General features: G+C 61.8%; 55 protein-coding genes and 1 pseudogene (1 of these 56 only partly in view). 38 read left to right on the top strand and 18 right to left on the bottom strand.

The features are described from left to right. Window positions 1-113: 113 nt before the first annotated feature. Genes HZC36_08725 through HZC36_08735 form a run of 3 tightly spaced genes read right to left on the bottom strand, consistent with a single transcriptional unit; the run spans window position 114 to window position 2347 of the window. Window positions 114-398, bottom strand: coding sequence for a hypothetical protein (locus tag HZC36_08725; GenBank protein ID MBI5707057.1), 285 nt, complete (start codon window positions 396-398; stop codon window positions 114-116). 3 nt (window positions 399-401) lie between these two features. Further along, window positions 402-1271, bottom strand: a complete 870-nt coding sequence (locus HZC36_08730; GenBank protein ID MBI5707058.1) for a prepilin-type N-terminal cleavage/methylation domain-containing protein — start codon at window positions 1269-1271, stop codon at window positions 402-404. After that, window positions 1268-2347: a LacI family DNA-binding transcriptional regulator gene (locus HZC36_08735; protein MBI5707059.1), complete on the bottom strand. Its 1080-nt coding sequence runs from the start codon at window positions 2345-2347 to the stop codon at window positions 1268-1270. The genes HZC36_08730 and HZC36_08735 overlap by 4 nt, the downstream gene beginning before the upstream one ends. 271 nt (window positions 2348-2618) lie before the next feature. On the opposite strand from HZC36_08735, the gene HZC36_08740 reads away from it, so the two are divergent. Beyond that, the gene (locus HZC36_08740; protein ID MBI5707060.1) at window positions 2619-3932 is read left to right on the top strand and encodes a GGDEF domain-containing protein; all 1314 of its coding nucleotides are present in this window, start codon (window positions 2619-2621) and stop codon (window positions 3930-3932) included. Between the two features lie 20 nt (window positions 3933-3952). After that, a complete protein-coding gene (locus HZC36_08745; GenBank protein ID MBI5707061.1) occupies window positions 3953-4723 on the top strand; it encodes an adenylate/guanylate cyclase domain-containing protein in 771 nt (256 codons plus the stop codon). A 204-nt stretch (window positions 4724-4927) separates the two neighbouring features. Here HZC36_08745 and HZC36_08750 read toward each other — a convergent pair whose 3' ends face one another. Further along, window positions 4928-5824 carry a hypothetical protein gene (locus tag HZC36_08750; GenBank protein MBI5707062.1) on the bottom strand — a complete coding sequence of 299 codons (897 nt, stop codon included), beginning with the start codon at window positions 5822-5824 and terminating at the stop codon, window positions 4928-4930. A 38-nt stretch (window positions 5825-5862) separates the two neighbouring features. Between HZC36_08750 and HZC36_08755 the strand changes: the two genes are divergently transcribed. The 3 genes from HZC36_08755 to queA are packed head-to-tail and all read left to right on the top strand — an operon-like array spanning window position 5863 to window position 7818. Then, window positions 5863-6090 (top strand): DUF2905 domain-containing protein, encoded by a 228-nt coding sequence (locus tag HZC36_08755; protein MBI5707063.1) that lies wholly within the window; start codon window positions 5863-5865, stop codon window positions 6088-6090. Between the two features lie 16 nt (window positions 6091-6106). Next, a complete protein-coding gene (locus HZC36_08760) occupies window positions 6107-6817 on the top strand; it encodes an HAD-IA family hydrolase (protein ID MBI5707064.1) in 711 nt (236 codons plus the stop codon). After that, the gene (gene queA / locus HZC36_08765) at window positions 6805-7818 is read left to right on the top strand and encodes a tRNA preQ1(34) S-adenosylmethionine ribosyltransferase-isomerase QueA (protein ID MBI5707065.1); all 1014 of its coding nucleotides are present in this window, start codon (window positions 6805-6807) and stop codon (window positions 7816-7818) included. Before HZC36_08760 ends, queA begins: the two co-directional genes overlap by 13 nt. A 28-nt stretch (window positions 7819-7846) precedes the next feature. Here the strand turns inward: queA and HZC36_08770 are convergent, their stop codons facing one another. Continuing rightward, the gene (locus HZC36_08770; GenBank protein ID MBI5707066.1) at window positions 7847-8353 is read right to left on the bottom strand and encodes a hypothetical protein; all 507 of its coding nucleotides are present in this window, start codon (window positions 8351-8353) and stop codon (window positions 7847-7849) included. 128 nt (window positions 8354-8481) lie between these two features. Here HZC36_08770 and HZC36_08775 point away from each other — a divergent pair, with 128 nt between their 5' ends. Beyond that, window positions 8482-9174: a PEP-CTERM sorting domain-containing protein gene (locus HZC36_08775; GenBank protein ID MBI5707067.1), complete on the top strand. Its 693-nt coding sequence runs from the start codon at window positions 8482-8484 to the stop codon at window positions 9172-9174. Window positions 9175-9249: 75 nt separating this feature from the next. Here HZC36_08775 and galE read toward each other — a convergent pair whose 3' ends face one another. Further along, complete coding sequence (gene galE, locus HZC36_08780; GenBank protein ID MBI5707068.1) at window positions 9250-10230, bottom strand: UDP-glucose 4-epimerase GalE; 981 nt, start codon at window positions 10228-10230, stop codon at window positions 9250-9252. Window positions 10231-10768: 538 nt separating this feature from the next. On the opposite strand from galE, the gene HZC36_08785 reads away from it, so the two are divergent. Next, complete coding sequence (locus HZC36_08785) at window positions 10769-11473, top strand: NYN domain-containing protein (protein ID MBI5707069.1); 705 nt, start codon at window positions 10769-10771, stop codon at window positions 11471-11473. A 237-nt stretch (window positions 11474-11710) separates the two neighbouring features. On the opposite strand, the gene HZC36_08790 is transcribed toward HZC36_08785, so the two are convergent. Further along, on the bottom strand, window positions 11711-12529 hold the full coding sequence (locus HZC36_08790; GenBank protein MBI5707070.1) for a hypothetical protein: 819 nt from the start codon (window positions 12527-12529) through the stop codon (window positions 11711-11713). Between the two features lie 150 nt (window positions 12530-12679). Between HZC36_08790 and glmS the strand changes: the two genes are divergently transcribed. The 5 genes from glmS (at window position 12680) to HZC36_08815 (ending at window position 19566) form a co-directional block, all read left to right on the top strand. Next, window positions 12680-14509: a glutamine--fructose-6-phosphate transaminase (isomerizing) gene (glmS, locus tag HZC36_08795; protein ID MBI5707071.1), complete on the top strand. Its 1830-nt coding sequence runs from the start codon at window positions 12680-12682 to the stop codon at window positions 14507-14509. Continuing rightward, window positions 14506-15243, top strand: a complete 738-nt coding sequence (locus HZC36_08800; GenBank protein MBI5707072.1) for a phytanoyl-CoA dioxygenase family protein — start codon at window positions 14506-14508, stop codon at window positions 15241-15243. The genes glmS and HZC36_08800 overlap by 4 nt, the downstream gene beginning before the upstream one ends. 126 nt (window positions 15244-15369) lie before the next feature. Beyond that, on the top strand, window positions 15370-16305 hold the full coding sequence (locus HZC36_08805; GenBank protein MBI5707073.1) for an aldo/keto reductase: 936 nt from the start codon (window positions 15370-15372) through the stop codon (window positions 16303-16305). Window positions 16306-16516: 211 nt separating this feature from the next. Continuing rightward, window positions 16517-18022: an Ig-like domain-containing protein gene (locus HZC36_08810; protein MBI5707074.1), complete on the top strand. Its 1506-nt coding sequence runs from the start codon at window positions 16517-16519 to the stop codon at window positions 18020-18022. A 428-nt stretch (window positions 18023-18450) separates the two neighbouring features. Continuing rightward, the gene (locus tag HZC36_08815) at window positions 18451-19566 is read left to right on the top strand and encodes a hypothetical protein (protein ID MBI5707075.1); all 1116 of its coding nucleotides are present in this window, start codon (window positions 18451-18453) and stop codon (window positions 19564-19566) included. Between the two features lie 156 nt (window positions 19567-19722). Here HZC36_08815 and HZC36_08820 read toward each other — a convergent pair whose 3' ends face one another. After that, window positions 19723-21024 (bottom strand): cysteine desulfurase, encoded by a 1302-nt coding sequence (locus tag HZC36_08820; GenBank protein ID MBI5707076.1) that lies wholly within the window; start codon window positions 21022-21024, stop codon window positions 19723-19725. 95 nt (window positions 21025-21119) lie between these two features. Here HZC36_08820 and HZC36_08825 point away from each other — a divergent pair, with 95 nt between their 5' ends. Then, complete coding sequence (locus HZC36_08825; GenBank protein ID MBI5707077.1) at window positions 21120-22031, top strand: DUF4434 domain-containing protein; 912 nt, start codon at window positions 21120-21122, stop codon at window positions 22029-22031. A gap of 58 nt (window positions 22032-22089) precedes the next feature. Here HZC36_08825 and HZC36_08830 read toward each other — a convergent pair whose 3' ends face one another. Next, the gene (locus tag HZC36_08830; protein MBI5707078.1) at window positions 22090-22257 is read right to left on the bottom strand and encodes a YHS domain-containing protein; all 168 of its coding nucleotides are present in this window, start codon (window positions 22255-22257) and stop codon (window positions 22090-22092) included. A gap of 210 nt (window positions 22258-22467) precedes the next feature. On the opposite strand from HZC36_08830, the gene HZC36_08835 reads away from it, so the two are divergent. From HZC36_08835 to HZC36_08935, 21 genes and pseudogenes are all read left to right on the top strand, one after another. Further along, the gene (locus tag HZC36_08835; GenBank protein MBI5707079.1) at window positions 22468-23433 is read left to right on the top strand and encodes a hypothetical protein; all 966 of its coding nucleotides are present in this window, start codon (window positions 22468-22470) and stop codon (window positions 23431-23433) included. A gap of 351 nt (window positions 23434-23784) precedes the next feature. Then, entirely contained in the window at window positions 23785-23970 is a 186-nt protein-coding gene (locus HZC36_08840; protein MBI5707080.1) for a type Z 30S ribosomal protein S14, read from the top strand. Between the two features lie 102 nt (window positions 23971-24072). Continuing rightward, window positions 24073-24465, top strand: coding sequence for a 30S ribosomal protein S8 (gene rpsH / locus HZC36_08845; protein MBI5707081.1), 393 nt, complete (start codon window positions 24073-24075; stop codon window positions 24463-24465). 12 nt (window positions 24466-24477) lie between these two features. Continuing rightward, window positions 24478-25044, top strand: coding sequence for a 50S ribosomal protein L6 (gene rplF, locus HZC36_08850; protein MBI5707082.1), 567 nt, complete (start codon window positions 24478-24480; stop codon window positions 25042-25044). Between the two features lie 107 nt (window positions 25045-25151). Next, the gene (locus HZC36_08855; protein ID MBI5707083.1) at window positions 25152-25505 is read left to right on the top strand and encodes a 50S ribosomal protein L18; all 354 of its coding nucleotides are present in this window, start codon (window positions 25152-25154) and stop codon (window positions 25503-25505) included. Between the two features lie 11 nt (window positions 25506-25516). Next, the gene (gene rpsE / locus HZC36_08860; GenBank protein MBI5707084.1) at window positions 25517-26080 is read left to right on the top strand and encodes a 30S ribosomal protein S5; all 564 of its coding nucleotides are present in this window, start codon (window positions 25517-25519) and stop codon (window positions 26078-26080) included. Then, window positions 26067-26504 carry a 50S ribosomal protein L30 gene (gene rpmD / locus HZC36_08865; protein MBI5707085.1) on the top strand — a complete coding sequence of 146 codons (438 nt, stop codon included), beginning with the start codon at window positions 26067-26069 and terminating at the stop codon, window positions 26502-26504. Before rpsE ends, rpmD begins: the two co-directional genes overlap by 14 nt. Window positions 26505-26507: 3 nt before the next feature. Then, window positions 26508-26951: a 50S ribosomal protein L15 gene (gene rplO / locus HZC36_08870; GenBank protein MBI5707086.1), complete on the top strand. Its 444-nt coding sequence runs from the start codon at window positions 26508-26510 to the stop codon at window positions 26949-26951. A 2-nt stretch (window positions 26952-26953) separates the two neighbouring features. Further along, window positions 26954-28318: a preprotein translocase subunit SecY gene (gene secY / locus HZC36_08875; protein ID MBI5707087.1), complete on the top strand. Its 1365-nt coding sequence runs from the start codon at window positions 26954-26956 to the stop codon at window positions 28316-28318. A 327-nt stretch (window positions 28319-28645) separates the two neighbouring features. After that, window positions 28646-29293, top strand: coding sequence for an adenylate kinase (locus tag HZC36_08880; GenBank protein ID MBI5707088.1), 648 nt, complete (start codon window positions 28646-28648; stop codon window positions 29291-29293). Further along, window positions 29290-30017, top strand: a pseudogene (gene map, locus HZC36_08885) (type I methionyl aminopeptidase). The gene HZC36_08880 and the pseudogene map overlap by 4 nt, the downstream one beginning before the upstream one ends. Window positions 30018-30356: 339 nt before the next feature. After that, window positions 30357-30620 (top strand): translation initiation factor IF-1, encoded by a 264-nt coding sequence (gene infA, locus HZC36_08890; GenBank protein MBI5707089.1) that lies wholly within the window; start codon window positions 30357-30359, stop codon window positions 30618-30620. Window positions 30621-30833: 213 nt separating this feature from the next. Continuing rightward, on the top strand, window positions 30834-30947 hold the full coding sequence (gene rpmJ, locus HZC36_08895; GenBank protein ID MBI5707090.1) for a 50S ribosomal protein L36: 114 nt from the start codon (window positions 30834-30836) through the stop codon (window positions 30945-30947). Window positions 30948-31016: 69 nt separating this feature from the next. After that, window positions 31017-31394 (top strand): 30S ribosomal protein S13, encoded by a 378-nt coding sequence (gene rpsM / locus HZC36_08900; protein MBI5707091.1) that lies wholly within the window; start codon window positions 31017-31019, stop codon window positions 31392-31394. A gap of 104 nt (window positions 31395-31498) precedes the next feature. Continuing rightward, window positions 31499-31891, top strand: a complete 393-nt coding sequence (gene rpsK, locus HZC36_08905; GenBank protein MBI5707092.1) for a 30S ribosomal protein S11 — start codon at window positions 31499-31501, stop codon at window positions 31889-31891. 42 nt (window positions 31892-31933) lie between these two features. Then, window positions 31934-32929, top strand: a complete 996-nt coding sequence (locus tag HZC36_08910) for a DNA-directed RNA polymerase subunit alpha (protein MBI5707093.1) — start codon at window positions 31934-31936, stop codon at window positions 32927-32929. A gap of 1 nt (window position 32930) precedes the next feature. Further along, a complete protein-coding gene (rplQ, locus tag HZC36_08915; protein ID MBI5707094.1) occupies window positions 32931-33380 on the top strand; it encodes a 50S ribosomal protein L17 in 450 nt (149 codons plus the stop codon). Window positions 33381-33490: 110 nt separating this feature from the next. Further along, window positions 33491-34279 carry a tRNA pseudouridine(38-40) synthase TruA gene (gene truA / locus HZC36_08920; protein MBI5707095.1) on the top strand — a complete coding sequence of 263 codons (789 nt, stop codon included), beginning with the start codon at window positions 33491-33493 and terminating at the stop codon, window positions 34277-34279. Window positions 34280-34321: 42 nt separating this feature from the next. Further along, window positions 34322-34753, top strand: coding sequence for a 50S ribosomal protein L13 (gene rplM / locus HZC36_08925; protein ID MBI5707096.1), 432 nt, complete (start codon window positions 34322-34324; stop codon window positions 34751-34753). Window positions 34754-34845: 92 nt separating this feature from the next. Then, entirely contained in the window at window positions 34846-35250 is a 405-nt protein-coding gene (gene rpsI / locus HZC36_08930; GenBank protein ID MBI5707097.1) for a 30S ribosomal protein S9, read from the top strand. A gap of 212 nt (window positions 35251-35462) precedes the next feature. Next, complete coding sequence (locus HZC36_08935; protein ID MBI5707098.1) at window positions 35463-36914, top strand: hypothetical protein; 1452 nt, start codon at window positions 35463-35465, stop codon at window positions 36912-36914. Between the two features lie 49 nt (window positions 36915-36963). On the opposite strand, the gene rimO is transcribed toward HZC36_08935, so the two are convergent. The 6 genes from rimO to HZC36_08965 form a co-directional block, all read right to left on the bottom strand. After that, entirely contained in the window at window positions 36964-38583 is a 1620-nt protein-coding gene (rimO, locus tag HZC36_08940; GenBank protein ID MBI5707099.1) for a 30S ribosomal protein S12 methylthiotransferase RimO, read from the bottom strand. 20 nt (window positions 38584-38603) lie between these two features. Continuing rightward, window positions 38604-43061, bottom strand: a complete 4458-nt coding sequence (locus HZC36_08945; protein ID MBI5707100.1) for an FtsX-like permease family protein — start codon at window positions 43059-43061, stop codon at window positions 38604-38606. Window positions 43062-43118: 57 nt separating this feature from the next. Beyond that, window positions 43119-43904, bottom strand: coding sequence for an HAD-IIA family hydrolase (locus HZC36_08950; protein MBI5707101.1), 786 nt, complete (start codon window positions 43902-43904; stop codon window positions 43119-43121). A 5-nt stretch (window positions 43905-43909) separates the two neighbouring features. Then, entirely contained in the window at window positions 43910-44923 is a 1014-nt protein-coding gene (locus tag HZC36_08955; GenBank protein ID MBI5707102.1) for a polyprenyl synthetase family protein, read from the bottom strand. Further along, complete coding sequence (locus HZC36_08960; protein ID MBI5707103.1) at window positions 44920-45723, bottom strand: class I SAM-dependent methyltransferase; 804 nt, start codon at window positions 45721-45723, stop codon at window positions 44920-44922. The genes HZC36_08955 and HZC36_08960 overlap by 4 nt, the downstream gene beginning before the upstream one ends. A 260-nt stretch (window positions 45724-45983) precedes the next feature. Further along, on the bottom strand, window positions 45984-47057 hold the full coding sequence (locus HZC36_08965) for a M42 family metallopeptidase (protein ID MBI5707104.1): 1074 nt from the start codon (window positions 47055-47057) through the stop codon (window positions 45984-45986). A gap of 101 nt (window positions 47058-47158) precedes the next feature. Here HZC36_08965 and HZC36_08970 point away from each other — a divergent pair, with 101 nt between their 5' ends. Beyond that, entirely contained in the window at window positions 47159-48454 is a 1296-nt protein-coding gene (locus HZC36_08970) for an NAD(P)/FAD-dependent oxidoreductase (GenBank protein ID MBI5707105.1), read from the top strand. Window positions 48455-48809: 355 nt separating this feature from the next. On the opposite strand, the gene HZC36_08975 is transcribed toward HZC36_08970, so the two are convergent. Both HZC36_08975 and HZC36_08980 read right to left on the bottom strand, forming a co-directional pair. Next, entirely contained in the window at window positions 48810-49571 is a 762-nt protein-coding gene (locus HZC36_08975) for a PEP-CTERM sorting domain-containing protein (GenBank protein MBI5707106.1), read from the bottom strand. 240 nt (window positions 49572-49811) lie between these two features. Next, window positions 49812-51800 carry a hypothetical protein gene (locus HZC36_08980; GenBank protein MBI5707107.1) on the bottom strand — a complete coding sequence of 663 codons (1989 nt, stop codon included), beginning with the start codon at window positions 51798-51800 and terminating at the stop codon, window positions 49812-49814. Here HZC36_08980 and HZC36_08985 point away from each other — a divergent pair. From HZC36_08985 to HZC36_08995, 3 genes are read left to right on the top strand one after another with little or no spacing between them, the layout of a single operon-like run. Next, window positions 51757-52983: a prolyl oligopeptidase family serine peptidase gene (locus tag HZC36_08985; protein ID MBI5707108.1), complete on the top strand. Its 1227-nt coding sequence runs from the start codon at window positions 51757-51759 to the stop codon at window positions 52981-52983. The two genes, HZC36_08980 and HZC36_08985, sit on opposite strands and share 44 nt — an antisense overlap. Then, the gene (locus tag HZC36_08990) at window positions 52980-53717 is read left to right on the top strand and encodes a GNAT family N-acetyltransferase (protein ID MBI5707109.1); all 738 of its coding nucleotides are present in this window, start codon (window positions 52980-52982) and stop codon (window positions 53715-53717) included. Before HZC36_08985 ends, HZC36_08990 begins: the two co-directional genes overlap by 4 nt. Window positions 53718-53758: 41 nt before the next feature. Then, a complete protein-coding gene (locus tag HZC36_08995; protein MBI5707110.1) occupies window positions 53759-54667 on the top strand; it encodes a type II secretion system protein in 909 nt (302 codons plus the stop codon). Window positions 54668-55373: 706 nt separating this feature from the next. Here the strand turns inward: HZC36_08995 and ftsZ are convergent. Then, on the bottom strand, window positions 55374-56484 hold the 3' portion of the coding sequence (ftsZ, locus tag HZC36_09000) for a cell division protein FtsZ (protein ID MBI5707111.1). The gene runs 62 nt beyond the window's last position; only the last 1111 of its 1173 coding nucleotides appear in the window; its start codon lies beyond the right edge, outside the window; it ends in the stop codon at window positions 55374-55376.

Below are 56484 nucleotides of genomic sequence, written 5' to 3' on the forward strand. Positions count from 1 at the left end.
CGTCCTTTGCATGAAAGCCCCTAGAAGGCGTCCTCGCCCTGAAATCACCCTCGATCAAAATGAGAAGGCGCCCCCACAAAAAGTAGGGACGCCGTTCTTCCGCTCTCAGAGGATTACTGCGAGCCGCCCAGCCGGCCCTGAGGCATGCCAGCCGGTGGCTGGCCAGGAGCACCGCCCATGGGCTGGCCGTTGGGCGGCCCGCCCGCGCTGAGGTGCTCCTTCCTGTACTTTTCGGCAAAGTCGCCAATAGCCTTTTGCGCTTCTGGCGACCTTGGTCCGTCGCCGGATTTGGCGCCCCGGAAGGCGGCCTCATCCTGCTTCGACATGACGGGTTGATTGTTGCAACCGGCAGCAATCGATCCCGCGAGGATGACGAGGGCAAGGATTCGTCTCGTCATGGGTTATGGCCGGTCCCTCAGCCACTTGTTCTTTGCGGGCTGGTTCTGCGGGTCGGGGTTGGTCTGCACCGGGGTCATGGACTTCGAGTGGCCATCCAGGAACACGAAGTTCGTCTTGCCGGCGTGCGTGATGCCGATTGCGCCGTTTCGGGTTTTTGGGAAGGCGGTCCCGTTGTTGAATATCCAGGGGTAGCCTGCCGCAGGGTTCCCATTGGGAATCTCGTTCGGGGCGCACCAGTCGAACCAGTCGACGTTCATGAAGACGTTGCCGCAGAACGCGCTGAACACGCCCATGCTGCCGTTCTTCTGCGCGTCGGCGTTGAACTTGTCCGCGAGCATCACGGTGTCCGCAGGATACGAAACTGCCGTCGCGCTCACGCTCTGCGGACTGATCCAGCTCTGCGCCATCGGAGTGAAGAGGCCAAGCAACAAGCAGGGCCCGCCGTCGCATCCGTTCAGCGCACCGTTTGCGCCATACGACATCGTGACGCCGAGCGCCCAGTCGTATGGGTGGACCCAAGACGGCCAGCCGAAGTTGGAGTCGAACGGGCTACGATAGATGCCGAAGCCGGAGTTCGGCGTGGTTTCGCTTCCGAGGCCCTTTCCGCTCATGTCGCCATTCTTGATGTACGGCACGACTTCAGAGGCCCAGGTGTGCTGCCAAGCTTCGTCCATGCCCCAAACGAGCACGTCATCATAGTCCGTGCTGTACATGATAAGGCCAAGGCCGAGCTGCTTGGTGTTGGAAAGATCGAGCGAGTTCTTTGCCGCGGCCTTGGCTTGCGCAAAGACCGGGAAGAGAATCGCCGCGAGGATCGCGATAATCGCGATCACGACGAGTAGTTCAATGAGGGTGAAACCCTTACGTTTCATAATGATTGACCTGCCGAGATAGACGATGTGGAACCTCGAATATCGAGGCCGCACGGGTAAACGAGTGCAGCGGGGTCGGGCGCGTCTCCATTGATGCTTTGGACGAGCAGGGAGACTGCGCTCCGGCCCATGACGACGAGGGGTTGTGAAACCGAGGTGAGCGCCGGCCGAAGCTGGTCGCAATAAGAAGTCGAGTCAAAACCGATGACCGAAAGGTCTCTCGGTACCTGAACGCCGTATCCGGGCGCGAGATTGAGGAAGGATGCCGCCACGCCATCGCTCGTGCCGATGACGGCCGAATGGCGCAGACCCGAGGCCAGATACATGTGCAAACCGGTGCGGTCGGACCGGATGTCGATGACGTCGCTCTCAGAGGCCCCTAAGCCCCGAGCATTCATCTCTTTCAAGAAGGCGTCCCTTCTGAGCACGGCCTCCCCGAAGAGGTCTTCGCTTTCGAGCGCAAAGGCGATGCGGCGGTGGCCTTGCTGCACCAGGTGGTCGAGCGCCAAATGAATGCCTTGCTCGTTGTCGCAGATTACGGACGGGAACTTGTCGGCGAACTCGCTCGAAGGCGTGTGAATCAACACCAGCGGCACCGAGCAACGCTCGAGCATGGCGCGGTTCTCACCGGAAGGGTAGGTGCTGTACCACACGAGGCCGTCGAACCGTCCATCGGCCATCGCGTCTTCGGGCGTCTGCCCCAAGAGGTGTGGGCAAAACGTTACGGCATAACCATGGGTAAACGCGCCGTCGATGACGCCGTCCATCAGGGCAGCGAAATACTGGGAGGTTCCCGCGAAATGAGGGCGGCCGAAGCCGATGCCGTGGAGCACGCCGATCATCATCGTCTGGCGCTCGCGGAAGAGCCGGGCCATTACGTTTCGCCGGTAGCCAAGGTCCTTCGCCGCCTGGCGCACTCGCTCGGCGGTCGCCTCGCTCACACGAATTGAGGTTGCGCGGTTATGCAGCACGCGCGAAACAACGGTCGGGCTGACCCCGGCCCTTGCTGCTACGGCGCGGATCGTGACCGCCCCCGTCGCTTCTCCTCGATCTGACTTCTTTGGCTCTTGATACATCGGTGTACCAACCGCATTATAGATGAGGAATTCCATTCGTGCAAGCCCCCATCTGCAATCCCGTCAAATCAGGCAGGTTTGAGCCTAAGATGAGCCTCGCAACCATCCCGGACCCTTTCGCCCTGACGATCAACGCGCGCCGAAGTCAAGATATACCGATGTAGCAAGTCTCCTGCTAAGATTGCCGGGAACATGCAAATCAGGCAATTCCGTCATTCGCGCCGGAAGCGCTTCCCTGATATAACGGGCAGGGGACCCTGCACCTTCCCGCATGGATCCCTGCCGGCCCACCTTTGCCGTGAACACCGTCGCCGACCTCGAACTCCTACCCGTCTGGGCCAACCCGGACCACCTCATGGCGTCGGCGCGGATTCTCATCGAAGGCCACGGCCTCCGTGCGCTTGCCGTCCTCGAGGACGGGCAGCTTGTGGGTGTGCTGCCGGCCGCGCGAATGGCGGAAGCGAGACCTGAAGCTCTGGTCCGCGACTGGATGCTCCAGCCTTCGACGGTGGTCGAGGGCAAAGAGTCCATCCGCGACGTCGCGCAGCTCCTTGCGACCAAAGACTGGGACTACGTGCCCGCCACGGCGAAGGGCAAATACCTCGGCATGGTGACCGCCACGATGCTGCTGCCCATTGTCGGCCGCACTTACGACCCCCTGACCGGGCTGAACTGGAGCGACCGTCTTCGCGAGTGGGGAGTGGCGATGCTGCAAGAGGGGCACGAGGTCACCATCCTCTTTGTGGACCTCGACGACTTCGGCGCTTACAACAAAGAGTTCGGTCACGTCGTCGGCGACCGGGTGCTTCAGCGCATCGCGGGGATGCTGAAGGGCGCCGTCGACGAGGCAGACGATCTGCTGGTGCGCTATGGCGGCGACGAGTTTGCGATCGCCTCGATCCGCCCGAGAGAGGCCGTTGAGAAGCTCGGAGAGACCGTCCAGCGGCAATGCGCCGGACTCTTCGTGGGCGACAGCACTGACCCGGTCTCGTTCTCCGTCGGCATCTTTGGTGGCAGGCGCACCCGCGAGCGGGAGCAGATTCACTTTGCCGCCACCCTGGACGCGCTGATCAACATGGCGAGCAAAGCCGCGCTGGCGAGTAAAGCCGCCGCCAAAGCCGCCCGGGAAGCGATCGCCGAAGCGCCACGCCACGTCGAAGCGCGCAGCGGACCCGCTGAGCAACACCGGGATTCAGGGTCGCAAGGGGTTTCGACGGCCAAATCGGGAAACGCGATCACCGTGATCGACGTCTCGGCAGACGGCTTGGGTGAGACACCCGCGTCGGTGACTTTGAGCCTCGGAGGCAAAGTGGCGAGCGGCGTGCAGAGCCGGACCGGGCAGCCCTTGGTGGAGGCGATCGCCCTGGCGACGGCAAAAGCGCTTGAGCGCCTGGGCAATGGCGCAGGTTTTGAACTTGTCGAGGTTCAGCTTCAGGATCAGGATTCCCAGCACCATGTGGTTGTGAAGGGACGGATCGTCCAGGAGTCGGGAACCAGGGAAGTGACGGGCCAGGCCCCTGTGAACGGCGATCTGTACTGGGCCGCCGCCCAGGCCACCATCGCCGCGATTGCGCCAATCCCCTAACCCTGGCGCATACTGCTCCCGTGCCGACGCGAGGCAGCGAAGACTGGTGGAAGGACTATCTGACCCACGGCCACCGGCTGGAGGGAGTGGCCCGGTGGCTGTTTCCCAGGCTGCCGGCCTCGCCAAGGTGCAAAGTCTGCAGCGCCCCGTTCAGGGGTTTTGGCAGGCTGTTGCGGCCGTTCGGTTGGTCGCCCTCGAGCAAGAACCCGAATATCTGCGGCTTCTGCAGCAATCGCTTGCCGGCGGGCGGCGCGGAGGTGCCGGTCGCCGTCTTTGTCGCCGACGTACGCGACTATTCCGGACTCAGTGCTCGGACTCCACCTCTTGAACTCGCTGCCACCATGAGCGGGTTTTTCGACTTGGTGACCCGCGTGCTCCTGGATCACGATGCGCTCATCGACAAGTACATGGGCGACGGCCTGCAGGCGCTGTTTCTTGAGGGGGTGGCGGGCAGGGGGTACAACGAAAAGGCCCTGGCCGCCGCGCAGGCCGCACAGCGCTCTCTTGCGCAGTCTCATCCGGCTTTGAGGGACCTGCCGGTCGGCATCGCGGTCCATTCGGGTGTGGCTTTTGTCGGCAATGTGGGCGCTGTCGGCATGGTGGACCTAACCGCCATGGGCGACGTGGTCAACGTCGCCAACCGGCTCCAAGGCCAGGCGGGAGGGGGGGAGATCATCTTGGGGGGAGCCTATCTGGAGTCGTCGCCGCCTCAAGGCTTCGAACGCGCTTCCTTCGAGCTGAAGGGCCAGCCTGAGCCCGTGCCAGCCTATATTCTGAAGTGCGGGCAATAGCGCAACGGCTCCCGTGCTGCCGGCACTTCCACCAACACCACCATCCACCACCACTCGGCCAAAGGCCACCCTTTCCCATCGCGGGCCCGAAAACCCGACCCCGTCACCCGGAACCCGGATTCCCTTGGGCTGCCGCTCATCCAAAGTCACTCCACTTTCTGAGGGTTCTCCGAACTGCCCTATAGCCCCCATGGGATGGCTCCCCTACCTCACCGATTCCTCCACCGCCCAGGCCTTCATCGCCTGTTCGGCGGGAACCCCTGTGGGCGGAAGCAACTCGAAGACGGAGATGCCCTCCCATCGCCCACGGTCGAGGCCACCTTCGGCAACCACAAAGGGTTGCTTGGTGGACCCAACCCGGTCGCCTGTTCGCAGCAGCCGGCCGCTGAAGGCGCCCTGACAGACACCGAGCAAGAACGAGACTGCCAGAGTCTCCGAACCGATCGGCAAAGCGTCGATCTCGACCTCGGGAAGACCGAACTTCCTCATGCCGAGCGTGAACGCCGTGATCCCATATTCGCGGGGCGCAGTGCGCACCGACACGTGGTCCACCGCCAGCACGGGCTCCTGGTCCGACCGGCTCACCGGAACCTGTTCGGGAAGCAGGTAACGCTCGGACATCGGGTCGGCGATGCAGCCGTCGGTGAGCTGAGCGAACCTCACTGCCAGCCGGTTGATGAAATTGATCGCCGGTGAAACCGCCGCGTCGTGGGAGCGAACGGTGAACTGCGCCAGCATCCAGGTGGCCCGAATCCGAGCGAGCAGGTCGGGTGAAAGCTCGTCGGCCAGACGGCTCATGGCGACAGCCTCGGGGTCGAAACCACCCTCCTCTTTGCTGAAGACCAGCATCTGCAGGACGTTCTTCTTGTCTGGAGAGGCCACCACATAAGACCCCCGTTTCATCGGCCGAGCCAAGTCCTCCTTTGTGGCGCCTTGGGTCAGCGGCGCGCCAAATCCTGCCACAGCACCGGCCTCGCCTTGTGGGTTGACCAACATGAGCAGCGCCGGCAGATGAGCGGTCCCTGCCAGCACGTCCAATTGGAAGTTGCTCGCAATGCCATATCCCGGCCCCTTCGGCGCGGCGAACTTGAACAGTCGCATGATCGTTTGGCGATAGAGTAGCACGTAGAAAGAACGTCATGGACAACCTCGGAAGAACGCTGGTGATCATGGGCCTGGGGCTCGTGGCGCTTGGCGCAGCCGTCTGGCTGCTCCAAGCCTCCACGGGCCTCAAGCTGGGCCGTCTGCCGGGCGACCTATGGGTGCATCGGGAGGGATTTTCGTTCTTCTTTCCGATGACGACCATGCTCCTGATCAGCGCGGTCCTGACGCTCGTGTTCTGGCTCGCCGCCCACTTCAGGCGGTAATCTCGCGCCGCCCGATATGCCTATCCGCGCCATCACCTTCGACGCCGCAGGCACCCTCGTCCGCGTGGGCTGGCAGCCTGGCGCGTTCGGTGTGGATTGCCTTGCGGAACTCGGCATCCCGCACGATCCCCAGGTCGCTGCGGAGCGCTATGACCGGCTGTTCCTTTCGCGCAGGACCGAGTTTGAGGTCGTGAACGCCTCGCGCGACCTGAAGCTGGTGGAGCACTACTGGCGGAAGCTGACCTCGGACTGGATGGCTTCGATCGATGTGCCTCCCTATCGCCTCGATGACGTCCTGGAGGTCGCCGACAGGCTCCTCTACTCCGGCCCGTCCCACTACTTCTCGCTGTACGACGACGTGCTTCCATGCCTTGATCGGCTTGCCCAGGGGGAGCTCAAGCTGGCCGTCATCAGCAACTGGGACGTCTCGCTGCATCGCGTGGTGAGGGCTCTCGGCGTCGCAGACCGCTTCGAGTTCGTACTGGCGTCGCTTGAGGAGGGGGTCGAAAAGCCCGACCGGCGCCTGTTCGAGGTCGCGCTGGAAAAGCTCGGACTCGAACCCGGAGAGGTGCTCCACGTGGGCGATGATCCCATCGACGACGTCTCCGGGGCGCTCGGCGCGGGGATGCAGGCTCTGCTCATCGATCGGCGGGCGGCCACCGACCGGGCCTCGCGCAGGATCGCCAGCCTGAAGGAGATAAGGGGAGCCCTGGATTGGAGCGCCTGAGCGATTATGACTACCACTTGCCCGAGGAGCTGATCGCGCAGGTCCCCCTTGAGGACCGTTCCGCCTCTCGGTTGCTTGTTCTTGACAGGGCCACTGGGAAGGTGTCCCATGGGCGGTTTCGCGATTTGGGGCGTCATCTAGGTCCTGGCGACCTCCTGGTGCTCAACGACACCCGAGTCAGCGCGGTGCGTCTAGTGGGGCATCGGGCGTCTGGTGGGCATGTGGAAGCGCTTCTCACGAAGCGGCTGTCCCCAAACCGATACGTCGCGCTCACCAAACCCGCCAAGCGCCTGCGGCCCGGTACGCGCATCGGCTTTGGCGAGGGGCTCGAGGCGGAAGTGGAGACCGTCGGCGAGGGCGGCGAGCGCACGCTGAGGTTCGTGGCTTCAGGCGATGTCTCAGAGCAGCTCGCCTCGGCGGGGCGGACCCCCCTGCCCCCCTACATCCATACGGTGCTCAACGATCCGGCACGGTACCAAACCGTTTACAGCCGCGAGGAGGGGTCCAGCGCGGCGCCGACCGCGGGGCTCCATTTCACCCAAGGCGTTCTCGACGAACTGCGACGGGAGGGGATTGGCGTTGCCTGGGTGACACTGGATGTCGGGATCGACACGTTTCGTCCCGTCATGGCGGAGGTGCTGGACGAGCACGTCATGCACGGGGAGACCTGCCGCGTCCCGGAGGCGTCGGCGGAGGCGATCGCCCAATGCAGGGGCCGCATCGTCGCCGTCGGCACCACCACCGTTCGCACGCTGGAAACGATGGCGACGGGGCCCCGCCAGGTGCGATCCGGGGCCGAACAATCTAAGCTTTTCATTCGCCCCGGCTACCCGTTTCAGGTCGTGGACGCGATGCTCACAAACTTCCACCTGCCGCGGACCACGATGCTCATGATGATCTCGGCGATGGCAGGGCGCGAAGCCGTGTTTGAGGCCTATCGCCAGGCGATCGAGGAGCGTTATCGTTTCCTCAGCTTCGGCGATGCGATGCTGATTTTGTGATGGGGCCTGCCGGTGTTCGCTCGGCTCTTCACTTGATCGCGTCTGCAGGCGCGACCTTCTTTAGGTCAAATGTCGTCGTGCCCATGGCCTTGCCGTTCGCAAAGCCGATCCAGTCGCTCTTGAGCTTCTCAGGCCCCTGGAACACGATCCTAGCGCCGTGAATGTGGACATCCTTGGATTTCAGGTTCGTAGCCCTTAGGAACTCGAAGTTCAGGACCTTGGCGTCCTTACCGGGCTTGTATACGAGCGTGGGCTGGTTGCCTGCGGCGCAGTAGTGGGTCATGATCAGCTTGTCGCCGTCCATGTGATACACGCTGACCATTTCGTGTGCCTGTCCCGCGAACTGCGTCTCAAACACGGCGCTCCCGGCGCCAGAAACCTTGTAGACCACCTGGAATTTCTGGTCGCCCATACCCATCTCCCAGGTCCCGGCCAGCTTCTTGAGCTGTTCGAACGCCTGTTTGGGGCTGAGCCCCTGGCCGAAGGCGGAGAGGGACGCAAGAGTCGAGAGGGTAAGTACTGCGATTCGCTTCATGGGTTCATTTTATACGAGATTGTAAGGATTGCAACTCCGAAGTGTTGAATCGGAGCCGTTCGATAGGCTACTGGCAAATTTACTGGAACGAACCCAATGAGACCTTTAATCATGGGAGTTGTTGGATAATGGTCATGAGGCACGAGGGGCCTCGGTTTGGGTTAGTTGACCCACCAAAAGGAGATCATATGCGAAAAAACACAATGCGCTACGTTGCGCTGGCGATTGCCGTTTCGGCGTTCGGCCTTGCGCAAGCTCAATCATTTGACTTTGAGGGCGTGCCGGATTCTGGAGGCTACGCCGTTGGCGGATACACCGCTGTCAGCATGACCAGCGGGTCCCAGACTCTGGTAATCACGCGGCCCGGCTCGGCTTTTGATGTGACCGACATGTCCATCTATTCCGGAACCCCGGCGGGCTGGGGCCATCGGACCCTTTCTCCCTTCTTCAGCACGGCCGGCGGCCCTTTCATGCTGAACTTTAGTACAGGGATCACCTCCTTCTCTGTCGAGGTTGGAGACTTCGTGCCTTCGGACGACGATGAAGCGTACTTCAGCGCCTATACAGGTGCAGACGGTACGGGCTCATTGCTGGGTACGTTCACCCTTTCCTTGCCAGGATCGGGCAGCGGGTTCCTGTACGGGACCCTCAGCGCGGGCGGATCCACGCCTGCCATGTCCGTCGTGATGGGCGGTGGGTCGGCGTCCTACCCCGATTCGCTGTTCTGGGACAACATCATGGTGACTCCTGTTCCCGAGCCTGCGAGCATCGCTGGTTTCGGCCTCGCCGGACTCATGCTTCTTGCCCGACGAAAGAAGTAATCGGCTAGGCATTTCAGGACCCTTCTGGCGCTGCGCCAGGAGGGTCCGTTTTGTTTCACAGATCTGTTCTTGTGTTCAGTTCGAATACCCGTTCGGGTGCCTCTGGGCGAAGTCCCAAGCCGATCGAGCCATCGGTTCGATCGAAGTGAACTGCGGCTTCCAGCCGAGCTCCCGCTGGATCAGTTCGTTCGATGCCGTCAGCCTTGCCGGGTCGCCCGCGCGCCGGGGGGCCGACTCCACGGCGAAGTTCACGCCCGTAACCCGCCTAACCGCCTCGATGATCTCGAGATTCGAATACCCAGCGCCGCTGCCGATGTTGAAGGCCCTCGACTTCACCTCATCGATGTGCTCCAGCGCGGCGATGTGGGCGTTGGCAATGTCGATCACGTGCACGTAGTCCCGAACGCAGGTGCCGTCGGGGGTCTCGTAATCGGTCCCAAACAAGCTGAAGCTCTTGCGCCGGCCGAGGGCGGCCTGAAAGAGGATCGGCAGGATGTGAGTCTCGCACTTTCTGGCTTCGCCGAAACGGCTCGACGCCCCGCAGGCATTGAAGTACCTGAGTGAAACGTGCTTCAGGCCGTGCGCCTGGCCGCACCAGCCAAGGATCCGCTCGAACATGATCTTTGATTCGCCATAGGGGTTCACGGGGCGCTTGGGATGGTCCTCGTCGATGGGCGCGTATTCGGGCTCGCCGTAGACCGACGCGGTGCTGGAGAACACGATGCGGTTCACGCCCGATTCGCGCATGGCGTGCAGCAGGTTCAGCCCACCCCCCACGTTGACCTCGAAATAGAGCGCCGGGTTCTCGACCGATTCGCCGACCAGCGAGCGCGCGGCCAGGTGCACGACGGCGTCGGGTTTCGCGACCTTGAGTGCCCTTGTGACAGCTTCGAGGTCGCGGAGGTCGCCTTCGATGAGTTCGGCACGGGGGTCGAGGGCCTGGCGGTTGCCGGTGTCGAAGTTGTCGAACGCGACGACTTGGCGGCCTTCATCCAAAAGGCGCTCGGTGACGACGCTGCCGATATATCCGGCAGCGCCGGTGACGAAAACTTTCATGCAGAAAATGAACCCGCTTGGTTTGTACCTGAGAGGGACTCATGGGGGCGCCCGACCTCCAGAATCCCTGAAATCCTCCAAATACTCGTTCACTTCGGGATTTTCAGTACTTTCCTCACCGGCCATCGTGCATCGCAAATCGCCCACATCTCCAGGCCAGAGTGTTCAGATTCCCTGGAACCTATACTCATCATCGATCTCATGACAGCTTCCTTCCTGCCATTGCTAGGCCCGAGTCCATGGCATTTGGATCGGGCGCATGTTGGCACGGGTGCGACACTGGCTAGGATCCCGGATGTGCAGACCGTCAACCTCTGGAGCTCGGAACACGCATTGGCCATTTCGTTGACGTCACCGAAATGGTAGACATGGCAGTGGGGCCCAGGTCTCATTTGGCCGCGACTTGCTCCGCCTGTTAAAAATACTTGTAGACAAATCTGTCACAACGCCGTATAATAGATTACGACTTGCCGCGCCCACGGGAGCGGCTCGGCTCCGCGTGCGGAGCCATTTTGCTTTTAGGGTAGCATCCGCGCACATGGCGACGGCTGTCTACATTGACGGGTTCAATCTCTACTACGGCCTCGCCAAGCCGCTCGGATGCAAATGGGTGGACCTGCAACAGCATTTCGAGCGACAGTTCCCACAGGACGACATCCTGTTCATCGGGTTCTACGAGGCCTTGGTCACGGGCCCCAATCGAGCCAACCAAGAGGCCTACTTGGATGCCCTTCAGACGAAGCCAAAGGTTCGTGTTGTCCTGGGCGAGATGAAACCCAAAAGAAGGGAGTGCCGAGTAGCAGGGTGTGACTACAAGGGGCCGCGAGACTATCCTGGCTTTGAGGAGAAGCACACAGACGTCAGCATCGCGATCGCAATCGTCGACGATACGCACCGTGGACTTTACGACAAGCTGATCGTGGTGACAGGGGACACCGACATCGTGCCGGCGATAGCCCTGGCAAAGAAGCGCCGGCCCGAACAGCAAATCGTCACCTGCATTCCTGCCCTCGATAAAGAGCGGATTCTGGGAGCCAAACCGCTCGTCGACGTTTCCGACCGGTACACCAGGGTCGACGCTGGACTCTTTCCTCACTGCCAGTTCCCAACTTCATTTCTCGACACAACCGGGGTCAAACACACCCGACCGAATTCATGGCGACAAGCGCCAGGAGACGCTGTGCAGAAGTGGATCAGTGCGCATCGCGACCGCTGGCTAACGAAGATGCCACGATTGAAGTGAAATGACGGAGCTGAATTGGGACGGGAAGGTCAAGGTCGGGCCGGATGGGAAGAAGGTCAAACAGGGGCCGCTACGGGTGGTGCTGCCTTGTGGAATGGCACATCAAGTATGACGAGGTCACGTTGCTGAATATCTACCGGCTGACGGAGTGAAGCAATTCGGAGAATGATCGAACCAAAGTGTGTTAACGCCATGGCACATAATCAGACGGACATCAGAGCATGCACTATACTGTTACTACTTATCACGCAGCGGAGCTGTCGATGTTACCACGACATTCCCAATTACCATACCTGATCTCATATATCTAATACTGAACGACCTGAACTCGCCAGGCTTAACGGACTGCATGCCCTGCGAACTCTCACCGTAGAGTTTGCCGTAAGTGTCATACACCCTTATACTAACCGTTACGTTGACTTCATAAGTACGTCGGTTAATTACAAGGCCTTGGGCTTCAACCCCTTTGCTGTTTCCTGGATTATGGCCTCTTCCTGGATTATCAGATTGACGAGGGATCTGGTACCACTTAAGACCCTCTATGCTCAGTCTGTAATCTGGGAGTCTATCCGCCTTGTACTTCTTCCCAGCATTGTTTGCCCTCTGATCTAGCCCTACCTCCGTTATTGTCTGATCGGCATCACAGGCATATCTTATCAGACAATCCTGAAAAAAGAGGTTTCTTGACTTAGCGAGTTCGCTGGGTTCCAATGGCTCGTTCAAGATGTCAGTCGGCTCGCCATATGCAGCTACAGCGTCACCGATTTTCTTTCCCACATCAACAAGAGACGTCTTCGGATTGGGCTTGTGAGTCACTATCGCTACGACTTTTCCACCATCAAACCTAACCCATAAGTCATACGACTTCCAACTCGCTGTCTGCAGACTCCTAGACGCGAGTGGTCCCGACTTTGACTCTGGAATCCCCAAGACTCCTACCACCGCTGCAGAAGACATTCCTAGTTCAATCCCAGCGATTCGATATGAATGATGCTGCTCTGGCAGAAACGCTAAAGCGACTGAGCTAAGGTATGCACACGCGATGAATGTGACCATTTGCCGGATACCTCCCACGGAATCGATTGCTCCAACAAGACTATCATACACTGGTTCAAATCCGGGCGTCATCAAGCGCAATGCGATGCGCGACTATGTCGCTCCCGAAGCACCTCGCTTTGGGAACCGGCCCCGGGTACCCTAGCCGTCATGTGTGGAATTGCGGGTTATGTGGGCCCAAGAAAGGCGATCGATGTGGTGTTCGACCAGCTTAAGCGGCTGGAATATCGGGGCTACGACAGCGCCGGCATTGCCTTCCTGAGCAACGGCAACATCCAGGTGCTCAAACGCGCCGGCAAGCTCACAGAGCTCGGCAAACTCGTCGGCGAGAACCCACCCGATTCGCATCTCGCCATCGCCCATTCCCGCTGGGCCACCCACGGCGGACCCACCGACGAGAACGCCCACCCTCATTACGACCAGTTCGAGCAAGTCTCGATCATCCACAACGGCATCATCGAGAACTACCTGGAGCTTCGCGCCGAACTCGTGGCCGCCGGGCATCACTTCCACTCCGAGACCGACACCGAGATCGCCGCGCACGTGATCGGGCAGGAATACAAGGACGGCGTGCCCCTCGAAGAGGCCTGCCGCAGGGCGGCGCTTAGGCTCCGTGGCGCGTTCGCGCTGGTGGTCATGTCGAAGCGCGAGCGCGACAAGATCGTCGCCGTGCGCAGCGCCAGCCCCATCGTGCTGGGCCTCGGCAAGGAAGAGAGCTTCCTCGCCAGCGACATCACCGCGCTCATCCCTTACACCCGCGAAGTGGTGATCCTCGAAGACCAGCGCATCGGCGTCATCACGACCGAAGGCATACGGATCCTCACGCTCGAAGGCAAAGAGGAGCCCGTCAAGGTGCTGCACGTGGACTGGGACCTGGAGGCCGCGGAGAAGGGCGGCTACGACCACTTCATGCTCAAGGAGATCCACGAGCAGCCGGAGGTCTTTCAGCAGTGCCTCGCAGGAAGGATCGACGACAGCGGGCGGATTCGGTTCGAGAACATCTTCAGCGAGCACGTGTGGCATGAGATTGACCGGGTGAACATCATCGCCTGCGGCACGGCCTATCACGCGGGGCTCATGGGCAAGTTCATGTTCGAGAAGCTGCTGCGGCTGCCCACGGACGTCTTCTATTCCTCCGAGTTCCGCTACGGCGATCCGGTGCTCTCGCCCAGGTCCCTGGCGATCTTCGTGACGCAGTCCGGTGAGACGGCTGACTCGCTCGCGGCGCTGCGGCTATGCAAGGAGCGGCGCATCCGCACGCTCGGCATCGTGAACGTGATCGGGTCCAGCATTGCGAGGGAGTGCGACCGCACCCTCTTCACCCAAGCCGGACCCGAAATCTCGGTCGCCAGCACCAAGGCCTATGTGGCCCAGGTGACGGTGTTCACCCTGCTTGCGCTCTACATCGCGCAAGTTCAAGAGACCCCCGGTATCCGCGTCCCGGATGCGGTGGCGGTGCTCCGCGAGCTGCCCCACTTAGCCGAGGAGGCGCTGAAGGTCGAGCCCCAGGTTGTCGCGCTCGCGGAGGCTATCCAGGACGCACCGCTCTTTTTCTTCCTGGGTCGAGGCGCCGACGCCTATGCCTCGCTGGAAGCCGCACTCAAGATGAAGGAAATCGCCTACATCCCCACACAGGAATCGCCCGCCGGCGAGATGAAGCACGGTCCGCTGGCGCTAGTGACCAAGGGCGTGGTGGCGGTCTTCGGCGCGAACGACCCGGCGCTCACCGACAAAACCGTGAGCAACATGCAGGAGATCCGGGCGCGAGGCGGCACGGTGGTGGCGGTGACCACGGAGGAATCCGAGGCAGTGCGGCTGGCGGCGGACTACACGCTTCACGTCCCGCGCACCCCCTACAACTTCTTGAACACGCTGCTCTCGGTGATCCCGCTCCAGCTTCTGGCCTATCACATCGCACGGATCAAGGGCTGCGACATCGACCAGCCTCGTAACCTCGCCAAGAGCGTGACCGTGGAATGAGCGTCGAGATCGGCTCGGATCGCCGCGAGCAGATGGCGGTTCTGGGCTTCACCGTGTTCGAACGGCTATTCAGCCTCGACGACATGGCCGGTCTGGCGCGGACCGTCGAGGAGTACGAGCGCCGACGCCACGAGCAGCTCAAGACCGAGGGTGACTCTGGGATCTCGAGGGCCAACGAGATTACGTTCAACGACCATCTGGCCGAGAACGACCCCTTGGTGCGGGCGTTTTGCGAGCGCCAGGAGTTCGTGGACATCACGACGGCATTCCTTGGGCCAGACGTCGACCTCTACTGGAACCAGACCGTGTTCAAGCACCCTGAGGGCGAGAAGATCTTCCCCTGGCATCAGGACGACGCCTACACCGAGGTCGACCCCGCGCCCTACCTAACCCTGTGGCTCGCGATCAGCGATGCGACCCTTGAGAACGGCTGCATCAGCGTACTGCCCGGCTCCCATTTGGGCGGATTGAGGAAGCATGAGTGGACCGACCTCGGATGGACAGGCCACTCGGCCGAGGACCCCGACCAGGGCCTTGCGGTGCCGGTGCCCGCGGGGTCGGTGATCTGCTTCTGGTCCTTGACGATGCACAAGAGTGCCGCCAACCGGAGCAAGGGGATCCGCAAGGCGTTTGTGATCCAGTACTGCAGCCACGGCCTGAAGTACAAGGAGAGCGGCGAAACCGTGCCGGAGCTGTTGCCGATCGCGAGGGATGGGCGGAGCGTGAGTCGGTGAGTGCGTGAGAAGGGGAATGGGTGAGAGGGTGAGTCGGTGAAACGGGGACAGGGCGAAAGGGCGAAACGGAGTGTCCGTGAGGGAACGTCAAGTCGCGCTGGAAGAGAATAGAATCTCCTTGACGCCATGACCACTCTCCAACTCGGCCAGACCGACCTCACCGTTTCCCGCCTCAGCTACGGATGCATGCGCATCGTGGGGACGTGGAACCCCGGAGAGATCACTTCGGCCCGAGCCGAATCGGCACGCGAGGCCTTGATCGCCGCCTACGAGGCCGGCTACACGCTGTTCGATCACGCCGATATCTATTGCTCCGGGGCGTGCGAGGAACACCATGGCCGGCTACTCAAGGATTCGCCGGAACTGCGCCGCCAAACCATCATCGCCACAAAGTGCGGCATTCGGTTTGGCAACACACCGAACCCCGGCGACCCGGGCCGATACGACTTCTCCAAGGACTGGATCCTGAAGAGCTGCGAAGGCTCGCTGAAGCGTCTCGGCGTCGAGACCATCGACCTCTATCAGCTTCACCGTCCCGACGTGCTGATGAACCCGGAGGAGGTGGCGGAGGCGTTCACGGCGCTGCATCGGTCCGGGAAAGTCCGCTGGTTCGGGGTCTCGAACTTTCTCCCGACACACGTGTCGCTCCTGCAGAAGAGCCTGCCTTTCCCCATCGTGAGCAACCAGGTGGAGGTCAGCCTGAAGCGGCTGGACTGTTTTGTGGATGGCACGCTCGACCAGTGCCTGGCAGATGGCATCGTGCCGCTTTCGTGGAGCCCGCTCGGCGGTGGATCCCTTGGGGAGGGCCAGGCCGCGCCCGCCGACGACGCCAAGCGCCTGGCGCTGCTTGAGGCGATGGACAAGGTCGCTATCGCTCACGCTGTCAGCCGCACGGTCATCGCCTTGGCTTGGTTGATGAAGCACCCTTCGGGGATCATCCCGATTGTGGGTTCAGCGAACCCGGCGAACATCGCCGACTCGGCAAAGGCCGACGGGCTTGAGCTCTCGCGCGAGGAGTGGTACACGCTCTACGTCGCGGCGCGAGGCGAGCGGATGCCGTAGGTTTCAAGGTTACGGCTCCGGCTTTTGAGCGCTGTCGGCATAGTAGCACAGGCGAGACGCCTGTGCTACGTCGGCCCGCGGCGGGCGGATGCCCCAAAACCTCTTTCCAAGTTCAATCGGGAACACTTTTGCGCCTTGCTTCTTCAAAGCCCACATACCCGCCGCATCGTGTGAGAAACCTATACACAAGGCGGACCTGGAGGCAAGAAACATGCAGCACTTGCGTTCTCAGATTGCAAAGATCGTTTGGACCCTTGGCGCTCTCAGCGCCATGACTCTCGGAATCCACGGACCCGCTCAAGCTCAAGGCAAGGATGATCCGCCCAAGCCCGTCGGCTGGGAAGTGAAGAGCACCAACACCCCTGGCGGAAAGGGCGAACTCGTCTCGCAAGGCGTCACAGGCAAGAAGACTCCTTACGCCAAGGCCAAGGCCGCCCCCTCGACCGCCGGCTCGGCAGTCGTTAACGTCCTGATCGTCTACTACGAGTCAAAGGAAGACCTCGACAAGGCGAACGAACTCGAAAAGAAAGAGAAGGAAGACGCCAAGAAGAAGAAGGCCGAAAAGACGACAAACTCCGGCGCCACGGCTGTGCCCGACGGCGGCAAGAAGGATGGAGGTAAGGGCGATGGGCAGCCTCAGCCCCCAAAGAAGGTTGATGGCAAGAAGGACCCCGCCAAGCAGCCCGAGCCGCCTCCCGTCATCACGTTCGACCCCCGAACGCACGAGCTAAAGGGCGGCAAAGTGGTGCCCAAGGACCCCAACCAAAAGAGTCTGAAGATGGGCGACCACAAATTCTGTGAGACCCCCGACCGGTTCGAGTGTGGCGAGCACTTCCAGTGGTGGCTGAATTCCCACGAGCACCGCAACGCGCCGAAGACGATCGACCCCGAAATCAAGCCGATGGACCTGAACGGCCAGCCCCGCATCATCATGTCGGGCTCGGTGATCGCCGGGCAGGACGCCATGGTGCGCGTCGTGGATGCTAAGGGCGCTTTCCTCTCAGGAGTGGTCGTTTCGATGCCCGATGGAACTCAAGCAACCACTGACGCCAATGGCAAAGCCACCGTCAAAGCGCCGAACGATTCGGACAAGCTGGTGCTCACTTTGGTGGGCCTCGGCGTGGCGGCGAACGCATGGATTCGGCCTTCCGGCGAGGGCAATGCCGCTCCGCGCATTGATCCGCCCAGCTTCATCCAGCCTGGCCAAGAGGCGTCCTTCGGATGGACCAATGGCGGTGCAAACTCCGTCATCCAGATCGACGGCAAGCCCGTCGAGATCCTTGCCACATCGCCCACCGGATGCGTCGCGAGGATTCCGCAGGACCTCGCCCCTGGAACGCACACCATCGCCTTTTCCGACGGACACGGACAAGACCTCCTGTCTGAAGAGATCTCCATGTCCGTGGACGACGTGAAGCCGATCGAAGCGATCAGCCTATCGGTCGAGCCGCCAAAGACGCTGGTCGTCGGCCAGAAGGCGGTCTATACCGTCCGCGTGTTGGGAACCGACCGCAAGCTCGATCTCACGCTGGCGAACCTGAACCCTTCTGTGGCCACGCTCTCTGGCAAAGCCGCGACCAATTTCGTAAGCACTTCCGGCGGCAAGGACAACCGAGCAAGGATTGAGGTCCAGAGCGCATCCATGGGGCAGATCATGATCGCGGTCCAGATCGCCAAGTCGTCCACGATCGACCCGGCCGCAACGGGCAGCCGGTAGGCGCGCCATAGGGGGCAACCGGGAGCCTTCAACCCCTGCCCCCTTCATCGCCGCGCCCTTCCCTTCCTTGCGACCCTCTAGCCTTCGTTCAACCCAGGCGTTCTCGTCGCCGGGGGAAGCCACAATCCCCTCGTGACCCCGCGCGAACGCTTCATCGCCGCGGGCTCTCCCTCTCCTGCGACCATAGAGCCTTCGTTCACCCCATGCGTTCTCGTCGCGGGGGAGGGTGGCCTTTAGGCCGGGTGGGGGTGCTAGCGAGGGCCGAAGGTTGAGGGTTGAAGGACGAGGGTTGAAGGACGAAAGCCTGGGAAATGCGCCCCCTCACCCCGGCCCTCTCCCCCGCTATTCCAATTTCATGAAGGGCGTCGTCACTGGAGCGCGAGGGAGAGGGAGTTCCCCGGAACCACTCCTTGCGCCACAATCCCCGTGTGACCCCGCGCGAACGGTTCATTTCTGCACTTGAGAGAAGGCCCTATGCCGGCCGGGTGCCCCACTTTGAGCTCGTTTTTTTTCTGACCATGGAGGCGTTCGGCAAGGTCCACCCCAGCCACCGCTACTACGAACAATGGCACCAAATGTCGGAAGCCGAGCGCGAAATGCACCGCAAGGACATGGCTCAGCTCTTCGTGGACACCGCCGAGCGCTTCGAGCACGACGCGATCTTCGTCCACCCCAACCCCGGCGGCGTCGCCGAGGAGATTCGGCTGCTCGACGCGATCCGAGACATCGATGGCGGCAAGTACTTCCTGATGATGCACGGCGACCCGACCTACGCCATCCCCAGCGGCGCGCAGATGGAGGAGATGAGCGTGCGCATGAACGAGGACCCCGAGGCGGTCGAGAAAGACGCGCAGCGGAGCCTGGACTGGCACCTGAAGCGGGCCGACCGGCTGGCGGCCCACGGGGTGCTGGATGGCTTCGCGCTGTGCTCGGATTACTGCTTCAATTCGGGGTGCTTTCTGCCGATGCCGTGGTTCGACCGGTTCGTGACGCCGTACCTGCACGCGAGCTACCGGGAGTATCGGGATCGGGGGTTCTACGTGACCAAGCACACGGACGGCAACATCATGCCGATCCTGGACCGGTTGGTGCCTTCGGGGATTTCGGATTGCGGATTGCGGATTGCGGATTCTGGGACCAGCGAGCCCGGAGCCGAAAGGAACCGAGGCGATGGGTCCGGAACGCACTCGATACCAGGCGGGAGCAAAGTCTCCGAACCCAATCCGAAATCCGAAATCCGCAGTCCGAAATCATCTGCCCTTCCCCACGCCCTCCATTCCCTCGACCCCCAGGGCGGGGTGGACATGGCGGAGGTGGTACGGCTCGTGGGCGACCAGGTGTGCCTCTGCGGCAACGTGGACTGCGGGAAGCTGCAGACCGGCACCGACGAAGAGTGCATCGAGTCGGCGCGGTACGCCCTGTTGCAAGGAATGAAGGCTCCTGGCTACATCTTCAGCACCAGCAACTGCATCTACACGGGCATGGAGCTGGAAAGGTACGAACTGGTAAGGCAGGTTTGGCTGCGGGAGGGGAGTAGGTGCTAGGTGCTGGGCACTAGGTGTTTGGAACGGCGTTTCTCGCAAGGGCCAAAGCCCGGACGAGACCCTGCAGGGATTAAAGGAATACACCCAGGCTCTTGACCACCTCTTGGTGGCTTGTTTTCAGCGCTGTGCCTTTGTGTGAGGTCCAGAGTAGCCTCTTCATGGGTGTCGATTGCCGCGCACCTGCTCGACCGCCAAGAGCACCCTTCGCGCCGCTTCCTCGGCCTCTTCGACCGTGGTATTGCGGCCAAAGGTGAATCGAAGGCCTTCGTTCGCTTCCACTTCGGAATAGCCACAGGCGAGCAGAACGTGGCTAGGCTCCAGGCTGCCGGCGCTGCATGCGGCGCCGCTGCTGGCCGAGACCCCCAGCCGATCCAGTACGATCAGCAAGGATTCGGCAGAGCACCCTTCGAAGCGAAGATGAGAGTGCCCGTCTAGTCTCGGGTTTCTCTTGGGGACGGAGAAGACGAGCCCGGCGGGCCGCTCGCGAGCCAAAGCCGCTTCGAACGCACAGCGAGCTTCTGACTGTGCCTTTGAGTCCCGATCACGGTATGCCTTGACCGCTGCCCCGAAGCCGACGATCCCCGCCACGTTTTCGGTGCCCGCCCTCATTTCACGTTCCTGCCCGCCTCCTGGCAAGACAGGCTTGACCTTGGCGCCTCCGCGAACGACAAGGGCGCCCACTCCCTTCGGCCCGTTGACCTTGTGGGCCGAAACGGCAATCATGTCGGCGCAATTTACTTCTGAGTAATCCACCGTGAGGAAGGTCTGGACGGCGTCGGAAAAGAACAGCGCTCCCGCGTTTCGAGCCAATCTCGCAATGTCCGAAATGGGTGCAAGAGTCCCTAATTCGTTGTTGGCGTGCATCGCCGAGACGAGCAAGGTGTCTTCTCGGATCAGGTCCGCCAAAACCGACAGGTCGGGCGTTGCATATCGGTCGACGGGACACGTGAGCACCTGGCAGCCCAGCCTCTCAAGCATCGGCCGGGCGTGGCGCACGCAATGATGCTCCGCCGCTCCGAGCAGAATCGTGTTTCGCTTTGGGCTCTCGTTGGCGAGGGCGGCACCGATGATCGCGAGGTTGCAGGCTTCAGTGCCGCTCGAGGTGAACACCACCTCGCCGAACAGGCAACCAAGAGCCTCGCTAAGGGTCTCTCTCGCCTCATCAACCGCCTGCCTCGCCCTCCGGCCCTCCGCGTGGAGGCTGCTCGGATTGCCAAAGAACCCTATTCCCTCTTGTCCTTTCGTCCCTCCGTCCCCGTGTCCCTCTTCCCCCAGCCACGGCAACATCGCCTCGCGCGCCGCAGGATGAAGCGGCGTGGTAGCGGCATGGTCGAGGTAGATGCGGTGCAATGTGGCTCCATTTTGGACCGGATTCAGAACTACCCTCTTGGACTGCGGCGACTTGTCGCCGCTTTTCACTAGGCGGACTCGACCTCTGTCTCGAACACGTCGCTCCATGCGGCGGCAAGCGCCGAAAGGTCGGCTGGTTCAAAGCGGCGACAAGTCGCCGCAGTCCAAACGGGCACAAGACCTCAAACGGGGATAATCTCACCATGCCCTGCAAGCCGCGCATTACAGGAACCTTTCTCGACGAGATCACCCATGATATTCCCTCCCAAAACTGGGGGGTCGAGGATTGGCGAAGGGAGTTCGCGCTCTACCGAAAGATCGGCATCGACACCGCGATCATCATTCGTGCCGGCTATCAGAACAAGTGCATCTTCCCGTCGAAGACGATCCCCAACCTGCTGCCGGTCTACGACGATCTCGGACAGGTCTTCTTCGATCTGGCTGGGGAGTTCGGGATCACGCTCTACTTCGGACTCTATGACTCGGGTTTCCACTGGCTGCGCGGCGCCTGGTGGAACGAAGTCGAGGTCAACAAGGCGTTCATCGAAGAGGCTGCGTCTCGATACGGCGACAGAAAGGCGTTTGGCGGTTGGTACATTTGTCACGAAACGAGCAGGAATGACCTTAACATCATTGATCTATTCAACGCTCTTTCCTTGGCATGCCGCGCCGCGAAAGACGTGCCGGTTCTGATCTCTCCCTTCCCGCAAGGCGCCAAGCAGTTCTCTGGCTCGAGCGTAATGTCCCTCGAAGAGTCGCTCGATCACTGGAACCGCATCTTCTCGGAAACCAAGGGTTCCATTGATATCTGCGCCTTTCAAGATGGCCAAATCCACTATCAGGAGCTTCCCAGATTCCATGAGGGGATCTCTGAGCTTGGACTGAAGTACGGTGTGAGGATTTGGTCGAACGTCGAGACGTTCGACCGTGACATGCCGATCAAGTTCCCACCGGCCGACTGGCGCCACCTCCGGTTCAAACTGGAAGCGGCGGCTCAAACAGCCGAGAAGATCGTCACCTTCGAATTCCCGCACTTCATGTCGCCGCACAGCATGTGGCCCTCCGCCGGGAAGCTATATGAGCGGTATGAGGAGTTTGTGGGGCTATTGAAATGAAAATAGGACATATAAGTCCCATGAGACCTATACGTCCTATTCCGGGAGAAGCACAAACCTACTTCTTCGGCGTCGCGATGCTCTCGGCTTTCTTGGCGTACTTCACGGGGTCGGACTTGAAGCTCTCCGGGCACCCGCCACAACAGAAGAAGTACCTTCGGCCCTTGTAGTCGGCGTACATCCCGGCTTTGGTGGCCTTGGCGATGTCCACAGTGCTGTTGGTCATGACGGCGCAGTGAATCTTGGTGGGCGCGGGCTTGGCTTTTTGGGCGAAAGCGCCGACGGACAGCGCAGCGAGAGCAATCAAAGTGAGCGATTTCATTGGAACAACGGTCTCCTGTAAGGCGCCGGACCTGCCGTTTCCGGCGATCCCGCTTCTTGGATTCTAACGAACGAACGGATGCCCGAGTTCCATGCCAGGAGTAGACTGGTCCCATTGGAGCGCCTGACCATCCTCCATACGAACGACCTGCACGGCGCGCTCACGCCCGAGAATGCCGCACGGATTCGGGAACTGAAAGAGGCCCACGCGCCTTGCCTCTATTTTGATTCGGGAGACTGCATCAAGGCTGGAAACCTCGCGATCCCCCTAAGGCAAGAGCGGGCCTGGGCGCTTCTCGCGCAGGCAGGCTGCGACGCGAGCACCCTGGGCAATCGCGAGAGCCACCCCCTGGAGTCGGCGTTTCAGTCCAAACTTGCAGGGGCTCGGCATCCGATCATCGTCTCAAATGTGAGACGAAAGGACGCAAAGGGACAAAGGGACGGAGCGACGGGAACCTCCCCTCCGAATCACCGACTCACCAACTCATCCTCTCCCCATCCCCATATCTCCTCATCTCATCACCCCTTCCCTGGCACTGTGATCTTCGATAGGGCCGGCATCCGGGTGGGCGTCATCGGAGTGATGGTGCCGATGGTGACCGAGCGGATGAAGACGGCGTTCGCCAGCGCCTATCTGTGGGATAACCCGATTGAAGCCGTCAAGAGAGAGCTGGCGACCTTGATCTGTAACTCCAAGGGCCCTGCCCCAGGACGCCAAATGGATGCCTCCGCCCCTTCCGGGGTGGAGGCTTTGAAGCAGGACACCGGCGAAGACAGCTCCCACCCCGGAAGGGGCGGGGGCATCCCAATGTCGGCGACGCGCAACGTCTTCGAGAAGGGGAGCCCTCCAGACCTCTTCATCGCCCTCACGCACATCGGGATCACCCAAGATCGCCGGCTGGCCGAGGCATGTCCCGAACTGGATCTGATCCTCGGCGGCCACAGCCACACGGTGCTCGAGCAGCCGGAACGGATCGGAACGACCTGGATCTGCCAAGGCGGCTCGCATGGGCGGTACGTTGGGAGATATGTTTGGGACTCAGAGTCAGGGCTGGCCGAAGCAGAGTTACTCGCACTGTAGGTGAGCCTGGGCGCAATCACTGCTTCCACCCCTCACCGTCTCTCCATGAAACTTCATCCAAGGCAGACTGAGAGTCTGCCCCACAGTTCCTCCGTCCCTAGGTCCCTAAGCTCCAACTCGGCAGACTGAGAGTCTCTCCAGCGCTTCACCCTCATGCACCCTATCACCCTTTCTCCCTATCACCCTTTCTCCCTATCACCGTCTCACCCGCTCATCCTCCCTTCCCCTTGACTCCAGCCCGCCAATCGGGTATAGTCCCGTTCCGGTCTCCGGGCGAATGCCCCGAACCGAAAACTAAGCCACGGGCAAGGTGCGGCGAGCCGCAGACCTACCCGGGAACGGCGGGTGAATATGGCAAAACAGTGCTTGATCATTAAGCAACAGCGCAAGCCCAGGTACAAGGTGCGCGATTATAACCGCTGCAGCATATGCGGCAGGCCCCACGGCTATTTCCGTTACTTCGGCGTCTGCCGAATCTGCCTGCGCGAACTCGCCCACAAGGGCGTTCTGCCTGGAGTCAAGAAGTCCTCATGGTAGGAAGCCGGTAATCAGGTTGCCAGGTTTTCAGGTTGCGCGGGACCATTCCGAGCCTGAACACCGAATACCAAGAACCTGAACACCCGCTAGTGGAGTGAATATATGCACAGCGATCCCATTGCCGACCTATTAACGCGCATCCGCAACGGCGTCTTGGCCAAGTTGCCCACCGTGGACTGCCCCCAGAGCAAGCTCAAGCTCGAGATCGTGAAGATCCTCCAGGCGGAGGGCTTCATCAAGGGCTACGAGACGTCCACCGAATCCAAGTTTCCGAATCTGCGCATCCATCTGCGCTACGACAACCGCAAGCCTTTGATCCGATCGATCAAGCGCGTGAGCAAGCCGGGCCTACGCGTCTATAAGCCCGTCGACGAGCTCACTGCACGGCGCAGCGGTTTGGCCACGCGCATCATTTCGACCAGCCAAGGAGTCATGACCGACCGCGAGGCTCGCAAACGCCATATCGGCGGCGAGATCCTCTGCGAGGTCTGGTAAGGAGCAAGCACGATGTCACGCATTGGACTTAAACCGATCTCCGTCCCCAGCGGCGTCACCGTGAACGTGGCGGCGGACAACGCCGTCAGCGTCAAGGGCCCCAAAGGAGAACTCAACGTCAACATCGATTCCCGACTCTCCGTGAACCAGGACGAGGGCAAGCTGACCGTCGAGCGGCCGAACAACAGCCGCGAATGCCGGTCTTTCCACGGCCTGGCCCGAACGCTCATCAGCAACTGCGTCGAGGGCGTCACCAAGGGACACAGCAAAACCCTTGAGATTCAGGGCGTCGGCTACCGTGTGCAGATGCAGGGCCAGGACCTGCTCCTGAACATGGGGTACTCCCATCCGGTGGTCATCAAGGCCCGTCCGGGAATCCAGTTTGAACTCAACATCGACGAGCGGGCTCGTATTCAGCGCATCGTCGTCAACGGCATCGACAAGGCGGCTGTAGGACAGGTGGCGGCGGACATTCGAAAGGTCCGCAAGCCCGATCCCTACAAGGGCAAGGGTATTCGGTACCTGGGCGAGGTCGTCAAGCTCAAGGCCGGCAAGCGCGCAGCGGCAGGTAAGAAGTAAGGAGAGGGTGAGCATGGTGAAAGGGTGAGAAGGGCGAGAATGACACCGGATTGAGTCCGGCAATTCTCACAATTCTCACAACTCTCACAACTCTCACAAGCAAAGAAATGGCAAAGAAAACGTTAGCTGAAAAAAGAGTCGCCAGGCACGTGCGGCTGCGTAAGAACCTCGCCGGCACGGCAGAGCGCCCGAGGATCTCGGTGTACAAGAGCATCAAGCACCTTTACGTGCAGGTGATCGACGACGCCACCGGCGTCACGATCTGCTCAGCGGGCACCCAAGAGAAGGACCTCAAGGCCGCCTGCAATACGGAGGGCGCCAAAAAGGTCGGCGCGGAGCTTGGCAAGCGAGCCAAAGCCAAAGGCGTCACCAAGGCCGTGTTCGATCGGGGTGGCAACCGCTACCACGGCGTGGTCGCGGCCCTTGCCGATAGCGCCCGAGAAGCAGGGTTGGAGTTTTAGCCATGAGAATGATGGGAAGGCTCAGTGGAAAGCGACAGAGCATGTCGACCGAGGGTCCGCAGTACGACGTCCGCGTCGTGCGCACCAACAAGGTGTTCAAGACCCACAAGGGAGGCAAGACCGCCTCTTGGTCGATTCTCGTGGTCGTCGGCGACAACAAGGGCAAGGTCGGCATCGGCCTTGGCAAGGCTCGCGGCATCCCCGACGCGATCCGAAAGGCTGAAGAGGCCGCCAAGAAAGCGATGGTACGCATCCCGATGATCAAGGAGAGCATCCCGCACGAGGTTCGTGCGGTTGCGGGAACTTCCGAAGTCATCCTTCGGCCCGCGAGCCCCGGTACCGGCGTCAAAGCCGGTGGCGCGGTCCGAGCCTGCCTCGAGGCTTGTGGCATCCACAACGTGCTCAGCAAGACGCTCGGCAGCCGAAACCCGATCAACGTGGCCTATGCGACGATGAACTGCCTCACGCAACTCTCCATTCCGGAGCAGCACGCGGAGCTTCGCGGTCTCGACGTCGCCGAACTCGTGCCCTGGCTGGCGCGAGCCCGAAAGGAGGAAGCCGATGCTGCGTATTAAGCTCGTGAAAAGCCCGATCGGCAACACCAAAACCAACCGCAGGACCGTCGCGGCGCTCGGACTCAGGAAGATGCACCACACGGTGTATCTGCCCGACAACGCGGCTGTGCGCGGAATGGTGCACCACGTGAAGCACATGCTGGAGGTCGCGGTGGTGGACGATTCGGAAGCGCCCAAGAAAACGGCAACGGTCAAGAAGAAAACTGCGCCCAAGCCCGCAGTAGCGCCGAGACCCGCTGTTGCGCCGAAGGCCGTCACCGCAAAACCGTCCGACGTGTCTGACAAGTCGGACAAGTCCGACACAGACGGCGAAACGAAAGCCCCAAAGCCCGAGACCCCCAAAGCTGCAAAGCCCAAGGCTGTGGCTGCCCCGAAACCCAAAGCGGCTTCTGCCAGTAAAACTACCAAGAAGGCGAAGGAGTAACCCATGCCCGGCATTCATGATTTTCAACCGAACCCAGGAAGCACACGGCCCAAGCGGCGCGTGGGCCGCGGCATTGGCAGCGGCATGGGAAAAACCGCCACGCGCGGCACCAAGGGCCAGAAGGCTCGCCGCCAGGTGAACCCGAACTTTGAAGGCGGCCAAACGCCGATTCACCGCCGGTTGCCCGTCAAGAAGGGCTTCCGCAACGTGAACCACAAGGAATATGCCATTGTGAATCTCGACGACCTCGAGAAGCTGTTCGACAAGGGCGCGGAGGTCACTCCCGAGGCGCTCCAGAAGTCCGGCATCATCGGCGGCGTCAAGGATGGCGTGAAAGTGCTCGCGTTTGGCGACCTCAAGAAGAAGTTGACCGTCAAGGCCCACAAGTTCAGCAAAGCGGCGAAAGCTGCGATTGAAGCCGCGGGAGGCGAGGCGGTCAGCCTGTGAGCATGTTCGGAGCGGCTGCCGGCGGCCCCATGGGGGATCGCGGCCTCAAGATGCCGTTGACGGAGACGATCCGTCTCGCTTGGGCCGATCCCGACCTGCGACAACGCATCACGTTTGTGATGGTGATGTTCGCCGTCTACGTCCTCGGCATCAACATCGCCGTTCCGATTCCGGGCCACACGCCCGATCAGATCATAGATGCCCTCGAGCACAGCAACAACCCGCTGTTCATGATCCTGAACTCGTTCGGCGGCGGCGCCCTCAAGAAGGTATCGATCTTTGCGCTCGGCTTGAACCCGTACATCACCGCGTCCATCATCATCCAGATCCTGACGGCCTCGATCCCGCAGTGGAAAAAGGACCTTCAAGAGGGTGGCGACTACGCGCGCAAGCAGCAAAACAAGAAGACCCGCTTCCTCACGCTCGTGCTCTGCATCTTCCAGGGCTACGGCCTGCTGAACATGATGCTGCAGACCGCGGGTATGGCCCTTGGCCCGTTTGAGATGGCCACCGTCCTGACGTTCTGGACCGCCGGCGCAATGTTCATCCTCTGGCTTGGCGAGCAGATCACCGAGAAGGGCATCGGCAACGGCGTGTCGCTGATGATCTTCGCGGGCATCATGATCTCGCTGCCCTCCCAAACCGGCCTCATTCTCGACCAGCTTAGGACGGAGCAGATTCAGTGGTGGAACCTCCTGCTTCTCGGCCTGGTGTTCGTTGCGGTGACCTGGCTGATCGTGCTCTTCACGACCGCCCAGCGGCGCATCCCCATCCAGCATATGCGAAGGCAGATCGGCACCCGAATGATCGGTGGCCAGACCAGCTACCTTCCCCTTTCGCTGAACCTCGCAGGCGTCATTCCGATCATCTTCGCGGTCTCGCTCATCACCATCCCCTATCAGATTGCGCAGTGGATGGGCGCCATGGGCCCCAACCCCTCGCCAATGGCCAAGTTCTTCTTGGCAGTCGCGGAGTACACGTCGCCGCAATTGAGCTTCCCGGAGGGCGTGGTCGGTTGTCTCTTCTACACCGTCCTGATCTTCTTCTTCACGTACTTCTACACGGCGATCCAGTACAACGTCGAGGACATCGCGAACCACCTGAAGCGAGCCGGTTCGTTCATCCCCGGTGTTCGTCCTGGAAAGCAAACCCGCGACTTCATCGACGGTGTCATCTCGCGCATCACGATCGTGGGCGCCGGGTTCCTTGCCGTTGTGGCGCTTCTGCAGTACCTTGCGCCGCCGCTGACCGGAGTCCAGAACGTCGGCTACTTCTTCGGCACCTCACTGCTGATCGTGGTCAGCGTGGCACTGGAAACGATGCGCCAGATTGAAGCCAACCTGCTGATGAAGCAGTACGGGCAGTAGGGGCTGGTTTTCGGGTTGTCGGGTTTTCAGGTGTTCGGGTGTTCAGGTTTTCAGGTTCTTGGGTTTTCAGGTTCTTGGGTTCTTGGGTTTTCGGGTTCTTGGGCCGGGCACTTCCCGACCACCCAACCACCTGACGCCCTGACCACCTGACAACCCAACCACCTGGCCACCTGACCACCTGACAACCTCAGCACCTGAAAACCCGAACACCAGCCCTCCCTTCGGTTTGATGCCATTCCCGCCGATCAATAGCCTATGGGCTTTGACACCGTTCACACCGCCGTGCCCGGTTCGCTTCGATCACCGGAATCCGCCATAATGAGTTCAGTGAGGATCCTTTTGATAGGCCCTCCCGGCGTGGGGAAGGGCACCCAAGCCACCAAGCTCAAAGAGCGGTTTGGGATGGCGCATCTGGCATCCGGCGACATCTTTCGCTCGGAGATCAGCAACAAGACCGAGTTGGGCCTCCTTGCCAAAAGCTATACCGAAAAGGGCCAGCTTGTCCCCGACGAGGTCACCATCGAAATGATGGCCAAGCACCTCATGGCGCCCGATATTCAAGCGGGCGGGTTTATGCTGGACGGCTTCCCGCGAACCCTCGCCCAGGCCCAGGCCCTCGATCGGCTGCTCGAATCCATGAACCTCAAGCTTGAGCGGGTAATCGTCATGGAGATCGACGACGAGGCTGTGGTGGCCAGGCTGGGAGGAAGGCTAAGCTGCGCGAACTGCGGCGCCGTCTACCACAAGGTTTTCAACCCTCCCAAGATCGAGAACACCTGCGACAAGTGCGGCAACGGCCTGTTTGTGCGCCCGGACGACCAGCCGGAGACCATCCGAGGTCGTCTGAAGGTGTACCATTGCCAGACCGCTCCGGTCATCGAATATTACAAGAGGCATTGCGTCGTTCAAAAGGTCGATGCGAGCCAGAGTCCGGACGCGGTGTTTCAATCCATCGTGGACGGACTGCCCGCATGATCATCCTGAAATCGGCCTCCGAAATCGCCAAGATTCGCGAGGCGGGCCGCATCGTGGCGCGCGCGATCCGACTGATGCACGAGGCGATCGTTCCCGGCAAATCCACGACGCGCGACCTCGACGCCATCGCGGCGCGAGTGGTCGCCGAGGCTGGCGGATCGTGCGCGTTCTTGAACTATCGCGGCTACCCCGCAAGCACCTGCATCTCGGTGAACGAGGTGGTGATCCATGGCATCCCGAACGACAAGCCCCTGATGGACGGCGACATCATCGACCTGGACATTGGGGTGGAAAAGGACGGCTGGTTCGCCGATGCGGCCTGGACTTACCCGATCGGTTCGATCTCCCCGGAAGCCCAGCGCCTCCTGAACGTCTCCCAGGAGTGCCTGCACCAAGGCATCGCCAAAGCCCGAATCGGCAACCGCGTCGGCGACATTTCGGCGGCGGTTCAAAGGTACGCGGAGCAGAGCTCGTGGGACACGGCATCGGCAGAAGCCTCCACGAGGAGCCGAACGTGCCCAACTTCGGCAAGGCGAATACCGGGCCGCCTCTGCGCGAGGGTATGACGATCTGCATCGAGCCGATGATCAACCAGGGGACCAAGAAGGTCAAGACCCTCGCCGACGGTTGGACCATCGTCACGGCGGACGGCAAGCTCTCGGCTCACTTCGAGCACACGGTCGCCATCACGCGCGACGGTCCCGAACTCCTGACGGTGGAGTGAGGAGAGTGTCTGAGGGACAAGGGAACCCAGGGACGCAGGGACCCCCTCGCCCCTTGTGGGAGCGGGTCTATTTGCGAAGCGAACAGGGGTGAGGGGGCGCTCCTACCGAGCGCCGTAGCCGCCGGTTCGATGCCGGCGCTCTTGCCGTGTTCGCCTGAGAACTCCAAAGCGTCGCCAGGTCGCCACACTCCAATGACACCTCGCCAACCGTGGGTTAGCCACCCTTGGTGCCGGTTCTCCGTCTGCCTTTCATCCGCTAACGCGCCGGCCATAGGGAAAAACGACACGTCCGCAGCGTCTGATCCTCCCCCATGCGCCATAATGCCAAAGACCAACCGTATGGGAAGAAGACCATTTCGTAAGAAGACACCGGCGCCTCAAGTTGAAAAAGAGCAAGGGATCGAGGTCGAAGGCATCGTCCTCGAGAACCTGCCGAACGCTCGATTCCGAGTCAAACTCGTCGAGGGCGATATGGAAGTGCTGGCCCACGTCAGCGGCAAGATGCGCATGCACTACATTCGCATCCTGCCCGGCGACAAAGTTCGACTCGAGCTCTCAGCCTACGACCTGACCAGGGGCCGTATCACTTACCGCTACAAGTAGAGCCGGATCTGGGTTTCATTGCCGTGCCTGGGCGCGATGACGTCTGGCCGCAACCTCTCAGATTCCCTGGAATTGGAGAAAAAACTCGGAACTGTGGCAAAGGGGCGCATTGCGCCGGTATAATTTCCCTTCGCGTCGGCTGACAAGCCGATCCGTTGCGCCTGCCAAGGGCGCTTCATCAAGCATAGACGGAGCAAACGAGTCGAGAGAATCATGAAAGTACGAGCCAGCGTGAAGAAAATGTGCGACAAGTGCAAGATCATCAAGCGCAAGGGCGTCGTGCGCGTGATTTGCTCGAACGCCAAGCACAAGCAACGGCAAGGCTAAGGCAAAGCGCAGCGCGAACGCCAACCAGGTTCGCGCGAACCTACAGGAACCGGAGAACACTAAGCACACATGGCACGTATCGCGGGCGTCGACCTTCCCAGAGAGAAGACCATTCTCTATGCTCTGCCTCTCATCTACGGCATTGGACGCAAGAACGCCGTCGAAGTCATCGAGAAAGCAGGAGTCGACCCGCGCAAGAGGGTCAAGGATCTGAGCGAAGCTGAGGTGGGCCATCTCCGAGAAATCCTCGATCGCGATTTTCAGGTGGAAGGCGATCTTCGACGCGAGGTCAACGGCAACATCCGCCGCCTCATCGATATTGGCTGCTACCGAGGCCTGCGCCATCGCCGCGGGCTCCCCACGAGAGGACAGCGAACCCGAACCAACGCGCGCATTCGCAAGGGTCCGCGAAAGACGGTCGCCGGAAAGAAGAAGGCTAAGAAGTAGGTGAGATGAAGAATGCCGAATGACGGATGCCGTCCCAAGTGGCCCTTCCCTCGTTCAGCGTTCTTTAATCCAACATTCGACATTCGACATTCAGTAGAGAGCTAATGGCAAGAAAGCAAGTTAGAAGCGGAAAAGCGAAGGAAAAGCGCCTGGTGCAAGCGGGCGTCGCCCACATCCACGCGTCCTTCAACAACACGGTGGTCTCGATCGCCGATCCCATGGGTGCCGTTCTGTGCTGGGCGAGCGCCGGCTCGTGCAACTTTAAGGGCAGCCGCAAGGGCACGCCGTTCGCGGCCCAGGTCGCCGCTGAAAACTGCGCGCGCAAGGCCCTGGAACACGGCATGCGCAAGATCGAAGTCAAAGTGAGCGGCCCGGGTGGCGGCCGTGAGACGGCGATCCGGTCCCTTCAGGCCACGGGGCTCGATGTCGTCTCCATCTGCGACGTCACCCCCGTTCCCCACAACGGCTGCAAGCCGCCCAAGCGGCGCCGCGTGTAACCCGTTCGAGCACTTTACGAACCAACCGAGAGCAAACAAGAAATGCCGCATATCACAACGCTGGAACTCACTCAGGAATCCGGAAAGTTCATCCTCGAGCCGCTGGAAAGGGGCTACGGGCAGACGATCGGCAACGCCCTGAGGCGCGTCATGCTCTCGTCCATCCAGGGAGCCGCGATCAGCGCCATCCGCATCGACAAGGTCTTCCACGAGTTCGCCCCGATCCCCGGGGTCCTGGAAGACACCACAAACCTGATTCTCAACCTCAAAGACCTTGCCGTTCGGCTCAACACCGAAGACGGCATGCCGAGCGAGGATCAAACCCTTCGCATCGACGTCAAGGGTCCCGGCAGGGTCACCGGCGCCGACGTGGTCTGCCCGGACGGCATCGAAGTGGTCAACCCCGAACACTACATCGCGACGCTTTCCGACGCAAACGCCAAGCTCACGATGGAGATGTACGTGGGATGGGGCAGCGGCTACGTTCTTCCTGAGAAGCAGGACAAGTACAAAGGCATGATCGGCGTGATTCCGGTCGGCGCCCAGTACACTCCCGTTCGAAAGGTCAACTACACGGTCGAGGCCACCCGCGTAGGCATGCGCACCGACTATGAGCGGCTGATCCTTGACCTCGCGACCAACGGCGCGGTCACCCCGAACGATGCGCTTTCGCAGTCGGCCCACATCCTGGACCGTTACTTCAAGATGTTCTTCGACCTCGGCGAGGCTGGATTCGAGGCCGATGTGATGGCGGAAGACGACATGCCGCCCGAGCTGGCCAACATCCCGGACCTGCGCATCGAAGAGCTCGATTTCTCGCAACGCACCTTCAACTGCCTGCGTCGCGCCGGACTCCTGACCTTGCGCGCTTTGGCAACGGCCACCGAGTCGGACCTCACCAGCATCCGCGGCTTCGGAAAGAAGTCGCTCCTGGAAGTTCGCGACAAGCTACAGGAGCACGGCATCGAACTCAAGCCACCCAAGGGCGGCTACCGAGCGATCGACCTGTTGGACGACGAAGACGACGAGGATTTCTGAGATGAACCATCGATTTGACCACCGCAAACTTGGGTTGCCCAGCGATCAGCGCCGGGCGCTCCTCACAAACCTCGTGCGCCAGTTCATCCGGCACGGCTACGTCCGCACGACCCTCGGCCGCGCCAAAGAGCTGCAGCGCATCGCTGAAAAGCTCATCACCACGGGCAAGACCGACAACCTGCACGCACGCCGCCAGGCGCGCCGCCTGCTTGTCGGCCATTCCTCCTCTTCGGCCCATCCCGCCTCGCTCCTCGCAGGCAAAACCGAGCATGAGAAAACCGAGATCCTGAAGGCCCGCAGCCTCATCAACGGCGAGGACCTGGTCAAGCTTCTGTTCGACGAGATTGGACCGCGATTCAAGAACCGAAACGGCGGCTACACCCGCCTGACGAAGGCCGGTAATCGCCGGGGCGATGGCGCCACGACCGCTGTGCTGGAGATGGTGGATTAGGGACTGTAAGAACGGTGAGAGGTGAGCATGGTGAGAATTGAGAAGGAGTCAGTCAGACAAAGCTCACAACTCTCACAATTCTGACAATATTCACCGCCCCGAATGGCAATATGGCTACCCGAATCAAGCTGACGGTAGCCTACGACGGAACCGATTTTCGCGGCTGGGCCGCACAAGCTGGACAACGAACCGTCCAGGGCACATTGAAAGAAGCTGTTCGCCAGATCTCGGGCGAGGATTGCGAGATCGTGGGAGCAAGCCGCACCGATAGCGGAGCCCATGCCGAGGGCCAGGTCTGCCACTTCGATTGCGAAGCGGCGATTCCTCCGGCAAACTGGGTTCGAGCCTTGAACCGGGTGCTGCCGACAGACCTGAGAATCGTCGGGTCTCGCAAGGTGGCCGAGGCGTTTCACAGCCGCTTTTGCGCTTTGGACCGAATCTACCGGTATGCCTTTTACTTCGGTAAACCGGATCCGAGGGCGGAGAGGTTCGCGATGAGAGTGGACAAGCCGCTCGACTTCAGGGCCATGCGAGAAGCGGGCAAGAGGCTGGTAGGCGAGCACGACTTTAGAGCATTCACCAATGAACTCGGGCCGGACGTCGAGAACACGCGCCGGAGGCTGTACAAAGTGAGCGTGGTCCGCAAGACCGACTTGTGGCATATCGAAGTGCGCGGAACGGCTTTTCTGAAAGGCATGATGCGGCGGATGGCTGGAGCCCTCTACGAAGTAGGTTTGGGCAGACGAAAACCCGAGGAAATCGAGGCGTTGCTCGATCCAGCCAGACGACACGGTTTGACTTGGCCGGTGGTGCTCCCAGCCAAAGGATTGACCCTGAGGAAGGTCCGATATGGACCGCATCCGAAGGACAACAGAGAAAAGAACGAAGACGATTTATAAGTCCTATACGACTTATAAGACTTATACAAACGAGACACGACAATGAAGACAACACCCATGAGGGAAAGCGAAATAACGAGAAAGTGGTACGTGGTGGACGCCACGGGCGTACCGCTGGGACGCCTGGCTGCCCAGGTGGCTCAGGTGCTGCGCGGCAAGAACAAGCCCACGTTCGCCTACAACATGGACTGTGGCGACTTCGTGGTCGTGATCAACGCCGAGCGCATCCTTCTTACCGGCAACAAGAAGGATGAGCTCCTCTACTGGCACACGATGTGGCCTGGCGGCCTGCGCAGCATCTCGCGCGGCAAGCTCAGGGACACCCAGCCTGCCAAGCTCGTCGAGAAGGCGATTTGGGGCATGGTCCCGAAAACCAGGCTTGGCCGGCAGATCTTCAGCAAATGCAAGGTCTACGCCGGGAGCGAGCACCCTCACCAAGCCCAAAACCCGGAACCCCTCAGCATTGGCAAATAATGAATTAGCCCACAACACCTGGAAACCTGACGACCCGAACACCTGATAACCCGAAACCTGACAACCTGATCACCACCAACCACGAGCAACCCATGGCAAGAGCAGCACAAATCGAAAAGTACTACGGCACGGGCCGGCGCAAGTCCGCCATCGCCCGCGTGTGGCTGACCCCCGGCGAAGGCAAGATCACGATCAACGGAAAGGAGTCAAAGGACTACCTCGGCCGCCCCGTGCTTGAGATCCTCGTGCGCAGCCCGTTCACGAACCTCGAACTCGAGGGCCGGTACGACATCGTGGCCACGGCCAAGGGTGGCGGCATCACGGGCCAGGCCGGCGCCGTGCGGCTTGGCATTTCGCGCGCGATGATCGAAATGGACTCGGGTCTGCGCCCTGCGCTCAAGTCGGAAGGCTTCCTCTGCCGCGATTCGCGGGTCAAAGAGCGAAAGAAGTACGGCCGCAAGAAAGCCCGCCGCGGCTTCCAGTACGTCAAGCGATAATCTCCTGCCCCGCAAAAACACCCGTCGGCGCACTGCGTCGACGGGTGTTTTTTTGTCGCTGGTGAGCCCGAATCCCGGCACAAATACTATAACAGGTAATTTTGCTGGGTAGACCTGGTAACGCTACCTGGAATCAGCTTCCCTGGATGAACGCCCGGTAATGCCCAGGCCACGGCCCGGCACCGAGCCAGACCTTAACAGGGAGCAAACACATGTCGTATCGGATCAACACGAATACCGCAGCCATGAGCGCGCTGCGGAACGTCAGCAACACGGGAATGGCTTTCGAGAGCTCCATCTCCAAGTTGTCGACGGGATTGAGAATCAACAGCGCGGCGGACGATCCGGCAGGCCTGATCATTTCGGAGAACTTTCGGGCCCAAATCGCCAGCATGGATCAAGCCGTTCGCAACAACCAGGATGCGGTCAACTACGCAAAGACCGCAGAAGGCGCCCTCGACGAAGTCAGCCGGCTCCTTCGCGATGCTCGAACGCTCGCCCTCGGTGCCTCGAACACCGGCGCGCTGAGCTCTTCCCAGATTCAGGCGAACCAGAACCAGCTCCGCTCCATCGCGGATTCGGTGACCCGTATCGCCCAGCAGACCCAATTTGGCACCAAGCGCCTGCTCGATGGCAGCTCTGGTGTCCAGGCATCTGTTACCAGCCCGACGAACGTCAACAACATGTATCTCGGTGGATCGTTCAACGGGGCGGCGATCACGACCAACTCTTTGATCACGGTTTCGGTATCTACGGCCTCGACCCGAGCTACGGTCACCGGCGCCACACTCTTCACCAACGCCACCGACACCGTCGCGGCAGGCTCGTTCTCGATCAATGGACGCACGTTCACGACCAAGTCCACGAACACGGTCATGGACGTCATCAACATGATCAACGCGGCTTCGAGCAGCACGGGCGTCACCGCCGACTTCGTCAGCGGCACCGGCGTGGTTCTTCGGGCATCGAACTACGGTTCGGTCGGCAACTTCTCGATTAGCGACGCCAACGGCATCTTGAATACCGCAGGCACGGCCAGCGCAACGGGTACCGACGGTGTGGCCAGCGTCATCATCGACAGCAACGGCTCGACGGCCGGCGGGCTTTCCACGGTGACCTTCACCGGTGGCAAGATGGGTGCCAACGGCCTCACCCTATCCGATACTGCCGGCAACCGAGTGGTGCTCACCGAGGCGGGCAACGCGACCAGCAGCGCCTTCACGGCGGGCAACGTGACCGTGGGTCTCACCCAGTTCCAGACCGGGGCGAACTACGGCCAAACCGCCTCGATGGCGATCGGCAACTTCGCCGCCAGCCAGCTTGGCACGGGCATCGTTTCGGGCCTCGACCTGAGCAACCTCGACCTGACCACGGCGACGGGCGCCTCCGACGCGATCAAGGTCATCGACGCCGCGATCGAGCAGATCACCACGGCGCGAGGCGACCTGGGCAACTTCCAAAGGAACATCCTGGAGTCGAACATCCGCTCGCTCGGCGTGGCCCGTGAGAACCTGGCCGCCACCGAGTCGGCCATCCGCGACACCGACGTGGCGCAGGAAATGACCAACTTCACGAAGCTCCAGATTCTGCAGCAGTCCGGTATGGCCGTGCTCGCACAGGCCAACTCCATGCCGCAGTCCGTGCTTTCTCTACTCCGGGGCTAACCGGCAACATCCAAAGGCCGTCGGCGCAAGCCGGCGGCCATTTCTTTGTTTAGGAGGCCCAAAGATCGTATTCGCCAGCTTTCGTGACTTCGACTTCCATGAACTCCCCCTGGCCACGGACCTCGGACCTCGGACCTTCCACATACACCAGACCGTCGATCTCGGGCGCGTCGCGGTGGGAGCGAGCGATAAGGGTGGTGTTCAGGTTTTGGGTGTTCAGGTTCTGGGTTTTCAGGTTTTCAGGACCTGTCCCCCCGGCCACCTGAGAACCTGATGACCTGAACACCTCATCACCTGAACCCCCGACCACCTGAGAGCCTGAAAACCTGACAACCTGGCCACCTGCAACCTCCCCCTCCACCAGCACCTTGAGCTTCTTCCCCACCCAGCCCTGGTTCACCTCAAGCGAGATGCCCTGCTGCAGGCGCATGAGCGTGTCGTAACGAAGCTGTTTGACCCGGGGCGACACCTGCCCCTCCATGTCGTGGCTCGGGGTCCCTGGTTCGCGGGAGTATTTGAACGCCCCCACCCGGTCCAGCCGCGCCGACCGCATGAACTCGAGCAGGTATTCGAACTCCTCGTCGGTCTCGCCCGGAAAGCCCACGATGAACGTCGTGCGGATCGCACATTCCGGCATCGCCGTACGCAGATTCTCAAAGAGCTTCAAATAGCGCTCGCCGTCCCAGGGGCGCTTCATCCGGCGCAGCGTCTCGGGGTGCGCGTGCTGCAGCGGGATGTCGATGTACGGCAACACCTTCGGCAGCGTGGCCATCGCCTCGACGACCTCGTCGGTCAGGCGGTTGGGATAGAAATACAAGATGCGAATCCACTCGATCCCGTCGATCCCGTTGAGCTCGCGCAGGAGCCTTGGGAGCGTGAACTCTCGATAGAGGTCATAGCCGTACTGCGTGACGTCCTGCGCGATCAGATTGAGCTCTTTGGCGCCCGTGCTCGCCAGGAACCTCGCCTCTTCTACCAGGCGCTCGATCGGCTTGCTTTGGTGCGCCCCCCGAAAGCTGGGAATGGTGCAAAACGTGCACTTGTGGTCGCAGCCTTCGCTAACTTTGAGATAGGCAGACCAGGGATGGCCCGAACGAATGCGCGTTTTCACGTCGGCCCAAAGATGATGGGGCGGGTCAATGTTGGGGCTGTGGGGTTCCGGGGTTGGGGTCTGGGGAACTTGATCCGGGGGGCCAGACTGAGAGCGTGGCAAGCCGGTAGCACTGGAAATGATCGCCTCTTTTCGGAGCAAGCCCTGCCCGACACCCGTACCCCGGACCCCAGACCCCAGACCCCGAACGCCCCCGACGATCTCGCCAAACCGCGCCATCTGCCCCACTCCGACATAGGTGTCTGCGCCGGGGGCCAGCTTGGCGAGCTCCGGCCCGAGCCTTTGGGCGAGACATCCGGCGACGATGACCTTGCCGATGCGTCCCGCCTTCCTCTCACGCACAGCCTCACGGATGGCGCGGACCGATTCCTCCTTGGCGGCCTCGAGAAAGCCGCAGGTGTTGATGACCACCACGTCGGCCTTGCGCGCGCCGCCGTCGATTTGGTATCCCGACTCGGCCAACACGCCGGCGATCTCTTCCGAGTCGACGTCGTTCTTGGCGCACCCGAGCGTCACGATCTTGACCTTGGGAGCCCTAAGGGGAGGCGAATCCGGCACGGGGAGATTATGAACGAGGTTCACCCATTGGGTTCGGAGTTCATGTATTTCGCGCGTTCCTCGTCGCCCAGCGTGCGCCATGTGAGGAACTGTTGTCGCAGGTACCCCAGGAACCGGCGGTTGACGAGCACCCAGTTCTCAGGGTCACCCGATTCGCGATGGAGTGTGAGATCGAGCTGGTAGATGTCGTCGGTTCCCGAGGGATGAGCTGAGAGCTCTAGCTTCTGACACACACCCAGGTCATATGGCGCGATCCACACCTGCGTCCGAAGCCCGAAGAGCCCCGGTTCGTTCGAACGATCCGGGCCGCCGCTCTGGCCAAAGACCTCGGTCTGGCTCGTCACAAAGTCGCCGATCGTGTATTCCTCGTAGGCCTGGAACCACTCGCTGAGAAACGCCACGATGCCAGCGGCCTCATCACGGGTGACCCTGAAAGGCAACGGCTCGCGCCATTCGTCCCCCTCGGGCTCGTGAGCCATCATCTCCTCGTCGAGCGCCGGCGCAGCAATCTTGGCGGCAACCCTCGCCGGATAAATGGTGCTGAGCAGAACCACCGCGATAACCACAACGGCTGAAAGCACGGCGGAGGTCGCGCTGAAATTGAGGTAGAGCCCGGGCAGCAGGCCCGTCGCCAAAACCGCTTTGCTCAACCCTTGTGCCATAAAGTAGCCCAGCACGGCCCCAAACACCCCATAGACCAGCGACTCGGCGAAGAAAAGGGTGGCAATGTGGTTGGGCGCGAGGCCCACCGCACTCAGCACTCCAATCTCCTTCGTGCGCTCATAGACGCCTGCCGCCATGGTCCCGAAGACGAACACCGCGGCGATCAGCATCTGCACCAGCACCAGGCCCAGGCCGGTGCTCTTCGAGCCTTGCCGAGTGCTGAACATTCGAACTTCGCCACTCGAGCCCTTCTCCGAAGGGACCGATGCGTAGAGGTTTAGCCTGATTCTCGGCATCAGCCCTTCCAGGGCGCGTTTGGTCTCATCGAAGTCCCGGAAGCGCACCGCCACCGACCGGAGCGTCGCGCCGAGCCCAATCGCTTCATCCGCCGGGACGAGAAACACCAGTCCAGGGTCGAGGCGCAGGTACTTTCGAAAGCTCTCGCCGATCGAGCGGGACTGCGTTTGAAAGCGCGTGGATAGCGTAAAGTCTGCCGGTTCCACATTGTCGCCATCGAGGTCGGTGAGGCCGCGCAGCAGGGTGTCTTCGAGGATGCCGATGACCGTGTGATCCTGCCCTGCAAACTGGATCTGGACCTTGCCCGCTTCCGAGGGGTCGATTCTTAGCTGCTCGGCGATGGATCGCGGCAGGATCACCACTCGCCGATCGCCCGGCACAAACCACCTTCCGCCAGGCAAGAGGCACTCCTGCGGACGCAGGACGTCGGCCTCGTCGGGGTCCATGCCCAATACCGCTCGCGGCTCCGCCAGGCGGTCCCCTTTGGTGAGGGCCAGGGTGCTGGTGTCGCGGATGTCGGCGCCATAGTACCAGGCCCTACGCACCACCTTCGCCTCATGCCCATAGAGGTTCTTCAGCCACCCGTAACCTGAGGTCTCGATGGGGTCGAGGCCCGGATTGCGCACGAGGATGCCCGGGTACCGTGCCGGCGCCTCGCCGGGCGTGTCCATCAGACGCAAGTCCGTCACGATCGAGGTGAAGCTGAGCACGATGAAGGTCATGACCACCAGCGTGCCGGTAGTCAGGGCCGTCCGCGCCTTGCGCCGCCGCATGTTGGAGATGCCTAGATTGAACGCTGCCACCGCGACGCTCGCCCGGCCTACGTCCACCTCGTGGACCCCGCTTTGTACCGCACGCAAGGTTTTGAGCGACGACTCGAACTTGCCTGCCACAAACCCCATCACCACCAAGCTCAACGCGCCCATCACAAACGCCACGAAAATCATCGTGGGGTTTGAGACGATCTCAAACGCTGGGTGAACCAACCTCAGAAACCCAAAGCAGACCACAAAGATAGACAGAGAGCCCACGAGCTGCCTCAACAGCGAGCGTGCGGCAAAGAGCAGCCTCTCCGCGAAATAGCTGAACGGAATCAGGAGAAAGAGATAAAAGACGACCCCGAGCACCACGTCGTCGACCGTGCTTCGGATGAGGGGATAGGCGCTCAAGGCGTAGCCCCACGCGGACCTCGATCGGCGCTCGGCCTCTGCCCAATCGGTACGGTCCTTTGCCGCCTTGGCGGCAGCCAACTCTTGCTTTGAGAGCTCGTGAAGCTCTCGGATTCCCTGCCCGATGATCCGGTACTTGTCGAATCGTCTGATTCGATCCTGGTTCAGGGTGATGAGATCGGATGCGGACCGATAACTGATCTGGATCGGCTCCGAAATGCCGATCTCGCCGACTTGCCGCGACTCGTATCCCAGGCCGTTTGGGGAGCTTTGCGTTCCGTTCGTCAGCACCAGCCGGTTCAGGCTGAAGTCGTTGCCCATCAGGAGCTTCCAACGGTAGCCCGGCGGCGTGAACAGCACGCAGGCGTCCTCGGTGTCGCTGGTGAACCTGCTGAACTGATTGAAGAAGAAGAGGCTGTAGCGGGTCGGCTCGGCGTCGCTCGCCGCGGAGAGCACCCTTCCGAAGACGAGCGCCTTGAGGTCGTGGGGGTCCACCAAGTCGTAAAGCTCGGACGACACGCAGCGAAACACCGAGATCGGCGTGGACTTCAGGACCGTCGTCAACCTGAACGGTTCGAGTTGCTCCCAGGAGTTCTGGTTGTTCGCATAGACAATCTCCCCGCTTTCCGGTTCCAGTTTCATCGCGGCGAGCCTAACCCTGCGCTGAACGGTCTCGAACCACGAGCTTGCCAGGGGCATGCCAATGAACCGGTACTTCGCTTGCGGCCCTTGGGTGTACTGGACCAGGGTGGGCCGCACTCCCATCAGCGACTTGAGCCAATGCATGCTGACCACGAGCGAGCCCTCGACGGGCACGTCGGGCAGGAAGCTCTGCTTGGGGTCGAACCGGACGACTCGGCCCTCGACCGTGGCGAAACCTCCCACAAGCGATGAGCGCTGAGGCAGCGAAGCACGGATCGGAATACGCCGATTGGAGGTCTCGCCAGGCTTCGAGGAGTCCTCCAGCAAGTTGGCGGTGAGGCAGGCCGCGGTGCGCACTTGCTGCAGCAGGTTCCCTAGGCGGACCGCACCGACGATGTCGAACGGAGTGTCCACCCTGGTGCGCTCGTCATCAACGGTGGCCCAGGTCAGGGCGTTGTACCGAGCCTGGATGAACGGTTCGCAATCGAAGGCGAACTTGGCCGGGATGTTGTTCTTCCAGGTGCGGCCATCGGAGTCATTCACGGCGTCGGAGAGGACCCGCCTTCCCGAGTTCTCCCCAAGCAGCGGCGCAAGCGCGTCGGCATGCTCTCGCAAGACCCTGGAGAGGTCGCGCTGGTTCGTCCAGGCCTCTCCTCGGTAGTCGAAATAGTAGCCCTGGGCGAAGCTCCCCAGCGTCGAACTGCCACTCGAAAGGTCGAGCGAGACCGACAGTAACAGCTTCCACGGGTCCTTTTCGAGGCGGCGATCGATGAACTCGCGGACGCCTTGGAGGCCCAGACTGTGTGCGGCGGTGGCCATGAACAGCGCGGTCCGGCGGCCGCGGTGGGCCTGAGTGATCCGGGCAAGTTCGACGAGCGCCGCCAGGCTGCCCGCGCCCTCGCCTCCGAGGGCCAAGCCAGGAACAACGCACATCGCGTCCGCGTAGGCTGAAAACAGCACGGGCTCGCCCTTTGCCGAGGGGTCGGTGCCAGGGCATTCGGCGATGACGTTGAAGGTTTGGCGGGTCACCCAATCTTGGCGGCACCGAAGTTCTGCCCTCTCGCCATGGGCCGCCGCGGAGAGGGCGGGCCCGGCAAGGCGCATGGGGAGCCAGAACCTTGGAACGTCCAACGGAACCCCGCTGAACTTCATTTCCGCCTGCCAGCGATCGGTCTGCTCGGGTTCGAGGAACACGATCGCGACGGCGCCAAGCTTGGCGGCGTTGCGCCAGTTCTGTCCAGAATTGAACTCAAGGACCACGATCGAGCCAGCGATCTTGTGGCCTGAAAGCTCTTCAAGCGAGCCCTTTCCGCCATAGATAAGCGGGCCAGAGACGTCGCAAGTAGAGGTCCTGGCCGCATTGGGCCAAAGGGGCAGAAGCGCCACCGACTCCACTCCGACTGTCAGGGAACCAAGGGCATCGGGGTCTGGCACGGTAACCAGAAAGGGCTCGCGCCGGATGTTCTTCAGCCCAATGGCTGCGAACTGGGACTCTGCCCACTCCAGCGCTTTCCGCTCTCCGGTCGAACCTGGCAACCGGCCACCGAAGGAGGCGATTGTCTCCAAAGACTGCCGGACGGATGCCGACGAGACCGCGGCAACGCGCTGCCTATAGAGGCCCTCGAGGCCCTGCGGTTTCAGTTGGGCAACCGTCGCGGCGCTCAGGAGCAGGCTCAAGATCCCCAGCGCGCATCGAACGGGAGCCATGCCTCTATGTTCTCACATTGAGGGCTGCCTCCTGCCCAGCGGGACTAACAAGAGGCCTCATCCGATTTCGGGAAGCCCCAAAAGGTCCTCCGACCACCGGACCCCGGGCGGCGCGGTTTCGGTGACGCCGGTCAACACCAGATGCGTGGGGCAACCATAGGCACGGCCCCATTCGATGTCGGTGCCGATCCTATCGCCCACCACCAATATCTCCTCTTTGGCGCAGCCCGATTCGCTGACGACCATCTCCAGCATCAGCGGGTTGGGCTTACCGACGAGGACCGGCTCGACGCCCGAACAGGCTCGAATCGCGGCCACGATCGAGCCCGCGCCGGGAACTAGGCCGCCGTTCTCGACCGGGTAGGTGGTGTCTGCGTTCGTGGCGACAAACCTCGCCCCGCGCCGAATCTGCTGCATCGCCCCATTGAGCTTGGCGTAGGTGAAGCTGCGGTCGATCCCGGCAACGACGGTGTCGGCTTGCCGGCTGGCTTCGGAAGTCGGCGCCCCGTCCGAACCGCCATTCACGACCTCGATCAGGCGATCGCGCAAACTCTCCGCGAGCCCCCATTCGCCGACCACATACGCCGAACGCAGCCCCTCGCGCACCAGATGGTCCGCCGCTGCCATTCCTGAGCTCAGCGCCTCCTCGGGCAAGGCCTGGATTCCCATGCGGGACAGCTTCTCGACGAGCCACGTCGGAGTCGCGCGGGAGTTGTTGGTCACAAACCGCACCAAGAGGCCGCGCTCGCGTAGGGCCCGAATGGCCTCTGGGGCGTTGGGAATCACCTGCTCGCCACGGTACACCGTCCCATCGAGGTCCAGAACGACGAGTCGGATGGCCATGGCGGTTAGGACTTGCGGCTGGCCACGAGGTCCGCGACGGCATCCAGCAGCTCTCGGCGGCCGCTCTCCGGAAGGACCGACAGCGCTGCTTTCGCCTCTTCGACGTGCTTCATAGCGGCCTGTTCGGCGTCTTGGAAGGCGCCGCGAGCCCGCATCCAGTCACAGATGAGCCGGAGTTCGTCGTCGGTCACTCCGTTGCCAAACTTTGCCTTAACGATCTGGCTCTCGTTTTCGGTGAGCTTGTCGCGCAGAGCGATGAGCGGCAGCGTCGCGCAGCCCTCGCGAAAATCGGTGGCTTTGGGCTTTCCGGTCACGGTCTCAAAGCCGCGATAGTCGAGCAGATCGTCGGCGATCTGGAACGCCATGCCCAGATGATAGCCATAGCGGCCCGCAGCCTCAATGACTTCGCCCGAAGCCCCCGCTGCCAGCGCTCCGACCTCACAGCAGGTCTGGATGAAGGTCGCCGTCTTCTGGCGCAGGATCTCGAAATGCTCGGCTTCGGGCAGGTCAAAGTTGCCCCTGGACTCCAGCTCGCGAACTTCGCCCTCGGCGAGATCGACCACCGCGCGTGAGACGTTTCGGATGATCTGGAGGTCGCCATCCTCCGCGAGGATCGCCATCGCCTTGCTGAGCAGCACGTCGCCGCTCAGGATGCTGGCCGTGTTGCCATAGACCGCCGAAGCGGTGCTCACGCCCCGGCGCGTAGCGGCGTGGTCGATCACGTCGTCGTGCACGAGGGTCGCCATGTGGATCAGCTCCATGCAGGCGCCTAGCTTGCGCGTCCGATCGGGATCAAAGCCACAGCCCGTCGCGCCAGCGACCAAGCCAACCAACGCGGGCCGCAGCCGCTTGCCCCCGGCTCGGAGCGTGTGGACGCCGACCTCGCGCACGAGGCGCACCTGAGACTCAACCTGGTGCTCCAGCTCCTCCTCGACCAGCGCGACCTCTTTGGCGATCTGCGCCAGGAGCTGCGGGTCGATTTGGCCCTCGGCCATTTGGACAAATGCGGAATGGCTCACGGCTTTCTCCCCCACACGATGCAGATGTTGCCGAACAGCCGGTTTTTCCAGCGCACGTCGATGAGCCCAGCCGCCTCGAAGGACTCTTTGAGCTGCTGCCGCGTGGCGAAGGTCTCGGCGGACTTGGGAAGATAGGTGTAGGCGTCCTTGCTGCCGAACAGCCGCCCGAGGGTTGGCAGACCGAACTGACTGACCAGCTTTGATACCCCGCGAATCAGGGGGTTGTCGGGGATCGCCATATCCACCGAGACAAACCTTCCGCCAGGCTTCAAAACGCGAACCACCTCACGCAGGCCCTTGCCCATGTCGGCGAGATTGCGAAGGCCCCAACCCACTGTCACGGCGTCGAAGGTCTCCGAGGCAAACGGCAGAGCGCAGGCATCGGCGAGCGAAAGGCGCTTGGTGTTCAGCTTTTCTGCGGCGCGCTGAAGCATCGGCGCGCAATAGTCGGCGCCGACGACGAGCCCACTGGGCTCCACCAAGACTCCCGCCTCGCCCCTTGAGGGAGAGGCCGGTGAGCGAAGCGAACCGGGTGAGGGGGTCGACTCGAAAGCGACAGCCTTCCTCAGCGGAACAAGGAAATCACCCGTTCCACAGCAGATATCCAGCGCCCTATCGCCCATCTTCAGGTTCAAGAGGGCCACGGCCTGTTCGCGCCAGGCGCGATGTCGGGAGAAGGACATGATGGAGTTGACGCGGTCATAAGAGGGCGCGATCTCGGCAAACATCTGCCGGACCGTCTCCCGCTTTTCCTCTCCCTGGGCGCGCCAGGGGGCCTTATCCGCCTGTGCCAAATCCATCCTCGAAGGTCCAGATTCTACCTTGACGCAGGGCGAATTTTCAGAAGAGAGTGAAAGTTATGAATGTCGCCCCGGGGGATCCGATGCGGCCTTGGCCGAAGGCAGGACAAGCCAGAAAGCTCCTCGCCCTGCGCGCGAGCTGAAGCTCGCTTTCCCCGAAATGGCGGGGTAATCCCCGCGCTCCGTCCCTCAGTCCCCATCGATCAAGGCAGACTGAGAGTCTGCCCCACGAGTTCTCCGAGTCCCCCGTCCCATTGTCACTACAGCATTCGAGGCGTGAAGTCCGTCTTCGGCGTCACCCTGCGGCAGTAGGCCGCCATCAGCCTCGCGCAGTTCTCGACGTCCGCCAGCGACAGCAGCTCCACCGGCGTGTGCATGTACCGAAGCGCCACCCCCAGAATCCCCACCGCCATGCCCGACATGTTGATTTGCATCGCGTTGCCGTCCGTCCCCGTGCCCGCAGGCTCGACGTCCACCTGATACGGAATCTTGTCCTCCTTGGCGGCCTCGATCAGGGTCTTGAAGACGACGGGGTTGGCGTTCGGGCCGCGCATGACCGAGGGCCCCTTGCCCACGTCGAGCTGCCCGTAGCGCGACTTGCTGAGGCCAGGGTAGTCCACCGCGTGGTTCACGTCCACCGCAAGTCCCGTCTGTGCCCCAATACCAAAGGCGGCGGTGCGCGCCCCACGCAAGCCGATCTCCTCCTGCACCGTGGCGACCGCATAGACGCCCACGCCCTTATCCAGGCCGCCGTCTTCTCTCAAGAGCCGAAGCGCTTCAGCAACGATGAAGCTTCCCATCTTGTTGTCGAAACCGCGGGCCGTGGCGCGGTCGCCGAGGAGCGCCTGAAACTCCACTTGAAACGTCGCCACATCGCCCAGCGACACGAGCTTCTCCGCTTCGGCACGGGTGCTTGCGCCGATATCGATCCAGAGGTCGCGCAGCTCCACCTTTTTGCGGCGCTCTTCCTCGTCCAGCAGGTGGATCGCCTTGCGCCCGATGACGCCTGGCACGCGCTTCTTGCCGTGCACCCACACACGCTGGCCCACGGGAATCGTGCCGTCGTGCCCGCCAATGCCCTTGAAATAGAGGTAGCCCTGATCGTCGATGTAGTGGACGATGAAGCCGATCTCATCCATGTGCCCGGCGAGCATGATCTTCATCTTCGCGTCGGGGTTCAGAATCGCGGCGACGTTGCCGTGGACGTCGGTCGTCACCTTGTCGGCGAAGGGGCCGGTGTAGGCACGATAGACCTCAGCGGCGCGTTCCTCATAGCCCGAGGGGCTGGGCGTGTTGACGATCTCCTTCAGAAAGTGCAGCGACTCCTTGCGCATGAATGGAGTTTGGCAGAAGGCCAAGATCGAGTGGCAGGCCCTGACAGAAAGCATCGTCCTTTCGATGGGGGCCGGCCGATTTCAAACGTAGCTATGAATGTATGGACTCGCGCGGGGCGTTCCCCACGGTCGTCATCGTCGGTGCAGGATTTGGCGGACTCTGGGCTGCCCGAGCCCTGAGGAAAGCTCGCGTCCAGGTGGTGCTCATCGACCGCAACAACCACCACGTGTTTCAGCCCCTGCTCTACCAGGTCGCCACCGCAGCGCTTTCGCCAGCCGACATTGCCCAGCCGATCCGCAGCATTCTGAGGGGACAGGGCAACCTGGAAGTGCTGATGGCCGAAGTGGTGGGGGTCAACTTGGGGTCGAACTGCGTGCAGCTCAAGCGGCCAGGTGCGAGCGGCGCGGACCCGACTCAGGAACTCCCGTTCGACTATCTCATCCTGGCGCCGGGGTCGCGCCACAGCCACTTTGGGCATGACGAGTGGGAGCCCAACGCGCCCGGACTCAAGACCCTCGACGACGCCACCGCGATGCGCTCGCGCATTCTCCTAGCCTTTGAGCAGGCCGAATCGGAGCCGGACCCCGCCGAGCGTGCCGGATGGCTGACCTTCGTCGTTGTTGGCGGCGGACCCACCGGCGTCGAACTGGCGGGGTCCCTTTCGGAAATCGCCTTCCGCTCGCTGGGGCGGGAGTTCTCAAACGTGCAGCCAGAAAACGCCAAGGTGCTCTTGATCGAGGCCGGCGAGCGGCTCTTGCCCCACTTTCCGCCCGATCTTTCGGCCGCAACCCAGCGGAGCTTGGAACGGATGGGGGTCGAGGTGCGCACGGGCGTAAAGGTCGAAGACGTCTCCGAGCGAGAAGTGAAGACCAGCCAGGGAGTGGTGCCGACCCGGACCGTCCTCTGGGCCGCGGGCAACGTGGCGTCACCCTTGACCAGGATGCTCGAAGCGCCGGTGGATCGCACCGGCAGGGTTCTGGTGAATCCGGATTGCTCGGCGCCGGGGCATCCCAAGGTCTTCGTCATCGGCGATGCCATGTGCCTTAACGATGAGGCGGGTGCGCCACTCCCAGGGGTCGCTCAAGTGGCGATGCAGCAGGGCGACTATGTGGCCCAAACCATCGCCTCGGAGGTCGCGGGCACCTCTCCGGCAGGCAAGAGGAAGCCGTTCCATTACGTGGACAAGGGGATCATGGCGACGATCGGGCGGCGGCAGGCCGTGTGTGTGATCGGCGGCAGAAAGTTCAAGGGCCCGATAGCCTGGATGCTGTGGCTGACCATTCACATCTGGTATTTGATCGGCTTTCGCAACAGGCTGCTCGTACTGCTCAACTGGGCTTGGATGTATGTGACCTTCCAGCGCCCCGCCAGGCTGATCACGGGCAGGCGGCGATAGGCCATCCCTCGGCTGCGATGGGAGACAGGTTGGGTTGTTTCGGGGGTGGCAGGCACTTCCCCAATTTCCACTCCTCTATAGGGAGATGAGGAGTGAGGCGATTCCGCCGGGACGGTGGGCGGCAGCCAGCCTTCCACCATTCGCCTCTCGCTTCTCGCCTCTCGCCTCTCGCCTCTCGCCCCCTACGAGGCGGAGACGCAATTCCCTGTTTGCATTCCCTAAAACACTGAGGAGTGAGGGAAATAGAAGGGAGGTGTAGGGTTCGGGGTCTGGGGTCTGGGGTCTGGAAGAGACACACCGTAGACCCCAGACCCCACACCATACCTATCCCACGTCCCCACTTTCACTCGGTCCTTCAGCCTCGCCTGCGCCGCAAGAGGGCCATCGAGCCGGCCGCTAGCGCGAGCATCGCCGAAGGCTCTGGAACGGGTGTCAGATCGACGCTCATATGCAGGCCGGCGATCCAAGGGGTGCCGTCGTTCGGCGAATTGTAGTTCGGCAGCATCTGAAGCTCGATCAGGTCGCCTGCGGCGACCTGCATGGTGAGGGCTCCAGCTCCGCCCGTACCGGCAGCAAAGGAGAGCGGACTCGCCGAGGTGTAGTTGTCGTTGAACGAGGTGAACCCTTCTGTCAACAGGTTCCCGTTGAGCAACAGCCGCCAGTTCATGCCGCGCGGCAGCGTTTTGGCGGACATCCAAGTGTCCCCGGCCACGACCGCGGTACCCGCCGTCGGCGCCGTAAAGAACAGCGCTGTGTAATTGGTGCCGGTCCGCCCCGGGTCATTCCCGTGCATCATGATGCTGTCGGCGGGCGCATCCAAGCCGTGCGTGTTCGCGTGGGCGGCGTCGATCTTGGCCCAGAAGGGCACGTGCAGATGCTGGGGATAGGGATCGTCGGCCCACGCTCTCAAGTTTGAGCCGTCACCGAACCAGTCGGCCTGGTTCACCCCGAAAAGCTGAGTGGGGTTCTTGTACAGAGACCACTGGCCCATCGGGTTGTTGACGTCGCTCCAGTCGTTGACAATATCGAAAAAGCTGGCCTGCGCCATTGCTGCCGTTAGCGCTGCAACGGAACATGCGACAGCCCGTCTCGTAAAAGATCGGGACGCAAAACTCATGTTCTAACACTCCTTTTCTGATCGCGGCAACTCATAGTGCTGAGCCGCACGCTTGCTGCCGGAGGTTCCTCGTCGAGAAACGCCCAGGCACAAGAACCCTAAGACCGGAGACTTGCCCTGGTTCCGGGTCCAAACTAATCTTAGTTCAAGAATGGCCCCTATTTGGGGCTCGATAGGCTCAAAACAGCAATTCTGCTGGGCGGAAAAACGCACCGATTGCGCCAATGAACCTATCTATAACTATTTGTCCACATAGCACCCCAGGGCGCTTTCCATCATCGTCGGGGCCGGGGTCGTCATGTTCACCCCTTTCGTGCCGTTCTTCATCCACGTCGCCGAGGTGGGATAGGCGTCGGCCCCGCCAAGGTCCAGAAACACCCCCAGGCACAGGCACCTGAGCCTAATGCTGCCCGCCGCGTGCTCGTTGGCTTTGCCGAGGGTCGTGCCGCTGGACTCATATTTGTCATCCCCCGCCAGGTCGGCGAAGATGCCGATGCCGTTGGCGTTGCCCGCGCCCAGACTCAGGTTCGGCGCCTGGTGGGTGTCGTTCCCTGCTCGATCCAGCAGCCAGCCGACGCTGAAATCGTGCCCCGCGCCCTGCGCCATGTTCATCGGGGCGAGATAGGTGTCGTCGCCCTCGGTGTCCTCCAGATAGCCGATCGCGAAGTGCGCCGAGGCCCCCTGCACGTACCATTGCCCCTCGTAGCGGTCGCTCCCGCCGGTGTCCCAGAGCATGCCGACCCCCTCCCAATAGCCCGCTCCCTGCCCAAACAGCGCGCAGGAATAGCGGTCGTTCCCCGCCACGTCGAAGAGGATCCCCACACCGCCCGCCAGGCTGTGGCTATCGAGATAGTCGCCTCGGCGGCCGTTGCCCGCGCCCTGCGCCATGTTGGTGTTGTGCTGGGCGCTCTGGGCGCTGGGGAAGTCGATCACCTTGTCCTCGGCAAGATATTGGTCGTCGCCGGAGCGGTCCACCAGATACCCGGCGCCCAGGGTCTGCCCGACTCCCTGAACCTGAAGAAACCCGCGGTAGATGTCCTTTCCGCTCAGGTCTTCGAGGATTCCCTCGCCAAGCATTGCGAAGCCCTCGGAATCCTGATAGGCGTCGTAGGTGTCGTCGCCCTCCTTATCGAGCAGCTGGGCGAAGCCGCACCGGCCCGAGGCCAATCCGGGTGTATGCGAGCGGTAAAGGTCGTTGCCTTGAAGATCGACGAGCACCGAGACCCCCAGCACCGCTCCGCCAGGTCCAGGCCTGTTGCTGGCGGGTTTGCGCCCGGCGAACTGGTTGACCGGAGTCGTCGCGAGTCTGGGGTCACTGAGGTATCTATCGTTGCCGGAGGCGTCGATGAGCACGGAAGCCCAGTTGGTTTCGGACCGGGTTGCCGGAGCGTTGAGATAGGTGTCGTCGCCACCGGTGTCGATCACCAAGAGGCAGGGGCGGTCGATGTGGGAGGTGTTGGACCCGCCGGTGAGGACCACCCAGCCCCAGGGCGTGTCGAAGGTGGCCTCGTACTTGGCGTCTTTGGGAACGGATTTGACCCAGTCCGCTGCGGTCTGCGCCGCGAGGGCAATATCGTGCGAAGCCGCCAGCATGTAGCCGAGGTCGAACTGCGAAAAGGCTTTGCGCTGATCTTCGAACCCGCCTCCGGCCTCGTCATCCGCAAAGGGCTGGCACAGCAGCGCATAGGCTCGAGGCACGTTCATGTTCCGGATCGCCAAGTTCCGAAACGTCCTGGCCCGCTTCATGACGGAGAGCACGAGGGTCGCGGCTTCCTGGACGGGCTGAGGAACGGCTTTGAAATCGCCCCGCGACCCCTTGTCGCCGAACTCCTCGAACCAAGCCTTGACGAGGCCCGCCAAGGCGCCGGGCTTCTTGGCGTTAGCCTCCTCTGCGGCGTTGGGATTGCCGAGCAGCGTGCGGCGCATGGGCACACCCAGAAGTCGGGAAAGCGAACCCACCGCCAGGTTTGGGGTTCCGGCTTGGCCTCCCAACTCGCCTCGCAGAATCGACGCGAAAAACGGCATCCTCCAGGGATTCTCCGAGCAGGCGTGGTAAAAGGATGGGGAGAATTCGCCAAATCGGAAGAAGCGAAGCAGGTTTTCGTCGAATCGTGCGGTTGCACGAGAAAGCCCCCCTGCGGCGAGCACCTCATCGAGGGCGGGTTCGAGCGATTCGGGAAGCTGAATGAGAGGACTAGTCAAGGCAAGAAACGCAAGCAGAGGCGTCATCGGGCTGCTCCTGGCGCTGGGCTGCGCCATCCCCACTTTAGCCCAATCGCCGGACATTAGGATTCCCCCACCGAGGATCAACTTCGGCCCATGGACGCCCCTCTCGGAGGAGGGTCCAACCCATCACTACGAGGTGCGCTTTGCTTCCGCAACGCCAAGCGGCTTATCTGCGAACGACACCGTGGTTCTTGACGTGTTCATGCCCGCCGTCAGGTCAAGGCCGGTTCCTGCGGTAATCATCCTGCACTACTGGGGCGCGACCGACCTTCGAGTCGAAACCAACCTGGCGCACCGCCTGAACGCTCACGGTATTGCGGGCGTGGTGGTCACCCTTCCTTATCACCTCAAGCGCACGCCTCCTGGCAGCCGAACGGGCGCCATGGCGATCTCTTCCGAGCCCGACAAGCTTATCCAGACGATGGTTCAGAGCGTCTCCGACGTGCGCCGGACCGTAGACTGGGTGGAGAGCCGCAAGGAGTTTGAGGCGGGCATGCTCGGGATTTCCGGAACCAGTCTTGGAGCGCTTGTGGCGGCGCTCTCAGTCGGCATTGAGCCGCGCTTGAGACACGCGGCCTTCATGCTGGGCGGAGCCGATCTCGCCCACATCATCTGGCACTCTTCTCGGGTGGTGCGTCAGCGCGACGAAATGCGATCGGGAGGCTTAACGGAAGAGAAGCTCCGAGCACGTTTGGCTTCTATCGAGCCCTTGGCCTACCTGTCGGAATCGCAGCTACAATCCTCGTTCGTTATTTCGGCAAAATACGACTCCGTGGTGCCTCCCGAAGACGCCCACAAGCTGATCGCGGCCCTGCGCGAACCGAAGACACTCTGGCTGGATTCAGGGCACTATGGCGGGTTCTTGGTGGAGAAACAGGTCCAGGCGGCAATGGCGGATTACTTCGACCGATCCTTCGGCGGCCGGCCGTTTTCGCCACCCGAGCGGGTGTTCGCTCCCGTGATCCGGTTCGGTATGGAAGCCAACACGGACACCCAGCTCCAGGTGGTTCTGGGGCTCGATTTCTGGCGCTGGAACGCCAAAGGCGATGCCTTCGCCACGGCGATCTTCACGCCGCGCGGGCCCCAAGCCTTTATCGGCGTCGCAGCATCGAAGGGGTTGGCGATCGGCGTTTCGGTGCGGTCCGGCAAGGTCTCTCCGGGGTTCTTTTGGAGTCAGGTGCTATGAGCAATGCGCCCTTGAGCCTTGAGGAAGGAGATAACCTTGAGGCCACCTACTTGGCCATTGGCGGAGCCTCACCCGATTCACGGATCGAACTCCGGGAGGGCTATTCCGTATGTCTGGGACAGCTCGACCACCCGATCGGAAACTTCGCCATCGTCCGGCGGCTGACACCCCTAACGGCGAGCGAGCTCGCGGCCACGGCCAAAGGGCGAACGAGCTTCAACGTCTATGTGCCCTCCGGTCCCTCCTCGGCGCAGGCGGCTCGCGCCTTGCGCGCGGCTGGTTTCCGGCCCTCCTATCGCCTCTCGGCCATGCGGTGCGCGCAGAGCCACCGGAAGTCGGACTGCGTTCTGCTCGTGGCCGATACCGATCTGGACAGGCTCCGCGTCGCCCACTTTATGGTCAAGCAGTTCTTTCCCAAGCAGGATTCCGCCGTGAGGAACCACATCGCCCAGGCGACGGCGGACTGCGGCCTGGAGCTCTGCGAGATCCTGCGCTACGGCACCCTGATCGGCGCCACGATGATCGCAAGGGAGGCGGGACTCTTCGGCATCTACAACCTTTGTATTGAAAAGGGGAAGCGTGGCCGAGGTTTGGGAAGCGACGCTTTGGCTCGGCTCCTCGATCAAGCCGCGAGCGAAAGACTCGACGCCGTGCTGCAAGCCGAACCGGCGCTGGAGCCCTGGTACTTGAACCGGGGTTTCTCGCTCACCGGGGGCGTCGAGGTCTTTAAGTAAGCCCGTCAACGCGCCAGATCGCGCGGTTTCACACAAGTTTGATGCTTCCTTGCTGTTATAATGGGACCATCAGGCGGCCACGAACCCCCAACCATAGTCCTGGATTCACGCTGGTCGAGCTTCTCGTCGTGCTCGCGATCGTGGCTGTGCTTTCGGCGCTCCTGTTCCCGGTTTTCCGCTCGGCCAAAGCGCTGGGCAAGCGTTCGGTGTGCCTTTCTGACTTTCGCCAGGTTGCGACCGGCACCATGCTTTATCTCACGGACTACGACGACCGCTTTATGCCGGTGAACTATCGGCCCTCGATGGAGCCCGACCCGCTTCAAGACAAAACCTGGGTGCAGGTGCTGATGCCCTACACACAAACGCTTCGGCTCTACAAGTGCCCTGAAGATGCAAGCGGTCTGCCGGGTTCTGACGCGGTTTTTGAGGAAGGATCGCTGGTGGGCGACACCTACGAGCGCTATTATCGAGCCTCCCTTGTGGTCAATGTTGGCTACAACTACCTCTACTATTCGCCTGTCGTTTGGGAAGGCGGGCAGTGGCAGGTATTGACGCGCACGATCTTCCAGGTGGCCGACCCCAGCCGCTCAAATGTCTTTATCGATTCGGTGCATGAACTGGACGGCGCCGGCATACCGCGAGGCGGCAACTACGTGGTGATCCCCCCTTGCCGCTACCAAAAGGACGCCAACAGGGTGCTCGATTCCTTCGGCGTCGGGTCCGACCGAACGGTTTTTACAGCGAGCAAGGGCTGGACGCCCGGGGAACCGGACTCGCCGTTTCGCTATGGTTTCGCCTGGCCCTGGCATACGGAGCGCGTGAGCGTGGCCCGCATCGGCGGCGGCGCGGCAGCGATCCCCATTCACCAGCTTTCGGCGGGCTGCGACGTCCAGCCCGAGTGGTCCGGCTTCATCAAGGACCAGGGCAGCTATAGCTGGGATTTGAACTGAGGGGTTGGGGAAGCCTAGGGCGCCACATGCCTCAATCAAAACCCCATGTGGAATCCCCTAATACACTGAGGAGTGAGGGAGAAGGACATGGCCCATAGCGCAGCTTCGCTCTTCGCTCTTCGCTCTTCGCGCTTCGCCGAGGACTGTATGACGAAGTCGTATGCCTCAATGCCCCAACGCCTATCCCCAACCAAAAAATGCCCCGGCAGGGTGCCGGGGCTATCGTTGGACCAGTAGCCCCCGATCTGTCGTCGGGGCCGTGCTTGAGATATAAACCGTCTGCTTACACACAGCTTGGGACCGCGATCTTTCGCCTCGACCTGGCACTCCCTCGATTCCTCGAAGGACCGGCTCCTTCCATGGACCGCGTCCGGCACGCTTTCCGTGAGTTCCGCTTGCCATTCGCCCAGACCCTGGCCTTTTCATCACGGCCCCAAGTTGTGTTTCCCTTCAATCCTGTCCTGGCCGCTCCCCCTCACCCGGTCCCGTAAGGCGCGGGATCTTCGATTCACTCTGTTCACCGACCTCTCCCTCAAGGGGCGAGGTGATCTTTCACCGATCAGCCGCTCATTCCCGAAAGGCCAGGCAAGGATGCCTGCGCTCCGTTCACCGACTCTCCTACTCACCTACTCAACCGACTCATCGCGGGGTGGGGCCGGCTCTCTTCCCCGATCGCCTATCGCTCTTCGCCCTTCGCCTCCCTAGTTCAGCCGCCCTGCTTCTGCTTCCTCAGGAACGTGGGGATGTCCAGGTCGATCTCGTCCAGCTCGATCGGCCCCGGCTGGAGCACGCCGCGCTGCGAGGCCCGGTTATCGAGGATCGTCTGCGCCTCGGGCGCACGCTCGGCCTGCCTTTCCGTGGCCCCGGCTCCGGATGTAGCTTGCGGTTGCAGGAACACCGCCGCCTCGCGCTGCTTGAAGGGGACCGCCGGCTCCATGCCCGCCGCCAGCAGGGTGATCGTGACCTCGCCCTCCTTCACATCGCGAAGCACGTGGCCCATGATGATGTCGGCCTCTTCCGCGTCGGCAAACTGAAGGATGTACTCCATCGCCTCGTGGATCTCGCCGATGCTGAAGTCTGCGCCGGACGTGATGTTGACCAGGAGCCTCTTCGCACCCTGGATGCTGGTTTCCAGAAGCGGGGAGTTCGCCGCGTTCTGCGCCGCCACCCGCGCGCGCTGCTCGCCGATGCCCTTGCCCAGGCCCATCAGGGCGACGCCGGCGTCTTTCATCACGCTGCGCACGTCGGCGAAGTCCACGTTGATGATGCCCGGCATCACGATGATGTCCGAGAGACCCTGGACGCCCTGGCGAAGCACGTCGTCGGCAATGGCGAACGCCTGCTGCATGCTGGCCTTTTTGTCCACGACCGTTAGGAGCCGGTCATTGGGGACCGTGATCAGCGTGTCCACGTGCTCGGCCAGCTTCGCCGCTCCCTCTTCGGCCAGGCGCTTGCGCTTCGGGCCCTCGAAAAGGAACGGCTTGGTGACCACGCCGACGGTCAGGATGCCCATGCGGCGCGCCAGTTCCGCCACGATCGGCGCCGCGCCTGTCCCCGTGCCGCCACCCATGCCGGCAGTGACAAACACCATGTCGCAGCCTTCGAGCTCGTGCTCGATCGCCTTTTCGCTTTCTTTGGCGGCCTTTTCGCCCACGCCCGGATCGCCCCCCGCGCCGAGGCCGCGCGTCAGGGTCTCGCCCAGCTTGATCTTAGACTCCGCCCTGCAGACAGAGAGCGCCTGGGCGTCGGTGTTCAGACCGACGAAGCCGACCCCTGCCACGCCCTCGCTGATCATGCGGTTAACCGCGTTGCAGCCC

This window comes from Armatimonadota bacterium, from assembly GCA_016223145.1.
In the GTDB taxonomy this organism is placed as follows: domain Bacteria; phylum Armatimonadota; class Fimbriimonadia; order Fimbriimonadales; family Fimbriimonadaceae; genus Nitrosymbiomonas.

Excerpts from the sequence above, each read along its gene's own strand:
- HZC36_08725 (MBI5707057.1), bottom strand. The coding sequence starts at position 398 with ATGACGAGACGAATCCTTGCCCTCGTCATCCTCGCGGGATCGATTGCT.
- HZC36_08730 (MBI5707058.1), bottom strand. The coding sequence starts at position 1,271 with ATGAAACGTAAGGGTTTCACCCTCATTGAACTACTCGTCGTGATCGCG.
- HZC36_08735 (MBI5707059.1), bottom strand. The coding sequence starts at position 2,347 with ATGTATCAAGAGCCAAAGAAGTCAGATCGAGGAGAAGCGACGGGGGCG.
- HZC36_08740 (MBI5707060.1), top strand. The coding sequence starts at position 2,619 with ATGGATCCCTGCCGGCCCACCTTTGCCGTGAACACCGTCGCCGACCTC.
- HZC36_08750 (MBI5707062.1), bottom strand. The coding sequence starts at position 5,824 with ATGCGACTGTTCAAGTTCGCCGCGCCGAAGGGGCCGGGATATGGCATT.
- HZC36_08755 (MBI5707063.1), top strand. The coding sequence starts at position 5,863 with ATGGACAACCTCGGAAGAACGCTGGTGATCATGGGCCTGGGGCTCGTG.
- HZC36_08760 (MBI5707064.1), top strand. The coding sequence starts at position 6,107 with ATGCCTATCCGCGCCATCACCTTCGACGCCGCAGGCACCCTCGTCCGC.
- HZC36_08770 (MBI5707066.1), bottom strand. The coding sequence starts at position 8,353 with ATGAAGCGAATCGCAGTACTTACCCTCTCGACTCTTGCGTCCCTCTCC.
- HZC36_08775 (MBI5707067.1), top strand. The coding sequence starts at position 8,482 with ATGGTCATGAGGCACGAGGGGCCTCGGTTTGGGTTAGTTGACCCACCA.
- galE (MBI5707068.1), bottom strand. The coding sequence starts at position 10,230 with ATGAAAGTTTTCGTCACCGGCGCTGCCGGATATATCGGCAGCGTCGTC.
- HZC36_08785 (MBI5707069.1), top strand. The coding sequence starts at position 10,769 with ATGGCGACGGCTGTCTACATTGACGGGTTCAATCTCTACTACGGCCTC.
- HZC36_08790 (MBI5707070.1), bottom strand. The coding sequence starts at position 12,529 with ATGGTCACATTCATCGCGTGTGCATACCTTAGCTCAGTCGCTTTAGCG.
- glmS (MBI5707071.1), top strand. The coding sequence starts at position 12,680 with ATGTGTGGAATTGCGGGTTATGTGGGCCCAAGAAAGGCGATCGATGTG.
- HZC36_08800 (MBI5707072.1), top strand. The coding sequence starts at position 14,506 with ATGAGCGTCGAGATCGGCTCGGATCGCCGCGAGCAGATGGCGGTTCTG.
- HZC36_08805 (MBI5707073.1), top strand. The coding sequence starts at position 15,370 with ATGACCACTCTCCAACTCGGCCAGACCGACCTCACCGTTTCCCGCCTC.
- HZC36_08810 (MBI5707074.1), top strand. The coding sequence starts at position 16,517 with ATGCAGCACTTGCGTTCTCAGATTGCAAAGATCGTTTGGACCCTTGGC.
- HZC36_08820 (MBI5707076.1), bottom strand. The coding sequence starts at position 21,024 with ATGGAGCGACGTGTTCGAGACAGAGGTCGAGTCCGCCTAGTGAAAAGC.
- HZC36_08825 (MBI5707077.1), top strand. The coding sequence starts at position 21,120 with ATGCCCTGCAAGCCGCGCATTACAGGAACCTTTCTCGACGAGATCACC.
- HZC36_08830 (MBI5707078.1), bottom strand. The coding sequence starts at position 22,257 with ATGACCAACAGCACTGTGGACATCGCCAAGGCCACCAAAGCCGGGATG.
- HZC36_08840 (MBI5707080.1), top strand. The coding sequence starts at position 23,785 with ATGGCAAAACAGTGCTTGATCATTAAGCAACAGCGCAAGCCCAGGTAC.
- rpsH (MBI5707081.1), top strand. The coding sequence starts at position 24,073 with ATGCACAGCGATCCCATTGCCGACCTATTAACGCGCATCCGCAACGGC.
- rplF (MBI5707082.1), top strand. The coding sequence starts at position 24,478 with ATGTCACGCATTGGACTTAAACCGATCTCCGTCCCCAGCGGCGTCACC.
- HZC36_08855 (MBI5707083.1), top strand. The coding sequence starts at position 25,152 with ATGGCAAAGAAAACGTTAGCTGAAAAAAGAGTCGCCAGGCACGTGCGG.
- rpsE (MBI5707084.1), top strand. The coding sequence starts at position 25,517 with ATGGGAAGGCTCAGTGGAAAGCGACAGAGCATGTCGACCGAGGGTCCG.
- rpmD (MBI5707085.1), top strand. The coding sequence starts at position 26,067 with ATGCTGCGTATTAAGCTCGTGAAAAGCCCGATCGGCAACACCAAAACC.
- rplO (MBI5707086.1), top strand. The coding sequence starts at position 26,508 with ATGCCCGGCATTCATGATTTTCAACCGAACCCAGGAAGCACACGGCCC.
- secY (MBI5707087.1), top strand. The coding sequence starts at position 26,954 with ATGTTCGGAGCGGCTGCCGGCGGCCCCATGGGGGATCGCGGCCTCAAG.
- infA (MBI5707089.1), top strand. The coding sequence starts at position 30,357 with ATGGGAAGAAGACCATTTCGTAAGAAGACACCGGCGCCTCAAGTTGAA.
- rpmJ (MBI5707090.1), top strand. The coding sequence starts at position 30,834 with ATGAAAGTACGAGCCAGCGTGAAGAAAATGTGCGACAAGTGCAAGATC.
- rpsM (MBI5707091.1), top strand. The coding sequence starts at position 31,017 with ATGGCACGTATCGCGGGCGTCGACCTTCCCAGAGAGAAGACCATTCTC.
- rpsK (MBI5707092.1), top strand. The coding sequence starts at position 31,499 with ATGGCAAGAAAGCAAGTTAGAAGCGGAAAAGCGAAGGAAAAGCGCCTG.
- HZC36_08910 (MBI5707093.1), top strand. The coding sequence starts at position 31,934 with ATGCCGCATATCACAACGCTGGAACTCACTCAGGAATCCGGAAAGTTC.
- rplQ (MBI5707094.1), top strand. The coding sequence starts at position 32,931 with ATGAACCATCGATTTGACCACCGCAAACTTGGGTTGCCCAGCGATCAG.
- truA (MBI5707095.1), top strand. The coding sequence starts at position 33,491 with ATGGCTACCCGAATCAAGCTGACGGTAGCCTACGACGGAACCGATTTT.
- rplM (MBI5707096.1), top strand. The coding sequence starts at position 34,322 with ATGAAGACAACACCCATGAGGGAAAGCGAAATAACGAGAAAGTGGTAC.
- rpsI (MBI5707097.1), top strand. The coding sequence starts at position 34,846 with ATGGCAAGAGCAGCACAAATCGAAAAGTACTACGGCACGGGCCGGCGC.
- HZC36_08935 (MBI5707098.1), top strand. The coding sequence starts at position 35,463 with ATGTCGTATCGGATCAACACGAATACCGCAGCCATGAGCGCGCTGCGG.
- HZC36_08945 (MBI5707100.1), bottom strand. The coding sequence starts at position 43,061 with ATGGCTCCCGTTCGATGCGCGCTGGGGATCTTGAGCCTGCTCCTGAGC.
- HZC36_08950 (MBI5707101.1), bottom strand. The coding sequence starts at position 43,904 with ATGGCCATCCGACTCGTCGTTCTGGACCTCGATGGGACGGTGTACCGT.
- HZC36_08960 (MBI5707103.1), bottom strand. The coding sequence starts at position 45,723 with ATGGATTTGGCACAGGCGGATAAGGCCCCCTGGCGCGCCCAGGGAGAG.
- HZC36_08965 (MBI5707104.1), bottom strand. The coding sequence starts at position 47,057 with ATGCGCAAGGAGTCGCTGCACTTTCTGAAGGAGATCGTCAACACGCCC.
- HZC36_08970 (MBI5707105.1), top strand. The coding sequence starts at position 47,159 with ATGGACTCGCGCGGGGCGTTCCCCACGGTCGTCATCGTCGGTGCAGGA.
- HZC36_08975 (MBI5707106.1), bottom strand. The coding sequence starts at position 49,571 with ATGAGTTTTGCGTCCCGATCTTTTACGAGACGGGCTGTCGCATGTTCC.
- HZC36_08985 (MBI5707108.1), top strand. The coding sequence starts at position 51,757 with ATGAGAGGACTAGTCAAGGCAAGAAACGCAAGCAGAGGCGTCATCGGG.
- HZC36_08980 (MBI5707107.1), bottom strand. The coding sequence starts at position 51,800 with ATGACGCCTCTGCTTGCGTTTCTTGCCTTGACTAGTCCTCTCATTCAG.
- HZC36_08990 (MBI5707109.1), top strand. The coding sequence starts at position 52,980 with ATGAGCAATGCGCCCTTGAGCCTTGAGGAAGGAGATAACCTTGAGGCC.
- HZC36_08995 (MBI5707110.1), top strand. The coding sequence starts at position 53,759 with ATGCTTCCTTGCTGTTATAATGGGACCATCAGGCGGCCACGAACCCCC.